Origin of the sequence: Pseudopedobacter beijingensis, from assembly GCF_042678145.1 — a bacterium.
GTDB classification, from domain to species: domain Bacteria; phylum Bacteroidota; class Bacteroidia; order Sphingobacteriales; family Sphingobacteriaceae; genus Pseudopedobacter; species Pseudopedobacter beijingensis.
Genome location: NZ_JBHUDG010000012.1, coordinates 113,846 through 171,516 on the forward strand (window position 1 = coordinate 113,846; position 57,671 = coordinate 171,516).

At 38.1% G+C, this 57,671-nt stretch carries 40 protein-coding genes (2 of these 40 running past the window's edge); 22 read left to right on the forward strand and 18 right to left on the reverse strand.

Going from position 1 to position 57,671, the window contains the following annotated elements:
- Nucleotides 1-1,263 carry the 5' portion of a calcineurin-like phosphoesterase C-terminal domain-containing protein gene (locus ACFSAH_RS08325; protein WP_379662258.1) on the reverse strand. 279 nt of this gene lie to the left of the window's left edge, so the window shows 1,263 of its 1,542 coding nt (coding positions 1-1,263); its start codon is at nt 1,261-1,263; its stop codon lies beyond the left edge, outside the window.
- A gap of 220 nt (nt 1,264-1,483) precedes the next feature.
- On the opposite strand from ACFSAH_RS08325, the gene ACFSAH_RS08330 reads away from it, so the two are divergent.
- The 5 genes from ACFSAH_RS08330 to ACFSAH_RS08350 are packed head-to-tail and all read left to right on the forward strand — an operon-like array spanning nt 1,484 to nt 7,289.
- Nucleotides 1,484-2,734, forward strand: a complete 1,251-nt coding sequence (locus ACFSAH_RS08330; protein WP_379662259.1) for an MFS transporter — start codon at nt 1,484-1,486, stop codon at nt 2,732-2,734.
- A gap of 54 nt (nt 2,735-2,788) precedes the next feature.
- Nucleotides 2,789-3,763: an NAD(P)-dependent oxidoreductase gene (locus ACFSAH_RS08335; RefSeq protein WP_379662260.1), complete on the forward strand. Its 975-nt coding sequence runs from the start codon at nt 2,789-2,791 to the stop codon at nt 3,761-3,763.
- A 10-nt stretch (nt 3,764-3,773) separates the two neighbouring features.
- Complete coding sequence (locus tag ACFSAH_RS08340) at nt 3,774-5,240, forward strand: FGGY-family carbohydrate kinase (protein WP_379662261.1); 1,467 nt, start codon at nt 3,774-3,776, stop codon at nt 5,238-5,240.
- Nucleotides 5,234-6,694 carry an FGGY-family carbohydrate kinase gene (locus tag ACFSAH_RS08345; protein WP_379662262.1) on the forward strand — a complete coding sequence of 487 codons (1,461 nt, stop codon included), beginning with the start codon at nt 5,234-5,236 and terminating at the stop codon, nt 6,692-6,694. The genes ACFSAH_RS08340 and ACFSAH_RS08345 overlap by 7 nt, the downstream gene beginning before the upstream one ends.
- On the forward strand, nt 6,687-7,289 hold the full coding sequence (locus tag ACFSAH_RS08350) for a histidine phosphatase family protein (RefSeq protein WP_379662263.1): 603 nt from the start codon (nt 6,687-6,689) through the stop codon (nt 7,287-7,289). Before ACFSAH_RS08345 ends, ACFSAH_RS08350 begins: the two co-directional genes overlap by 8 nt.
- Nucleotides 7,290-7,377: 88 nt before the next feature.
- On the opposite strand, the gene ACFSAH_RS08355 is transcribed toward ACFSAH_RS08350, so the two are convergent.
- From ACFSAH_RS08355 to ACFSAH_RS08400, 10 genes are all read right to left on the reverse strand, one after another.
- Nucleotides 7,378-8,625 carry a hypothetical protein gene (locus tag ACFSAH_RS08355; RefSeq protein WP_379662264.1) on the reverse strand — a complete coding sequence of 416 codons (1,248 nt, stop codon included), beginning with the start codon at nt 8,623-8,625 and terminating at the stop codon, nt 7,378-7,380.
- A gap of 219 nt (nt 8,626-8,844) precedes the next feature.
- Entirely contained in the window at nt 8,845-10,368 is a 1,524-nt protein-coding gene (locus ACFSAH_RS08360; protein WP_379662265.1) for a T9SS type A sorting domain-containing protein, read from the reverse strand.
- Nucleotides 10,369-10,482: 114 nt separating this feature from the next.
- Nucleotides 10,483-11,658, reverse strand: coding sequence for a hypothetical protein (locus ACFSAH_RS08365; RefSeq protein ID WP_379662266.1), 1,176 nt, complete (start codon nt 11,656-11,658; stop codon nt 10,483-10,485).
- A gap of 83 nt (nt 11,659-11,741) precedes the next feature.
- Nucleotides 11,742-13,517 carry a BACON domain-containing protein gene (locus ACFSAH_RS08370; RefSeq protein WP_379662267.1) on the reverse strand — a complete coding sequence of 592 codons (1,776 nt, stop codon included), beginning with the start codon at nt 13,515-13,517 and terminating at the stop codon, nt 11,742-11,744.
- A 15-nt stretch (nt 13,518-13,532) separates the two neighbouring features.
- Entirely contained in the window at nt 13,533-15,323 is a 1,791-nt protein-coding gene (locus ACFSAH_RS08375) for a RagB/SusD family nutrient uptake outer membrane protein (protein WP_379662268.1), read from the reverse strand.
- Nucleotides 15,324-15,335: 12 nt separating this feature from the next.
- Nucleotides 15,336-18,587, reverse strand: a complete 3,252-nt coding sequence (locus ACFSAH_RS08380; protein ID WP_379662269.1) for a SusC/RagA family TonB-linked outer membrane protein — start codon at nt 18,585-18,587, stop codon at nt 15,336-15,338.
- A gap of 108 nt (nt 18,588-18,695) precedes the next feature.
- Nucleotides 18,696-19,742, reverse strand: a complete 1,047-nt coding sequence (locus tag ACFSAH_RS08385; protein WP_379662270.1) for a nucleoside hydrolase — start codon at nt 19,740-19,742, stop codon at nt 18,696-18,698.
- Nucleotides 19,743-19,761: 19 nt separating this feature from the next.
- A complete protein-coding gene (locus ACFSAH_RS08390; protein WP_379662271.1) occupies nt 19,762-20,769 on the reverse strand; it encodes a GRP family sugar transporter in 1,008 nt (335 codons plus the stop codon).
- Nucleotides 20,770-20,771: 2 nt separating this feature from the next.
- Nucleotides 20,772-21,707 (reverse strand): ribokinase, encoded by a 936-nt coding sequence (gene rbsK, locus ACFSAH_RS08395; RefSeq protein ID WP_379662272.1) that lies wholly within the window; start codon nt 21,705-21,707, stop codon nt 20,772-20,774.
- A 644-nt stretch (nt 21,708-22,351) separates the two neighbouring features.
- Nucleotides 22,352-23,122 (reverse strand): DeoR/GlpR family DNA-binding transcription regulator, encoded by a 771-nt coding sequence (locus ACFSAH_RS08400; protein ID WP_379662273.1) that lies wholly within the window; start codon nt 23,120-23,122, stop codon nt 22,352-22,354.
- 176 nt (nt 23,123-23,298) lie between these two features.
- Between ACFSAH_RS08400 and ACFSAH_RS08405 the strand changes: the two genes are divergently transcribed.
- From ACFSAH_RS08405 to ACFSAH_RS08420, 4 genes are all read left to right on the forward strand, one after another.
- On the forward strand, nt 23,299-24,897 hold the full coding sequence (locus ACFSAH_RS08405) for a glycerol-3-phosphate dehydrogenase/oxidase (protein ID WP_379662274.1): 1,599 nt from the start codon (nt 23,299-23,301) through the stop codon (nt 24,895-24,897).
- Nucleotides 24,898-25,038: 141 nt separating this feature from the next.
- Complete coding sequence (locus ACFSAH_RS08410) at nt 25,039-26,400, forward strand: sn-glycerol-1-phosphate dehydrogenase (RefSeq protein ID WP_379662275.1); 1,362 nt, start codon at nt 25,039-25,041, stop codon at nt 26,398-26,400.
- A 454-nt stretch (nt 26,401-26,854) separates the two neighbouring features.
- Nucleotides 26,855-28,330, forward strand: coding sequence for an MFS transporter (locus tag ACFSAH_RS08415; protein WP_379662276.1), 1,476 nt, complete (start codon nt 26,855-26,857; stop codon nt 28,328-28,330).
- A gap of 11 nt (nt 28,331-28,341) precedes the next feature.
- Entirely contained in the window at nt 28,342-29,211 is an 870-nt protein-coding gene (locus tag ACFSAH_RS08420) for an HAD-IIA family hydrolase (RefSeq protein ID WP_379662277.1), read from the forward strand.
- A gap of 171 nt (nt 29,212-29,382) precedes the next feature.
- Here ACFSAH_RS08420 and frr read toward each other — a convergent pair whose 3' ends face one another.
- The 7 genes from frr to rplM form a co-directional block, all read right to left on the reverse strand.
- The gene (gene frr, locus ACFSAH_RS08425; RefSeq protein WP_379662278.1) at nt 29,383-29,946 is read right to left on the reverse strand and encodes a ribosome recycling factor; all 564 of its coding nucleotides are present in this window, start codon (nt 29,944-29,946) and stop codon (nt 29,383-29,385) included.
- Nucleotides 29,947-29,967: 21 nt separating this feature from the next.
- Entirely contained in the window at nt 29,968-30,672 is a 705-nt protein-coding gene (gene pyrH / locus ACFSAH_RS08430) for a UMP kinase (RefSeq protein WP_379662279.1), read from the reverse strand.
- 105 nt (nt 30,673-30,777) lie between these two features.
- Nucleotides 30,778-31,737: a DUF2279 domain-containing protein gene (locus ACFSAH_RS08435; RefSeq protein WP_379662280.1), complete on the reverse strand. Its 960-nt coding sequence runs from the start codon at nt 31,735-31,737 to the stop codon at nt 30,778-30,780.
- A gap of 248 nt (nt 31,738-31,985) precedes the next feature.
- The gene (gene tsf, locus ACFSAH_RS08440; protein WP_379662281.1) at nt 31,986-32,822 is read right to left on the reverse strand and encodes a translation elongation factor Ts; all 837 of its coding nucleotides are present in this window, start codon (nt 32,820-32,822) and stop codon (nt 31,986-31,988) included.
- 109 nt (nt 32,823-32,931) lie between these two features.
- Entirely contained in the window at nt 32,932-33,744 is an 813-nt protein-coding gene (gene rpsB, locus ACFSAH_RS08445) for a 30S ribosomal protein S2 (protein WP_379662282.1), read from the reverse strand.
- Nucleotides 33,745-33,762: 18 nt separating this feature from the next.
- Nucleotides 33,763-34,149, reverse strand: a complete 387-nt coding sequence (rpsI, locus tag ACFSAH_RS08450; RefSeq protein ID WP_379662283.1) for a 30S ribosomal protein S9 — start codon at nt 34,147-34,149, stop codon at nt 33,763-33,765.
- 16 nt (nt 34,150-34,165) lie between these two features.
- On the reverse strand, nt 34,166-34,609 hold the full coding sequence (gene rplM / locus ACFSAH_RS08455) for a 50S ribosomal protein L13 (RefSeq protein ID WP_379662284.1): 444 nt from the start codon (nt 34,607-34,609) through the stop codon (nt 34,166-34,168).
- A 351-nt stretch (nt 34,610-34,960) separates the two neighbouring features.
- Between rplM and ACFSAH_RS08460 the strand changes: the two genes are divergently transcribed.
- The 13 genes from ACFSAH_RS08460 to ACFSAH_RS08520 all read left to right on the forward strand — a co-directional run.
- Nucleotides 34,961-37,771 (forward strand): TonB-dependent receptor plug domain-containing protein, encoded by a 2,811-nt coding sequence (locus tag ACFSAH_RS08460; RefSeq protein WP_379662285.1) that lies wholly within the window; start codon nt 34,961-34,963, stop codon nt 37,769-37,771.
- A gap of 738 nt (nt 37,772-38,509) precedes the next feature.
- Complete coding sequence (glpK, locus tag ACFSAH_RS08465; protein ID WP_379662286.1) at nt 38,510-40,000, forward strand: glycerol kinase GlpK; 1,491 nt, start codon at nt 38,510-38,512, stop codon at nt 39,998-40,000.
- Nucleotides 40,001-40,004: 4 nt separating this feature from the next.
- Nucleotides 40,005-40,739: an MIP/aquaporin family protein gene (locus tag ACFSAH_RS08470; RefSeq protein WP_379662287.1), complete on the forward strand. Its 735-nt coding sequence runs from the start codon at nt 40,005-40,007 to the stop codon at nt 40,737-40,739.
- 352 nt (nt 40,740-41,091) lie between these two features.
- A complete protein-coding gene (locus tag ACFSAH_RS08475) occupies nt 41,092-41,634 on the forward strand; it encodes an RNA polymerase sigma factor (protein ID WP_379662288.1) in 543 nt (180 codons plus the stop codon).
- A 616-nt stretch (nt 41,635-42,250) separates the two neighbouring features.
- Entirely contained in the window at nt 42,251-43,387 is a 1,137-nt protein-coding gene (locus ACFSAH_RS08480; RefSeq protein ID WP_379662289.1) for a FecR family protein, read from the forward strand.
- Nucleotides 43,388-43,686: 299 nt separating this feature from the next.
- A complete protein-coding gene (locus ACFSAH_RS08485; RefSeq protein ID WP_379662290.1) occupies nt 43,687-47,061 on the forward strand; it encodes a SusC/RagA family TonB-linked outer membrane protein in 3,375 nt (1,124 codons plus the stop codon).
- Between the two features lie 12 nt (nt 47,062-47,073).
- Nucleotides 47,074-48,522, forward strand: a complete 1,449-nt coding sequence (locus tag ACFSAH_RS08490) for a SusD/RagB family nutrient-binding outer membrane lipoprotein (protein WP_379662291.1) — start codon at nt 47,074-47,076, stop codon at nt 48,520-48,522.
- A 22-nt stretch (nt 48,523-48,544) separates the two neighbouring features.
- Nucleotides 48,545-50,068: a DUF5689 domain-containing protein gene (locus tag ACFSAH_RS08495; protein ID WP_379662292.1), complete on the forward strand. Its 1,524-nt coding sequence runs from the start codon at nt 48,545-48,547 to the stop codon at nt 50,066-50,068.
- A 99-nt stretch (nt 50,069-50,167) separates the two neighbouring features.
- Nucleotides 50,168-50,992 carry a hypothetical protein gene (locus tag ACFSAH_RS08500; RefSeq protein WP_379662293.1) on the forward strand — a complete coding sequence of 275 codons (825 nt, stop codon included), beginning with the start codon at nt 50,168-50,170 and terminating at the stop codon, nt 50,990-50,992.
- Between the two features lie 28 nt (nt 50,993-51,020).
- Complete coding sequence (locus ACFSAH_RS08505) at nt 51,021-52,886, forward strand: T9SS type A sorting domain-containing protein (RefSeq protein WP_379662294.1); 1,866 nt, start codon at nt 51,021-51,023, stop codon at nt 52,884-52,886.
- A 135-nt stretch (nt 52,887-53,021) separates the two neighbouring features.
- Complete coding sequence (locus ACFSAH_RS08510) at nt 53,022-54,167, forward strand: phospholipase D-like domain-containing protein (RefSeq protein WP_379662295.1); 1,146 nt, start codon at nt 53,022-53,024, stop codon at nt 54,165-54,167.
- 78 nt (nt 54,168-54,245) lie between these two features.
- Entirely contained in the window at nt 54,246-56,246 is a 2,001-nt protein-coding gene (locus ACFSAH_RS08515) for a calcineurin-like phosphoesterase C-terminal domain-containing protein (protein ID WP_379662296.1), read from the forward strand.
- A gap of 83 nt (nt 56,247-56,329) precedes the next feature.
- Nucleotides 56,330-57,671: the 5' portion of a calcineurin-like phosphoesterase C-terminal domain-containing protein gene (locus ACFSAH_RS08520; protein ID WP_379662297.1), read on the forward strand. The gene runs 71 nt beyond the window's last position; the window shows 1,342 of its 1,413 coding nt (coding positions 1-1,342); it begins with the start codon at nt 56,330-56,332; the stop codon falls past the right edge of the window.

Consider the following 57,671-nt stretch of genomic DNA (forward strand, 5'->3'; position numbering starts at 1 on the left):
AGCGTTCCACACATTAGCAATTAATGTTTTGTTAGATAGTCCATATCCGAAGTTTCCGTATTCACCACCAAAAGAAGCATTTCCCCAATGTAGTCTTAACTGGAAACTTTTGTCGTAATTCACCGATTTGTAATACCAATTATCTATAGTAGGTCCATTGATGTTATATACGGCATATCCATTTGGGGTTCCGTCTCCGTTAATTGTCGATTTCCACCAGGCTCCGCATGCTGCAGCATGAATATGTTCGTACATGTTTTTAGGAGAGGTGTGAATATAGTTTTGATTGTAATGGGTATGTCCTGACATTAAATGAACCTCTTTATAATCTTTAAAAAGGTTAAATAAAGCAGTTTTGTTAGTGAAATTACTATTCCTGATGGGGATGTGGTAAAATATAATAATCATTTTTTGCTTAGGCACAAACTTCAAATCGCTGGTTATCCATGTAATTTGCTCATCAGAAATGTGGTAGGTGTAATTTTCAGAATCGCTAAATTTAACATTGTCTAAGCATATAAAATGTACATCGCCATAATTGAAAGAATAATTTAAAGGGCCATAATTATCGCTGAAGAGGTTGCCATCCTTTATGCCTCCGGTCCTGGTAAATTTATCATGGTTTCCTATGGTTGTAAAAACAGGCATCTCCATACTTCCCAGTAAAGATTTCATGGGCAGTAAAAGATCGTCTTTGTCTGCTACTACATCTCCCATAGATAAGCCCAAAACAGGGGTGTTAATGCTGTTTAATGTTTGTTTAATGTCTGCTATAGTTTCATTTTTAAAACGGTTTACTTCTGCAGTGCTTCCTGTCTGCGGATCGCCAATACAGATTAGGGTAAAGTTGTTCTCTGGTTGTTCCAGTTTTTTTAAAGAGAAATCTGCCCTGAAGATCTTGTTGTTGTCTACATCGACTCTTTTGTGAAAAGAGGGAATCTTTGTTTCGTTACTTTCCGTGTTAATTTCGTAATTACTGGGGGTTGAGTAGAATACAAATCTGGCATTGGTGTTTCTTTTAAATTGATAAGTTCCTTTTGCATCGGTTTGTACAGAGGTATAGCCGTCGCTCACTATAACCCCGCTAACAGGTTTGTTATCTGTGTCAGAAATTTTTCCATAAGTATTATTGTCTCCGGATAGTTGGATGAACTCTTCTTCTGGTAGAGGGTTGTACTCGTTGTTTTCGTTTTTAGGGCTCTCTTTTTTACAGGCCAGAAAGAGAAAGCATAAAATGATAATTAATCTTGTTTTTCTTTTCATTTCCGTTTTTAGTTTAATGATGGTAAGTAAAGGTCCTTTCTGAAAGATTTGTTAAAAACCGTTACGCTATTTTAGATAAATGTAGTGAATTTTATAAGTTAATTTAAATCAAAAATATTTTTTTACAGTTTTTTAAAGTTTATTTAATTTAATTTTGTTAAATTGTTTTGTGTTTGTAAGTTTGTTGAAGAAGATGTTAAACCAATTTTAAATCTAGGTTATGAACGAGGGGAGTATTAGAGATAACCGGGTGTTTGAAAAGACAGGAATACCTAAAAATCTCCGTTGGGGATATTTAGGCATACTTGTTTTTATGATGGGAGACGGTGTGGAACAAGGTTGGTTGAGTCCTTACCTGGTAGAGAAAGGCTTGAGTGTGCAGTACTCGGCTTTACTGTTTACTGTTTATGGATTTACAATTGCGCTTTCGTCATGGCTGTCTGGAGTGCTTTCGGAGATTTTTACCCCTAAAAAGACTATGTTTTTCGGGTTCCTTCTTTTTGTTGTCAGCACTGTTGGTTTTGTAGGTTATGGAATGAGGACATTGAACTTTGAACTTATGTTGGTTTCTTATGCTATGCGGGGGTTGGGTTATCCTTTATTTGCCTATTCCTTTTTGGTTTGGATAACTTATGAGAGTCCGAAGAATATGCTGGGTAGAGCTGTAGGGTGGTTCTGGTTTGTGTTTACGGGAGGTTTAAATGTTTTTGGTGCCTATTATTCAAGTTGGGCGATTGAACGATTAGGTTATATAAATACTTTATGGAGTTCCATATTCTGGGTTTCTTTAGGTGCTTTCTTTACACTGGTACTTAATAAGGGGAGTTTTAAGAAAAGTTCTCCTTCCCTTTCGAATAGAACGTCTGTGATAACAGAGCTGTTAAAGGGGATTACTATTATGAAAGAAGAGCCTAAGGTGCTTATAGGAGGAGTAATACGGGCTATAAATACTACTGCACAGTTTGCTTTTCCTGTATTTATACCCATGTATATGGCTTTATATGGTTTTACTACTCAGGAGTGGTTGCAGATATGGGGTACAATTTTTAGTGCAAATATTGCCTTTAACCTGATTTTCGGATTTGTCGGTGACCGTCTGGGGTGGCAAAAAACAATAGCATGGTTTGGTGGCTTTGGTTGTGCTATAAGCACTCTTTTATTTTACTACTCTCCTGTTTTGTTTGGGAACAATTTTTGGTTGGTGATGCTAAGTGGGGTTTTATGGGGTGCGCTTCTGGCGGGCTATGTGCCATTATCTGCTTTAGTTCCTTCATTAGTAGAGAAAGATAAAGGGGCGGCAATGTCTGTTTTAAATCTGGGTGCCGGTTTATCCGTTTTTTTAGGACCAGCCATTGTTGGATTGTTTATAGGGCATCTGGGTACAGCCGGAGTGATTTGGATTTTAGCGGGACTCTATTTTTTAAGTGCTGTTCTGACGGGTTTTGTAAAGCTGCCTGAAAATAAACTGTAATGATTAATTAATATTTATAGAAGATTTAGTATTTGAACACAAAAAGAAGAGGAGATGAGAATATTGATAACGGCGCCTTATAACGAAACTGGGCGCGAGGAATTGGAACGTAACTTTGGAGAGATAGTTTATAAACCCTGGAAGAATATTGGTAGGGCGTACAATGAAGAAGAACTTCTGGCCTTATTGTCTGAAAGTGGAGCGGAAGCATTGATTACCGAACATGACCATGTTACCGGAAAAGTAATTTCGGCAAATCCACAGCTGGCATTTATTGGTGTTTGCAGGGGAACGCCATCTAACGTTGCTTTAGAAACAGCAAAACAGTTGAATATACCCGTATTTCATACACCGGCAAGAAATGCACAGGCAGTAGCAGAAATGTTTATTGCCAATGTTATTAACCTGTACAGAAAAACTATTGAAAGCTCTATCTGGTTAAAAAGCAGAAAGTGGGATGAGGGCGCGCATACATCTTATCTCGAATTTAAAGGATTGGAGCTTGCCGGAAAAACTATTGGTATGGTTGGTTTTGGTGCCGTAGGGCAAACCATTGCCAATTTGGTAAAGAACTTTCCAGTAAAGATTAAATTTTATGATCCTTTTTTGGATAATTACGACCCTGAATATGAAAAAACAAGTTTAGAAGATGTGTTTGCTTCTTCGGATATTGTTTCGATACATCTTCCGGTCAATGCTAATACCGAGAGGATGATTGATGAGAAACTGATCTCGTTGATGAAACCTACAGCTATTTTTGTAAATACGGCGCGAGCTGTAGTTGTAAAAAGAGAGGATTTGATTGATGCCCTGGAAAATAACAAAATAAAGGGAGCCATTTTAGATGTATTTGACCATGAGCCACCAGATGCATTGGATTATAAGTTAATAGATATGCCTAACGTATTGGCTACACCGCATACTGCCGGGGCAACTTTTGAGGTAGAAGACCATCATGTAGTTATATTAAATAAACAATTGCTGGCTTGGGTAAAACAAAAGCAAACAACGATATTGTCTAACCATTAAGAAATTAGCTATGTCAAAAAAACAATTGTTTATGATTGTTGACATCGGTACGGGAAATGTACGGGTGGCAATAACAGCATTGAATGGAGAGGTGTTGGCTGTAGAGCGAGACAATGTCCAATATGAAAAAGATTTGTTATATCCTGATGCCTTAAATTTTGATCCTGAGCAGTTATGGCAGCAGATCCTGAGTTTAGGTAAAAAAGTGTTGAGTCCTTTTTCGAACGCCGAAGTAATAGCTATAACGACCTCCAGTCAAAGAGAAGGGATTGTGCTTGTAGACGGAAGTGGAAAATCATTGATTGGTTTGCCTAATCATGATCATCGGGGACGTGAGTTTGAAAATATTATCCGGAATCATGATAAAATATACCAATTGACAGGAAGGTATCCTGGTTCTTTATTCTCTGCCATGAAATTGGTGGGGATACAGAAGAAACGCCCTGAAATTTATGAAAAGCTGTCAGCGTTTATGAGTATCAGTGATTGGGCTCAATACAAACTCACCGGTGTGGTTGGTTATGAACATTCGCAAGCATCGGAAACACAGCTTTATGATGTCGCTCAAAAAAACTGGAACCCCGAACTTTGTGGTTTGTTTGGTATAGATGAGAAACTCTTACCCAACCTTCACGATTCGGGTGCGCTGTTGGGTAATGTATTGCCGGAAGTGGCGAGTGTTTTAGGTTTATCTGGTCATGTTCCTGTTTTTGTTGGCGGAGCCGATACCCAATTAGCTATGAAAAGTACTCGTCCGGGATTAGGGGATATTGTAGTGGTTTCAGGAACTACTACACCTGTAACTATGATTGTTGACGATTATATTGTTGATGATAAGCAAAAAACCTGGACAGGCAGGCATATCAATAATGGAGAGTTTGTGTTAGAAGCCAACGCAGGTGTAACCGGGTTGAACCTGCAAAGACTGAAAGAGATTTTTTACCCTAACGAAGGTTATGATATTCTTGAAAAAGAGGTGATGGAAGATCTAGAATTAGACTGTATGGCTTCTTTGGGATCTTTAATAGCAGATGATGAAGTTCAGTTAAACCGGGGTGGTTTCGTGTTTAGTACTCCGGTATCTCATGAGCTTAAAAGGTCATCGTTTATAAAATCGGCACTGATCGATATTGCCTGTTCGATTAAGGAAAATTACGATACGCTGAACAGGCTGGTAGATTATAAAAAAGATTATGTATGGGCTTGTGGAGGTGGTTTGCAAAGCTTAATCCTCTCCAGGTATGTTGCTGCTTTGCTGAATAAAAAAGTTCTTTTAAGAGAGGGGTATATGCACGCATCAGTTGCAGGCGGAGCGGTAGTTTGTGCGGAAGCGCTTGGTTTAACGTCTAGTGCAGAAACTGCAATTATAGAAGTTTTGCCAGAAAACCAGGAAGCTGCTCAATTGGCTTATTTTAAATGGAAAGCGTTAAGAAGTGATTTAAAAGAAGTGTTTACAGAAAAGAATGTGATATGTTAAAAGCCTTTTTTATTGGTGTAGATATTGGTACGCAGGGAGCAAGAGTCAATCTTATAGATGAAAAAGGAAATCTGATTGCTGTTGGAGAAAAAAGCTTTGTATTAGACGATTCTTCCCGCGAAGAACAATCGACACAGTTGTGGGAAGAAGCTTTTAATGAATCTTTTGATAAAATGCTCAAGGCATTGCCTCATGATTTTGATCGGAGCCGCATTGTAAGTATGGGGGTAACTTCTACTTCCGGCACAGTAATTCCTATGGATAAAGACTGGAAACCGCTGCATCATGCTATTATGTATAGTGATAAGCGCTCGGCTCCACAGGGGCAGAGATGTAAAGAGGCTGCGGAAAAAGCCAATCAGAATTTTACGGCATTCAGTTTTTCTACGGGTCTGGCAAAAATGGTATGGTATAGCGAATCTTATCCCGAAAAAGCCAGCCTGATCCATAAATGGATTCATGCAGCCGATTTTATTACAGGGAAAATTAGTGGTGTCTGGGCAGTTACAGATTATACCAATGCTTTTAAATCTGGTTACGATATTTTAAATTATTCTTGGCCATCATATATCTATCAGGAGCTTCCGATAAAAAAAGAGTGGCTGCCCGAGGTGGTTGCTTCCGGAGAAGTTATCGGAACTATAGATCCTGCTTTTGCAGCAAACTATAACTTGCCGAATACCATAAAAGTAGTGGCGGGAATAACGGATGGTTGTGCCTCGCAAATAGCAGCAGGAGCTATAAACCCGGGAGAATGGAATACAACTATTGGTACTACCTTGGTGGTTAAGGGAGTTACCGAAAGAGAAATTAAAGACCCGTTGGGAAGGATTTATAGCCACCGTCATCAATTGGGTTTTTGGATGCCGGGAGGAGCAAGTAATACGGGAGCAGATTGGGTAACCAACGAATTTGGTAAGGACTTGGAGCTATTAAATGAATATGCTGATAAACATTTACCGGGGGCTAACTTGTCTTATCCTTTAAGACAACATGGAGAACGATTTCCGTTTGTTGCACCCGAAGCGGAAGGTTTTGAACAAGAAAGACTTAGTTATGAAGAGCGTTTTCTGGCAAATATAGAAGGAGTGGCTTATATAGAACGTTATGCTTATCAGGTTATCCAGGAGCTTTCGGGTGAAAAAGTTAAGGCCGTTTTTACTGCAGGAGGAGCTAGCAATAGTGATGCCTGGTTAAAGATCAGGAGTAATGTGCTTAACGTTCCGGTTTATAAGATGAAACATATTACAGGGGCATTTGGAGCGGCTATTTTATCGGCTTCCCGTACATTTTTTAAAGATATTACTGAAGCGGTAAAACAGCTTACGCAGATAGAAAAAGAAGTTTGTCCAGAACCGGGGCTGTCGGAACAGTATAATCAGAATTTTCAACGCTTTTTGTCACTTTTAGAGGATAAGGGCTACATCAAAAAAGAAGAATTAAACAATGCTTAATATATATATCCTCCGACACGGAGAAACTTTGTATAATGCCGATGGAAATCGTTATTGTGGGAGAACGGATATTGGTCTGACAGAGAAAGGCTACGAGCAGGCGAAAAAAGTATGCAGTCAGGTAAAAGACATTTGTTTTGATGCTGTATATTCATCAACCTTGCAGCGGGCGAAGCTAACCGCTCAAATTGCCAGTGGTAAAGAGGAAGTAATTACAGACGAAAGATTGATTGAGGTGGATTTTGGTTTGTGGGAAGGGAAGACAAGGGAACAATTTGTGGCTGAAAATGCAGGGGTTTGGGAGAGTTGGGATGAAGATCCTTTTGTTTCCCGGGCAGGAGAAACTGGAGAAACGGGAAAGGAGGTGGTGGAAAGAGTGGATGACTTTTTTAAGGAACTGCTCAATAAATATCCTGCCGGATCAAATATTATGGTGGTGGCTCATAATGGGGTAAACCGACTTTATCTGGCATATAAATTAGGGATGTCGCTAAGAAATTATAGAAAAATTGCTATGCAAAATTCAGTGCTTTCTCTGGTAACTTTAGAAGGAGCTGGTGAATTGGTCCTGCATAAGTTGAATTGCAGCGGTTAGTTTACAAAAAAAAGCAGACAAGGATTAAGAAACTTGTCTGCTTTTTTGATGGTTGTCCGGTAAGAAATAAACTCTGATATACCCTATCCTATTTTACTTCTTCAAACGGATTGGATTCCTGTCCGGTCCAGCGATATAACTGGAGTTTGCAATACTGCTTTTTACTTTTAGTTACACCATTTTGTGAGATATAAAAATAACCGTTACCTAAAGAATGGATACCGGTAGCTCCCCATTTGAAATTCCAGCCATATACACCACTTTTTTCGTCATGCATACCGGCTTTAGCTAATTGTAAGACTTGTCCTTTTTCTTTTTCATCGAAACCTTTTAGCTCTTTTAGTGCTGGTTTTTTGGCTCCATCTATGGCGAACAGGCTGTAGTTGGGAAATTCTTGTTTTTTTCCTTTATACACAGCAGCAAACCAATAGCCGGTATTGCTATCGTATTCCATGTTTTGTATGCCATAAGAGGTATTCCCAGTGTATACAAAATATTTATTTAGTGGTTTTTCTGGTCCAGCCAAGCTAAAGTTGCTTTGCGAAAGCGGTCTTTCATATTGTTTAAGTGTATTGGCGTCGTATTGTAAGATAACCTGGTAATCATTATCGCTGCGGGATGTTTCTCCGTAGACACCATAAGCAACCTTTAAGAAGAGTTTACCATCTTTTTTCTTGCCAAACTGCGGACCAAAAGCAACACCGTCTATACCGCTGCAGCCATAGCGGTGTTCTACTTGTTTGCTTTTATTGGTTACCGTTGCCAGATAATCGTCAACGGCTTCTTTTATATATACTGTATTGACGATGTTATCCTTTTCAGCATCCATACCCTGACGGGTAATTTTATCGCCGTCAATAATGGCTATATGAAAAGAGCTTTGCTGGATCTGTTTTGACTCGTCTCCAAGTCCTTTTAAAATCCCCTTGCCTATTTTGTCGTTTTTATATTCCAGCGAAGCATAAATACGTCCGTCTTCAGGGTTTACATCCAGGCAACCTAAATGGCCTACAAACCCGTCGACACTTCCTATAATCTCGCCTTTCAGGTTTGTTTTGACTAAGCTTGTGGTAAAGGAAAAATACACATATCCGCGTTGCGTATCGACCACAACACCCTGTACGTGAAATTTGCCTTCTTCCCAGTAGATTTGACGGGGAAGCTTATTAATAAGCTCTTGTGTGCTGTTGTCGCCAGGCTTTTGTTTTTTCTGGAAAGCATGGCTTGCAGCAGTTATGAAAATAACAAAAAGTATTGTCAGACAGTTTTTGATGTTCATGTGTTTGAATTTGTAATTGAGAGACAATAATTTCTCAGTTTCGAAATATTTTATCATGATGTATCTTTTGAAGATAGTTAAGACAATAATACAAATAAATAGGTTAAAACAAAAAACGAAACTAATTTATGATTAAAACGAAATGTGTTTATGTTTCTTTTATTTTTTGCGGGAGTAAATAGAATGTTACGGAGGGGACTATATTTACCGGGATGATGCTTAATTGTTCATCCCGGATATTTTAGATTTCCTATCACAAGAGAGTGTGGATTTTCTTTACCTCACTTGTATTTTTGCTGCATGTTTTGAGTTTTCAGTCACCAGAGAAACTACATAGATTCCTGATGGCAGGTAGGGAACATTAAAAGATATGTTGTTTATGCCTGTCGTTATATTCTGTTTAAAAGCTAGGATGCTACGTCCTGTTATATCAGTAAGGTTGATGTTTGCCGGTGTTTCTTTTTTTGAATTCTCAAAAAGTATCGTAATATTATTATTTGTATAATTTACAGCGAAAGTTGCGGCTGCTAAATCTGTTTTTACAGCAATAACTTTAGATAAAGATGTTTTTCCGTCTGTATCTACTTGTCTTAACTGGTAGTAATTGATTTCTTTTGCAGGATTATTATCTACAGTGCTGTATTGCTGTGGAGTTTGGGTAGTGCCATGACCTGCTATTTCGTCTATTTTATTAAAGGTAATACCATCCGTTGATTTTAATATGTCAAAACGAAGATTATTCTTTTCGGATGCTGTTATCCAGCTTAGCTGAATGGTGTTGTAGTTTGCTTTTGCATTAAAATCAACCAATTCTACAGGTAGTGTAGTAACGCCATTATTAGTTTCAATCATGGCTCTTGTGCCGATTTTCATATTGGCGGGGCCACCTGTTTTGATAGCTACCTGTACGTAGGAAGCAGAACGAGGAATATCCCATTGCTGAGTTTGTGTATTGTAGTTTCCCCCCAATTTCATAAAATAACTTTGGTCGGTAGTCTCATATCTCACCATTGCAGTTGTATTTGTTCCTTGCCCAAACAAAAGCGACGAGCTATACCAATCGTTATCGGGCATTTTATAACCCCAATCATCTGTTGAGTTGTATACATAGTTTATACCTATAGAAGCATCAATGGTTGTAGTGCCACTTGTACCGGTACCACAATAAAAAATAGCGTCAATCGGGGATGTATTTTTATCAACAACAGTCCCTGAAAATACAGCGACTCCACTAGGTTCGGCCATGCTATTGTGCAACAGACCATTGGTGGAATTACCTATACCATCATCGCCTACCACAATGCTGTTGGTAACTGCATTGGCAGCTGTTGGGGCGTCATTTGTGAATTGTGCGTAAGCAACAGGAAACCAAACAGCATCGCTAATATCGGTAGATAAAATAAAGCCGGCATTGCTACCTGTATAGCCACCTATAACTTTTTCGGCACCGCCAACATAAAAGAATTCTCCTTTGGCAACCGATCCGCTGGTTAGATTAACTTTAACTGTTCTGTCTCCTCCTGCTACCCATCCGTTTTGAAGACTGGTTGTGGTTGTTGAACTGTTTCGACAAAATATTACAGCATAAGGGGTTGTGCTAAAATCAATAGCTTGGGTTGCTCTGAGTTGTACATACTCAAAACCACCTTTATTGGTGTAATTAACACCAGTTTGTGTCCATCCTCTTGTTTCTGCGTCATATCCTGCGGGGTCGTACATCAGGCCTGTAACGATGATCTGGCTTTTTGATTGTATTGCAAGAGCCAGGTAAAAAAAGAGTAGTGTAGATATTTTTTTCATATTGTTTTAAAGTTTTAGGGTGAATTTTTTTTGTAAAGGGTTTCAGTTTCTGGAAGAGATCTAAAGAGCTACGATTAAATCGAGTAGCTCTTTAGCTGTTGTTTGTTTTAAAAGTTATTTAGAAGATTTATCGAATACGAAAATATTCTGATAGTGCTTGGTATCTTCTTGTGTGTAACCTCTGGAAGTATAGCCTAAATAAAGTTTTCCTTTGTGAACTTTAATGCCTTCGGCTTCCATTGCTCCTAATTGAGTAACACCAATTTCGGCTAGTTTCTTTCTATCAGAAATGAACGCAACCTGTGTTCTTTCTTCTACAATATTTCCATTAAAATCAAATATGGTAACATAGGATTGTGATACATCATCTGTAAAAAAAGAACCTACCAGGTTGTAGTTTGATTGACCTTCAAAATAATAGAGTCTGTCTTTATGTACATCATAACCTTGCCAGTCGTAATACGTTGCTCCTGCTGCCCCGTAACCTGTTTTTCTGAATTTAGGTCTGGCTATAGGGGTTAATGTAGTTAAATCCCGACAATATACCGTATAAGTTTTTGTAGTTTGAGAGTTTGGATTATTGGTCTCGAAGCCATTTGTACAGGTGATATTGATGTTGGTCATAGCGGCTTTTTTTGCATCGCTTAACTTGTAAACTACAAAACACCTGTATTGTGAATTTGCCGGGTCATTGTAGTTGATGGTTAACAAATCATTTTCTGCATCAATGGAAGGATGTAGTTCGGTAAATGAAGACCCTACGTAATAATATTCTTCACATTCGTTTGTCTTAACTGTTTTTCCTTTCACATATTTTACGCGGCCAACAACCTTGTCTCCCCAATAAGCACCTTCGGCATTGGCAGAGGCATAAGCTCCAATCCATAAATATCTGTCGTTGCCCATTTCTTCAATAGCAGTATTTGTTGCATGTCCAAAGTAGTGCAGTTTCATGTAATCTGTATTGGCAGTCATGATACTTTTTGATTTATTAGGAGCGGCTTTGACAAGGTTGATCTGATGTTTGGTGGACGATTCTGCAGATTGCGTGTACCAGATTGATCCGTCTGAATCAAAATTAAATCCCTGCATAGCATTATTACTCAATAAAGAGGTGTTTATGCTGTGAATGTTGTTATCGGAAAACGTATTGATTCCTGTGGTTGATGTTTTTGCAGGTTCTGGCTGAGGTCTAGGAGAGGGAGTGTCTTCTCCTTTTTTACCGCAGGCAATTAATATGCTCAGGGCTGCTCCTGTCGCTATTTTAACTAAATAATTAGGCATGTTCATGTTCTCAAATTCTAAATATTCAATAAAGGGTAAAGAGGTATCCGGTAAGTTTTATATTGACTCAACAGATACCTCATTCTATTTTATTCTTTTGTTATTTTGATATCATCCAACCATATCCTGTAATGGTCTGAACCAGAATATGGTAATGTTTTAATCACTATCCTAGTATTGGAGGTTGCTCCGGAAATTTTCACCTTATGTGTTGTTGTTCTATTGGTATTGTAAAGTGGTCCTTTTGTGGTTGAACTCACATTAGAAGCACATTGCACAATAATCTGTTTGTTATTATCAGTTGATGATAATGTTGGTCCGCCATCTGTAATCGTTCCGTCTCCCTCAACAATAATGTAGTGTCTTAAAACATCTTCTCCCCAGCTATGATAAGGTTCGTAGTAAGCTGCGGTATTTACAGTTACCAGAATGTCTGCTGTTCCGGTTATTTCTTCCAGTTTCGGAGTTTTAAGGTAACCTTGAGCTGATGCTGTAGCTAAACGCATACATCCTGAAGCGGCAAAGGCATTTGCTCCATGCCAGCCGGCATAACTACTTGATGTGAAATTAGAACCATATTTAGCTCCGTCCCAATAAGCGTTGTATAGTAAAGGAGCTTTAGCCGGGCCTAGGTTTCCATCAAATGTACTGCCTATGTTGTTGTTCCAGGACATGGTACGATAATCTGTAGATTTTGCAGTGGACGACTTAGGGTTTAGACTCGCCTGAATTTGGGCTTCTGTTGGTTGAACACCAAATGCCTGATAAATTGGTGAACCTCCCCACCAGAAGTCATCAAAGTCTTTATATAAAATAACGTTTGGACCCAAAACATCTTCTGCAGGTGTAGTGAACTGGAAATAGCTTATGTCTGAATCTAAGTTCTGAGTATTAATGGTTTTATGTACTATTCTGAACCAGTAAGCAGTACCGGGTTCCAGATCGGCAAAAACAAACCTGTTGTGGTCAAAGAAATAACTTCCTGTTCCTATACTGGTGGAATTTAACCAGTCTGTTTGGTTGGCATATCTTCGGATTGCGCTACCATATTGTGAGGTTGCCAGCTCAAGTTCAAACTTTCTGGAAATACCAGAACCTTTGGTATATTTGCCCCAATCCAATACAGCTAATCTTGGTAGTAGTTGTACTACTGTAACTGTTGGACTTTCTAAAGGGTCCAGACCATTGTCTTCTAATTTTGTACGGCTTTTTACAATTAAGTCTTCTACGATTGAACGGGAAGGTATTTCAAGGTGTAAGGTTACCTGAATTTCACCGACGGCAGTGGGAGTTCCTTTGATTACAACCGGAATAAAATCTTCTCCTGCATTTAATTCAAAGTCATAAAGGTCTTCAACAGTTAATCCTGCAGAGCCAGGGCCTTGTAAGGAGGCTGTAACGGTTGCTTTATCGGTTGTAGCTCCTTTTATATAAGGTATTTGAATTCTTTGTCCAATTAGTTCTTCGTTGATAATAAAGGATGATGCCATAACAGGTTTATTTAAAACCAGATGCCCTTCTTCTTGTGCAATGTTTATAGAAAAACTTTTGATGTCATTTTCAAGGAAGATTTCTCCGGATCTGGCATCGTCTGTATTCTGTTTTACGGTTACTTTAATGATCTGTTCTGTCTTTCCATCGCCTGTTCCTTCGGCCGGATCCAGATTGATCCAGTCGTTTTGACTTGTGACTTTCCATTTTCCGTTGGAAAGTATGGTCAGGTCTTTGGTGGTATTCAGATAACTGAAGTTCATGGCATCACTGTTTCTTTTCAGAAACAGTGGTACATCTTTTTTTGAACAAGACACGGTTATTAATGTCATTGTCAGTATAAGTAATGCGTATATTTTATTTGATTTTTTCATAACGCTGTTTTTTAATTACCAGTCTGGATTTTGTCCAAGGTTAGGATTATTGTTTCTTGCTACTTGTGGTATAGGGTGTAGATATCTCCTGTCTTCCCACACTCTTTCCAGTCTATACACCAGGCAGTTGTCGGAGTCGATACCGAAGGTCGTTGCTGCATCTCCCGGATTTGCCGTAATCTGAACATAGGTAACTGAACTTTCTGTTGCAGATGGACGAGGGATGCTGGTAGAGTAGAAACAAATATCATTTTTGCCATCACCATTCAGGTCGAAGGGTTTACCGACTTCAGGAATGTAGATGCCGGCCATTTCTACAATAAGTTTATGTCCCATTTTCCACCTCATCAAATCGTCCCTTCTTAGGTTTTCCATAAACATTTCTATGGCTCTTTCCCGTCTTATTTCCAAGATCCATTTGTCTGAAAGACCATCGTAATAGTTGGAAAGATAAGTGTCTGCAGTAGCAGGCTCTTTTCCGTTTACTCCAGAACGCTCTCTAAGTAAACGGATGCTTTTGTCCCATTCCGCATTACCCATTTCTCCTAACTCTGCTTTTGCCTCGGCGTAGTTTAGCAGTATCTCGGCGTATCGAAATACTGAAAGGGAGTTTAGACTGCTAGAATTACTTTCATAAGCATCGTCGTCCATGTTCCATTTGATGGTTCTGTAATAAGTTAATTGAGAACCCAACCCCGGGAAAACTTTAGAGAACTCATTGGTTTCTGTTCCGCCTACCTTCTTTTTATATTCAGGAGTGATGATGGTTTGTTTCAATCGGTAATCTCTGTTGGTAAATTCATCCTTAAACTGAATTTTATTATAGTTGGTTTGATCTGTAAAGCGAGAGCCATCTAATTTGAGATACATATTTATAAAAGCCTTAGTCGCCGAGTTTCTTTGTCCGTAAGTGCCTGATGCATAAAACCAGGAGGCATCATGTACCCTGTTCAGATCCAGGCTCATCTCGTTTGATAAAATAACTTCTCTGAACTGAGGCTTTAGGCTTTTGAATATCTGGCTGTAATTTTTGGCTTCTTGTCCGGCAGTATTAATTAATCCGTAAGGACTGTTGCTCATGATTTTTTCGCTGGCAGCTATAGCTTCTCTAAGCCATGACTCGCTGTTTGGCAAATTATGATATTTCCTAAAAGTACCTTCGTACAGGCATATTCTGGATTTTAGGGCTAGAGCAACATAACCGTTAATAACATTTGTGTTAACAAACTTGTCTGCGGTGGAGCAGTATTGAGCTGCAAAATTCAGATCTTCAAGAACTTTACTCATGACAAAATCCCTGGGATCTCTGCCTTTGTAAAGTTGACTTTCGTCATTAGGATCTATGGTAGCGTCGTACCAAGGCACATCGCCAAACGTTTTGACTTTATCCCAATAGAACCATGCGCGCCAAAATCTGCCTACACCTTCGTAATGTTTCATTGTCGCATCGTTCTTTACAAAAGGAGCGGCTTCGTGCATGCGCTTCAGATAGTAGTTAACATTGTACAGTTGTGTCCAGCTAGAAGTGGTCCAGTTGTTGGCGTCTAATGCGCTATATCCTGTTTTTAAGAAAGATTCTGTCTGTGTAGTGACAGATATATCACTGTATTGATCTCCGCGGGTTAAATCGGCAACAGATGGCATATATCTGGTTAAAAAACCATTGGTGTAGGTTTTAAGTGCATTTTCGGAATCAAAATATTCTTCTGCTGAAATAGAGTTTATCGATTCTTCATCGAGAATATCTTTACATGAAGTGAAAATGAGTGCCGATGTTATAAATAATAATGCTATGTTCTTTTTCATTTCTGTTTATTATTAAAATGAAACATTGATACCAAGTGAGATACTTTTGGTTTGTGGATATCCGTATCCTTGTCCGTCTGTTCCTGTAACTGCGCTATAGTCTGAATCGCCAGCGGTAATCTGTTCGGGATCAAAGTTTTTAGCGTGTTTTTTTAGTGGAGACCAGAAGTAAAGGTTTTCTCCGGTAACGTAAAATTTCACATTCTCCATATTTAGTTTTTTAGATACTCTTTTTGGAAGTGTATAATCAAACGTTAGGTTTTTTAGACGCAGGTATCTGGCATTTTGTAAGTATCTGTCGTTTGCAGCTCTCAGTGTTCCCCTGCCAGAAGCAGCCAGGGAACCACGAAGGCGAGGCCAATAAGCATTTACATCCGGATTGTCTTCTGTCCATCTGTCCGCATTTTGCCATGGAAGGCTATAGCCGTAAGTTCTGTTGTATTGTCCCCAGAAAAAGCCTGATTCTCCGGCAGGATACCAATCTTTTTTCATGATACCCTGAAAGAATGCCGATAAACCAAAACCTTTCCATCTTCCTCCTAAATTAATTCCGTAATAATACCTGGCTTCGGAGTTTCCTATTTTAATTAGGTCACCATGGTTTTCCAGCGTATTATTTCCGTTATTAACTTCCCCGTCTCCATCGATGTCTGCAAATTTCAGATCGCCAGCATTCCAGCTTACATTATCTCCGCTCCAAAATGTTCTTGATTGCGCTCTTACACCCCAGTCCTGAGCTTCCTGGTCAGTTGCAAATAAACCGTCTACATGATATCCCCAGATTTCGCCCAATTCCATACCTTCATAATATGAGTTTGAGTATATGGTAGGAAGGGTGTTTGTTTTGCTGGTGTATTTTGTGATTTTAGATTTGCTATCCCAGAGAGATAGCCTTACGTTGTAGCTTAGCTTGTCTTTTAAGAAATTAGTATTGTCTTTGTATGCTAAAGAAACTTCAAACCCTTTAGTTACCATATCTGCATTGTTGCCTTTTGGTGCTGCATAACCTGCTACAGCAGGTATTTCTGCTCCTACAACAAACATATTGGTGGTCATCTTTTTGTAGATGTCTCCTGTAAAGCCCAGTTTTCCGCGGAACAAATCAATATCCAACCCTAGATCCTGGGTTGTTGCTTTTTCCCAGGTCAGGCTTTTGGGCATGGGTACAGGTGCTGATGTATTTGCTTCCTGTGTACCGTTTGTTATGACTCCGGTAGATTTGTTGATGCTCATCATCTCCATGAATAAATAAGGATCAACATTTCCGTTTCCGGCCGACCCTATGGATACTCTCCATTTCAAATTCTCTATCCAGGAAAGGTCTTTCATAAAGCTTTCTTCTGACATTCTCCAACCCAAAGATGCTGATGGGAAAAAGCCCCATTGTTGTGAAGTAGGGAATTTTGAGCTGCCGTCATATCTGCCGCTTACTTCTGCTAAATACTTTCCTTTGTATCCATAACTCAATCTATAAAATAGACCCATAAATCCCCAGGCATAACTTCCTTTATCTTGTATGGTAAGATCGGTACCATCCATTAAAGAGAAGTTGGGTTTTCCTGGCTTTAACAGGCCGTCTTTCATGAGTTGCGTGGAAAAGTATTTTTTATGCTCAATATTCCAACCTGCTAAGGCGTTTAAAGAATGATCTGCAGATAGTTCTGGAGTGAATGATAAAGAGGCGTTGGCTACCTGATATTCCGTTTCATATTCCCTGCGATCGATATAGCTGGTAGTTGGATAAGATATTAATGTGTTAGGTCCATTGCTGTAGCTTACTGGGTTTACAACATCCTGTCTTTTAGAGTGATTGTATAAATAAGAGTAATCAGCCTTTGCGGTTAACACTTTGTCAATGATATTGGCAGTTAAGAAGGTTGTGTTTTTCATATCGTATTTAAAGTTGTCACGATATGTGGTTTTGTCTGCCATTGGAGCATATCCGGTGTAAACAGCTGCCGCTGTCCATGTTCCATCTGGATTTTTCATTTTAGTAACCGGAAATCCCTGATGTTCAATTAGCCTTGGAACCGTTAAGTTGGCAGGATATCCCATAGGTTGATGATAATTTCTTCTTACAAAATCTGTGTTATTTTCCAGAGTCAACCATTTGTTAATGTTTACAGATCCTTTGGCTCTTAAGTTAAACTGACCAAATTTTTCGTCGCCTACTTTGTAAATTCCATCCTGTTCAAAGTATCTTGACGAAACAATAAAACTGCTTGTTTTGCCTCCTCCTGAAATACTGAGATTGTGTTGCTGACCGTAAGTCTGATTTCTATAAAACTCGTCATACCAATTGGTATTACCGTAATAAAGATAGTTTCCATCTTTGTCAACTCCCCAGTCCAGATAGCTGTTGTCGGGGTCGTTTACCCTTTTCTTGTATTCGTCTTCCCAGCTTTGGTTCCATGGGAAAAAGTTGTTGATTCCGGTAGGTAAAGCATGGCGATAAGCTACGTGAGCCTCTTTGAAATTGTCGTACCAGATTTGCCCATCCGTTTCAAATTTTGGTCTTACTGTTGGGCTGTACATACTGAAGTTCCCGCCATAATTAACAGATACCTTATCCTGTTTTGCTTTTTTTGTGGTTACCAATACTACTCCAAATGCTCCGCGAGCACCATAAACTGCAGTAGAAGAGGCGTCTTTTAAAACCGAAATACTTTCTACATCATCTGGGTTCATGGCGGTAAGATCTCCCTCTACCCCATCTATTAACAATAAGGCAGACCCTCCGGCGCCTATTGATTGTGTGTTTCCACGGATGTTTATAGAAGCGCTTCTGCTGGGTTTACCGTCAACCATTGTAATGTTTACTCCTGGAACCTGTCCTTGTAGAGAACGAACCAAATATGCATTTGGACGGTTTTCTAATACTTCACCGGAAATATGCTCTACAGCACCTACAATATTTCGTTTTAATTGAGTGCCATAACCAACCACAACAACTTCATCCATAACTTTATTGGCAGTTTCGAGTTGCACATTTAGTACGGATTGGTTTGAGATGGTGATAATTTTTTCCTCAAATCCCATGGCATAAAATTTAAGGCTTTTGATTTCTTCTGAAATCCGGATTTTAAAATCACCGTTAATGTCTGTTTGCGTAGCCATTTGGCCGGGCATTACGGTGATGCTTACCCCGGGGATAGGCTCTCCTTTAGCGTCGGTTACCTTTCCAGAGATTTGCTTGTTCGTTTGCATGGTTGCCGATTTTTCTTTGATTTTTTCAAAAGAAAACCGGGCTTGAACCTTACTCATCCATATTAAATTAAAGATAAAGCAGGCCCATACAACTAGTTTTTTGGTCTGTTGCATAACTGTTTTGTTGGTTTTTATGTGAAAAGGAATATTAAATTTCCATAAAGGTTATTTTTGGTGCTTCTTGGGTTTTTGTTTAATCAGTTCTACAAAATAACTTTTTAGTTTTTCTGCGTTTTTACTCTCTATAGATAATACATAATGTTTTCCCTGCTCGCCTTCCTCAAAATGGGTAAATCCTTTTTCGTCTACACTAAGTGTTCCTGATTTGGATATATTTAACAGGTTGTTTTCTTTGACAACGGTATAATATACCGAGGTTAAATCCCAGGTTGGTCTGTTGTAGGGGTATTTTCGATACATTTTGTAGGCGTCTACCAAAGGATGGTGTGGTGTCCAGTTGAAGTCTTCTGCAATACTTTTTCCTGGATAGGAAACTTTTGCCCCAACTTCAAACGGAGATAATACAATTCCTGTGGGCCAATTGCTGAAAGTGTATTTGGCAGCAGGGAGGTCATGTATAATATTAAATTCGGCTCTTTTCTTTTCGCCAAAACTTCCTCCCATAACTGATAGGTACTTTACTTTTTTTGCAACCAGTTCTCTTCCGTTTAATTTTGAATACTTGTCAGGTTCGGATTGCAGTAAGCGGGATAGATTTGTTGAAAAACCTACGGAGATAATTACGACTGAATTATCTGGTTGTTTTGCTAGTAACTGTCTGTATAATTCGTGAGATTGAGGTAATTTCGAATGATTTTTGATGCTGTATCGATATAGTTTTTGGGTATCATTCATTTCCACTACATTTTTACTATAATCTACATAGTCGTTTAGTTTAACTCCATCTTTGATTTGACCTATTGGAGTTTTAGGATATCCGTACCAGGTACAGAACAGGTCGAGAAAGCGGGTAGAATAATCAGAATCTTTATTGTTAAGGATACCCAATAGTTTTATACGATTTTGGTCTGCATATTTAAATAACATATCTAGGGCAAGAGCATCGTCGATGTCGTTCCCCATATCGGTATCAAATATTACAGAAATACGCCCTTCTGTTTGAAAAGGTCTTTCTGTTGAGTTTTTGGAAAACGCAAACGTTTTTCCTGTAAGGCACAATAGAAAAATTGTTAAGGTTAGGTTCTTTTTCATGTTTGTTAGGATGATTAGTTTATGATTGACCTGCGATTATAATTAAAGTAATACCTATAATGAAGAATAAAAACATTAAAGCAAGCTTGTTCTTTACGTTTTTGTCTGCACCTTTAAATTCTTTCCAAACAAAAACACCCCAGAGGGCGGCTATCATTGTGGCCCCCTGACCAAGTCCGTAAGATATTGCAGGGCCTGCTTTTCCGGCGGCAATAAGATTTAATGAATTACCCAAACCCCAGATAAGACCTCCTAAAATACCGGTGAAATGGGTGCCGAAGCTTCCTGAAAAATAAGCTTTGTAGCTTGTTGGTTGCCCAACAAATGGTTTTTTTATGAGTATAGTGTTGAATATGATATTGCTGAGTAAAATTCCTATAGAAAATATAAATACTGCGGTATAAGGTGTCATTTTTCCTGCCTCGGGCGAGGTGAAATTTTCTATATCCATAGATGCAGCTATAAAGCGGTAGAAGAATGCCATTAATATGCCGGCAACAATAGAAATTATTATTCCTTTTGAAGAAGCGGTATTTTCTGTGCCTGCACTTTTAAGTTTGTATGCCTGTGCGTTTAACAAAATAGCTATAGTAACCAGAAAAACTCCCCCGAATAATAAATAAGAATCGCCCACAGGCATACCTATGTAATTGATAATAACGCCTAGTACTAAAGCTATGCCAACGCCTACTGGAAAAGCTACGGACATGCCAGCTATAGAAATAGCTGCCGAAAGTAGAATGTTGGCAGCATTAAATACTACTCCGCCGATAAGTGCGCTTATAATATTTTTATTTTCAGCCTGACCTAAATCAGTCATAAAGCTTCGTCCTTCGTTGCCGAAACTGCCTAGCGTTAGTGCGGATATCAAAGAGAATAAAAATATCCCTAATACATAATCCCAGTAATAGAGTTCGTAGCGCCAGGTTTTGTTGGCTAATTTTTGAGTATTGGCCCATGAACCCCAACAGATCATGGTTATAATACAGAAAAAAACTGCCTGATAATAATTGTGTACGATATACATATTTATAGTTGGTTTAAGGGTTTTTGCTGATATGATTCCAATTCGTTTCTGTATGGCGCAGACGATTGTGCTCCCAGGCGTGTAACAGAGATTGCAGAGGCTTCAACTGCAAACTCTAATGCTTCTTTAATGTGTTTACCTTCGTTTAGAGCAACCACAAGAGCACCATTAAATACGTCTCCAGCAGCAGTAGTATCTATGGCATTAACTACTTTTGCTTCTGTAAATAAGCACTCTCCGTTAAAAATAGCTAAAGCTCCTTTTGCGCCAAGAGTTATAACAACGTTTTTTACCCCTTTTGCAATCAGGATTTCGGCAGCTTCTTTTGCAGAATTGATATCTTTTACCTGAATTCCTGTTAGCATTGAAGCTTCTTTTTCGTTAGGGGTGATAAGGTGTAGTTTTTGGTAAATTTCTTCCGGCAATTCGCAGGCAGGAGCAGGGTTAAGTACTATTTTTGCTCCTTTTTCATAAGCGTCTAATACAACTTGCTTTACGGTGTTCAGAGGGATTTCCAGTTGCATAAGTAACAGGGTGTCGGTGCTTATAAGTGTGTCAAGATCTTTGATGTTTTCTACGGATAATGCGGCATTTGCCCCTGGCGCCACTACGATGTTGTTTTCACCTTTTTTGTCAATGGTAATTAGAGCTACGCCAGATGGTAACTGATTGTCAATAAGTACGTGATTAATATTAATGCCTTCTTCTTTTAGTAATTTTATGGAACTTTCTCCAAAGAGGTCATCTCCTATTTTACATATAAAGACTACGTTTCCGCCTAACCTTGCTGCTGCTACTGCCTGATTGGCTCCTTTGCCTCCGGGATTCATGAGAAATTCGTTGCCCAAAACAGTTTCGCCAGGTTGTGGAAAATGCTCTGTGCGTACTACCATATCTGTGTTTGAACTACCAATAACTATAATTCGTGACTGCGACATATATATTGTTTTTTTAAATGTTTATAATCTGCAAAAGCTACAACGTTTGTGCAAGTTAAGAAACATAAAACAATTAATCAAAATAAAAACAAAAAATAGAAACAAAAATGAAAACAAATACATCTATAAAAGAAGATTTTATATAATTATTGTTTCATTATAAGTTTATTTATATGTGCAATGTTACACGTTTTTCTTATGCTGAATGTTAAGTCAATATTAATTTCTGAAAGTACAGGTTTCTACATTCTGTCAAGTTCTCTAGAAGAATATTAATAATAGTATTTACGTGTAAATATAGAAGTGCTAAAAGGGAGTATTTATAGAGGTTTACCTCTATGAACCCTCTATAAACCCTCTGTTATCTCACTAATATCTCTCTCTAAAAAAACATGTCGTAATAACGGTATAATTGATCAATGACGGATAGATAAACTATAAAATATTATGAGGTTGTAAAAAGGATGTTGCGTGGCAAAAGAATGTGGTGTATATTAATTTTAGTGGCAATTCGACCAGGATGTAGGAGAAGAATGAAAATCAATGAAGTAAAATCTGTGGATTGTAAGGGGTTGAAGATGAGGTTTGGAATGAGTTGAGAGATTGGATTAGAGTGGTGGTAAAAGAAAAAGAGCCGGGGTAGGCTATTTAGCGATGATGATTTCTACCCCTTGTTCTTCAATTAGCTTCTGCATAGATGGAGATATGCCTTCGTCGGTAATGATAATATCTATTTTGTCGAGATTACATATTTTTCCGAATCCTTTTCTGCCGAATTTGGATGAGTCGCACAGAACAATAGTCTTTAGAGCGACATTCATCATGGCTTTATTGAGTTCTGCTTCTTCTATATTAGAGGTAGTTACGCCAAAATCAAGGTCAACACCGTCTACACCAAGAAATACCTTAGAACAGGTGATGTTTTCCAGAAAACTAAGGGTGTAGCTGCCAATGACAGACATCGAACTGCGTTTGAAAGTTCCACCCAGTTGAGAGATATTGATACCTTCGTTTTCACTGAGTATAGAAGTTGCTTTTATAGAGGAGGTGACCACTGTAAGCCTGCCCTTTGGTTCTATTTGTTCGGCAAATGCGCAAATAGTAGATCCGGAATTAATAATGACAGAGTCGTCTTCTTCAATTAGCCTGGCTGCAAAGATACCAATCAATTGTTTTTCCTTTGTTTTGATCTTCTCTTTTTCTTTTACGTTTCTGTCTGTGATGTGTGGGTTGATAGGGCTTGCGCTTCCGTGTGTTCTGTATAGTAGTCCTTTCTCTTCCAGAGCTTTCAGGTCTTTTCTTACGGTAACGGTGGTGACGTCCAGTTTCTTGGCTATATCGACAACTTTTACAAAGCCTTCTTTTTGAAGGGTATTTAAAATGTATTTATGTCTTTCTGCAATGCTTAATATCATATTTGTGTGCTCCGATAATTTTCTACAAAATAAAACAAATAATCAAGTATGTCAAAAGATAGTATTGTGTATGGGGTGTTTGTAGTTCTTTGTAGATGTTAAAATATTTCGTTTTGTTTTTATTTTTCGTTTTGTTTTCTATTTTTGTCAATATATTCTGTTATTCAAGGTTAGAAATGAAGCGAAACGATTTATTAAATAAACTCGAAAAGGAAAGTCATCAGTGTGATTTTTTAATTATCGGGGGAGGGGCAACAGGTCTTGGGATAGCTGTGGACACGGCTTCCCGTGGCTTTAATACTATTCTTTTAGAGCAACATGATTTTGCGAAGGGAACCTCAAGCAGAAGTACAAAGCTAGTGCATGGCGGAGTGCGATATCTGGCGCAAGGTGATGTTTCTTTGGTGGTAGATGCTTTGAAAGAAAGAGGCAGGATGCAAAAAAACGCGCCCCATCTTGTAAAAAGCATGCGGTTTATTATAGGAAATTATAAGTGGTGGGAAAAAGCTTATTATACTATTGGTTTAACTGTCTATGATTTGTTGGCAGGAGCACTGAGTTTGGGGCGGTCACTACCTATGAGCAAAAAATCTGTTAACACAGAAATACCCACTATTAAACAAAACAGTCTGAGAGGGGGTGTTGTTTATTATGATGGACAATTTGATGATGCAAGAATGGCTGTTACTCTGGCAAAAACAGCAGTTAACCATGGAGCTATTTGCTTAAACTATACCAAGGTAACCTCGTTCATAAAAAATGAACAAGGTGAAATTACCGGAGTGGAGGCTAAAAATATGCTTACAGGACAAACGTTAATTGTGAATGCAAAATGCATGATTAATGCCACCGGGGTTTTTGTTGATGACCTGATGAAAATGGATGAAGAGTCTTCTAAAAAGAAAGTCCGTCCAAGTCAGGGAGTTCATTTGGTAGTTGATCAAAAGTTTTTACCGGGCGCTTCCGCACTGATGATTCCTAAAACAAATGATGGAAGAGTTCTTTTTGGTGTGCCATGGCATGGCAAGGTAGTATTAGGCACTACAGATACGCCATTGGATAGTCATTTGCTGGAACCTTGTGCGCTTGAAAAAGAAATAGATTTTATTTTGGATCAGGCCGGGCAGTATCTGGAGATAGCTCCTACCCGAAAAGATGTACTCTCAGTATTTGCAGGTTTGAGACCTTTGGCAGCTCCCTCCGATTCGGGCACCGCAAAAACTAAAGAGATATCCAGAAGCCATAAAATATATGTTTCTAAATCAAAGATGTTAACCATTACCGGAGGAAAATGGACCACTTATAGGGAAATGGCCGAAGATATAGTCAATAGAGGGATAAAGTTAAAAGGACTTGAAGAAAGAAAATGTATAACAGCGGATTTAAAACTGCATGGTTATACAGAGCAAGTAGATCGTAATCATTGGGATTATGTATACGGTAGTGATATTGAGCAAATCAGAAGCATGATTAAAGAGGATTCTACCCTATCTACCTTACTACATCCTGATTATAGCTTTAACCACGCTCATGTAATTTGGGCGGTAAGGAGCGAGATGGCGGTTACTGTAGAAGATGTATTGGCAAGAAGGGCGAGACTTTTGTTTTTGGATGCAAGAGCAGCCATTGAGGTGGCTCCTAAAGTGGCTTCACTGATGGCAAAAGAACTGGGTGAAAGTTTGCTTTGGGAGGAAAAACAAGTAGAGGAGTTTAATCAGGTTGCCAAAAACTATGTGTTAACCGAAAAAGAAATCACAAAAAAAGAAAGAGTATAAAAAAGAAATTTTGCTGTCACGCTGAACTTGTCGGAACCTTTAGTGTAGAGACCATTCGAAGAGTTCAGCGTGGCCGTACTAGTACCTCCGAAAGGAGATGTTAAAGAATTAAACTGTATACAATTAATTGTTAAAAAAATTATGTCAACAAAAGTAGAAAGGGCATTAAAAGCAGCAAGTGAGACTAAGGATTTATTAATGGGAAGCAATGTCCTTGATAAAGTTCCTGAATTGTTTAAAAAATATTTTGCCGGTCATACGGCGGTGGTTGTTGCAGACCAGATTACATATGAGGTAGCGGGAAAAGAAGTTGTCGAGCTGCTTAAAGCAAGTGGAATAAATCAAGAGCCGGTTTTTATATTTACCGATCCGGAATTATATGCAGAATATAGTTTTGTAGAACAGCTTTCTAAATCTTTGGCCACGCATAATGCGATAGCGGTAGCTGTAGGTTCGGGAACTATAAACGATTTGGCTAAGTTGGCTTCTCACCAGAACGGCAGAGAATATATGTGTGTGGCTACGGCTGCGTCAATGGATGGTTACACCGCTTTTGGGGCGTCTATTACAGCAGATGGTGCAAAGCAAACCTTTAATTGTCCGGCACCTAAAGTTTGTGTGGCTGATATCGAGATTATTCGTAACGCACCCACTGAAATGACAGCTTCTGGTTATGCAGATCTGTTTGCGAAAATTACTGCGGGCGCAGATTGGATATTGGCAGACCGTTTAGGTGTTGAACCTATTGATGACCAGGCGTGGAGTATTGTGCAGGATGGATTGCATGATGCCTTGTCAGATCCAAAAGGTGTGCATGAAGGAGATGCAAAAGCTGTTTTTGAGCTGATTAGTGGTTTAATGTTAGGAGGCTTTGCTATGCAGTGGTCTAAATCCAGCCGCCCTGCTTCAGGTGCCGAACATCAATTTAGCCATTTGTGGAATATGGAACACCATACCAATAATGGAGAACACATATCGCATGGTTTTCAGGTTGCTATAGGAACGCTTGCTATTACCGCACTTTATGAGGAAATTTTAAAATATCCCTTTGACCAATTGGATATTGAGGCATGTTGTGCCGCATGGCCATCGCCTGAAGTATTAGAAAAAGAATCCAGAGAATTATTTAAAGGAACTGATTTTCCTGAAATTGGAGATCAGGAGACAAAAGCAAAATATATTGATGCAGAAGCTTTGGCCAAACAGTTACAGCTATTGAAAGCTAATTGGACAGAAATACGAGAAAAGCTGAAAGCTCAAATGGTACCTTTTAATGAAGCAAAGAATCGGTTGAAAATGGTAGGAGCGCCATATGAGCCTGAGCATATAGGTGTTACCAAAGAGTATCTTAAAAATACATTTGTAAGAGCTCAATATATCCGTCGCCGTTTTACTGTACTTGACTTATTGATACGAACCAATACACTTGATTTCTTTTTGGATAAGTTGTTTGGAAAAAACGGAGTGTGGGCATTGGAAGAAAACAAGGTGCTGTCGGAATAAGAAGGTGTAATTGGGGTTGTCTCCAAACGAAGAGGTGTCACATTGAGGCTGAATATATTGTAATATAAATCAATATAGAATGACGTTACAGGAGGAGATTACTTCGTCGTAATCTCCCCACAATGACAAAAATAGAAGGTCTTCCGTTCAATTCGGGACTCATTATCGGTATAACGTCAATGATAGCACTTTGGCAAACTCAGTACAGGCTTGTCGAAACGTCTCTATCTTAACCAGAAATAGGTCTCGACTAAGCTTACCCTGAGCCCGAGGAAGGGTTCAGCCTGACAGACTCGACATTTTTGGAGACAGTCCCATGTGTTTTATAAAACTATCTTAGTAATAGGATGAAACAAAAAGAGGGGGATTTTCAAAAAACACATCTTAATAATAAATATTTAAGGTAAGGATATAATAAAAAACTTAATTTTAAACCAGAACCTAAACCCTAAACATGAAAGAAGGAACAGAATCAACCAACGAAGTGTCCAAGACATTTAAATATTGGCAAACACGAACCATTATAGTGACAATGATAGGTTATGCCATATTCTATTTTGTGCGCAAAAACTTTTCTTTTGCTATACCGGGCTTAACTGCCGAGTATGGGATAACTAAAACAAGTTTCGGTATCATCATGACGTTGGTTACTATTGTTTATGGTTTATCCCGGTTTCTTAACGGATTGATGGCAGACAGGATGAACGCCCGTTACCACATGTCTATTGGCTTGTTTCTGTGTGCTATAGCCAATTTTGCTTTTGGGTGGGGTACTGATTTGAGTGCTTCGATTACCGGAGAAACCAGCGGCCCCATGTTCACAAATACCATGGTGCTGATATTTGGTATCATCCTGATTATAAATAATTTTATCCAGGGAAGTGGTTTTCCTCCCGTAGCGCGTTTGTTAACTCACTGGATACCACAGAACGAACTGGCTACAAAAATGTCTGTGTGGAACACTTCGCATTCTATCGGTGCTGCTCTGGTAGCTATTCTTGCCGGTTATATTATGGGGTCTTTAGGGACTAATATGAGTGAGAACCCAGAGGTAATTGCGGCTATTGCTGCAAACCTGAAGGTAGACCCGACAGATGCCGAGAAAATGAAAAGTGTTATTGAATCTGCTTCTCATTACGGAGCATGGAAATGGTGTTTTTGGATTCCCGCTGGCATTGCGCTTCTTGGCTCTATAGGGTTATTCATTGGTTTGCGGGACACTCCTTCTTCTGTAGGTCTGCCTGAATTACATAAAACACATAAAAAAGGAAAAGATTCTTCTGCTGAATTTAAGGCTTTTGTGCGTAAAGCAGTTTATCGCAATAAATGGATATGGATACTGGGAATAGCTAATTTCTTCGTATATATCGTTCGTTTTGCCGTATTGGATTGGGGACCAACATTTTTGAAAGAAGCGCATGGTATGACATTGACGAGTGCCGGATGGACTGTTGCTGTTTTCGAAATTTTTGGTATAGTAGGTATGCTGGCTGCTGGCTGGGTTACCGATAAATACCTTAAAGGAAAAGCCCATCATACCTCCTTATACTGCATGATTGGTGTAGCCGTATTTATGACCATTTTCTTGTACTTACCAGATAGTACACCGTCTTGGGGGATGATACTGGTTTTAGCAATGTCGGGCTTTTTTATTTATGGTCCACAGGCGCTTATCGGGATAGCGGCAGCCAATCAGGCTACCAATAGAGCGGCAGCTACAGCTAACGGACTTACAGGTTTGTTTGGGTATGCAAGTGGTTTGGTGTCTGGTGTAGGTGTAGGTTATATGGTAGATGCTATTAATAAAGTTAATCCGGGAAAAGCCTGGGATTATGTTTTTATGATGATGATTGGTATGGCTGTACTTTGCGTATTTATTTTTGCATTGATGTGGAAAGCCAAAGCACATGGTTATGAATCTGAAGAATAATAAAAAATAAAATGAACGAATATATATATAACGATAAAGCAAGCTTAAATAGTTCTGATAAATTATACGACTGTCTGAGAAATATTAAGCATATAGCTTTGGATATGGACGGGACAATTTATAACGGAAGTACATTGTTTCCGTTTACCATTCCTTTTTTGCGTAACCTGAAAGAAATGGGTATCTCCTACTCTTTTCTAACTAATAATCCTTCTAAAAGTACAGATGACTATCTTTTACATCTGTCTAAAATGGGAATAACAGCAGATAGAGAAGAAATGTACACTTCGGCTCAGGCTACTATAGAATATATCAAAACAAATATGCCTCAGACAAAGCGTCTTTTTCTGTTGGGAACACCAAGTATGATCAGCGAATTTGAACAGGCGGGATTTATCTCTACCGCTGATGATGAGCATGATGTTCCGGATGCTGTAGTTGTGGCATTTGATATGTCTCTTACCTATTCCAGATTGTGTAGGGCCTCCTGGTGGGTATCGCAAAAAATACCTTATATAGCTACAAACCCGGATAGAGTATGTCCTACAGATAAGAACATTATATTGGTAGATTGTGGAGCTATTTATACCTGTATAGAATACGCTACGGGCAGGCTTCCAGACATTGTTATAGGAAAGCCCAATCCAGGGATGTTACAGGGGATACTGTCTCGTTATCAATTAGACCCATCGGAAGTATTAATGGTAGGCGATCGTATTTATACAGACGTTAAAATGGCCTTGAATGCGGGTGCTATAGGAGCCTTGGTGTTATCTGGAGAGACAACAATGGAGATTGTTGCTCAGGCAGAAGATGTTCCACATATTATTGCCAGAGATTTGGCAGAACTTGAGCAGATGCTTGTAGCAGCGAAGAGTTAAGTAACCTCTAGAATATAAAAAAGGGGCTATATCAATAATAAAAACATTGTCATTTGGATGAGTAGAGTGAAGAGAAATCTCTTTCCTAAGTACTTCTGAAAGAGATCCCTCTACAGCGTTCGGGATGACAAGGTCCTTTTGTGATATAGCCCCTTTTTGTATTTATACGGTTTATACCGTCATAATATCTTTTTCTTTAGCTTCTATCAGCTGATCGATTTTAGCTATAAAAGCATCTGTTATTTTCTGAACCTCAGCTTCACCTGTTTTTATCTCATCTTCAGAAACACCTTCGCTTTTTAATTTCTTAATGCTTTCATTGGTGTTCTTTCTGATATTCCTGATACTGATTTTTCCATTTTCAGCTTCCTCTTTAGCTTGTTTTACCAGGTTTTTTCTTCGTTCTTCGGTAAGTGGGGGAACATTTAATCTGACAACAGAACCATCATTTTGTGGGTTAAGTCCACAATTTGAGTTTAGTATACCTTTTTCAATTGGGCCAATCATCGATTTTTCCCATGGCTGAACTACAATAGTTCTGGCATCAGGGGTATTAATGTTAGCAACTTGAGAAAGCGGTGTTGGCGCACCATAATATTCTACAACAACGCCATCTAACATAGATGGAGAAGCTTTTCCAGCTCTTATTTTCATCAGCTCGCTGTCTGTGTGCGAAACCGATTTATTCATGGTGTCTTTAGCTTCTTCCAGTTCTAGTTTAATGAATTCGTTCATTTTTTTAGTATTTAAGCTTTGTTATTTTACTAATGTACCAATATTTTCGCCATCAATCAGTTTCATTAAGTTTCCGCCTTTGTCCATATCAAATACAATGATAGGAAGATTGTTTTCGTCACAAAGGGTAAAAGCCGTCATATCCATTACACTTAAGTCTTTTGCATAAACTTCCTGGAAACTTAAAGTATCAAACTTTGTAGCAGAAGGGTCTTTTTCAGGGTCAGCAGTATAAATACCATCTACCCGGGTTCCTTTCAATACCACATCTGCTTTAATCTCTATAGCTCTTAATGCAGCAGCAGAATCAGTAGTAAAATATGGGTTTCCTGTTCCGGCACCAAAAATAACCACACGGCCTTTTTCAAGGTGTCTGATGGCTCTTCTTCTGACATAAGGTTCGCATATTTGCTCCATTTTAATCGCAGATTGAAGTCTGGTGTATACTCCAATTGTTTCCAATGCATTTTGTAAAGCCATTGAATTGATTACGGTAGCAAGCATACCCATGTAGTCTGCCTGAGCGCGGTCCATTCCGGATTTTTCAGCACTTAAGCCTCTAAAGATATTGCCTCCGCCTATAACGACAGCAACTTCAACACCTTTTTCTTTAACGGCTTTTATCTCTTCTGCGTATTGTAATACGCGGGCATTGTCTATACCATATTGTTGCGATCCCATTAGCGACTCGCCACTTAGTTTTAGTAGAATTCTTTTGTACTTCATCAAAAGGGTGATTTTGGCAAAAATAGGAAAATTATTGTTTTGTCGACCTTAAAAGTTGTCTTTGTTCCGGATATTGGGATTGTTTGCAGATAGTATATTCTTAATTTACATAAATAAGGGCCTGAAAATCCACTTATGGCGGTTGTTGTACTCCAGTGTTGGTGCAGGGATTTTAATCATATCAGCTACGAATAATATGCTTTTTAGCCATTTTTTATTGGTGTGTATTCTTGATAAAGAAATGTCCGGGGATATATAGAAGCTTCTTGTTCTATTTAAGGCTCCGTCTGGTATTGGATGATTGTACATTTCTGCCCAAGAATTATGTACAGCACCGTACATTCCTGAGGTACCATATCCGAAAGCGAGGTTTAGCCATGAGGGAAAACTATTCTTCTTAATTATACTTTGGATATTTACACTGGCCCAATAGGTTTGAGAATTGTAGTCCTTTAATATACGTTGTCCAAATGATTCGCCATAGATTTCCTTAGCCCTATCTTTTAGATGTTGTGTTGGGTACTTTTCTTGGGTATAACCCATTTTTATACTTACAATCTGTTGGTTTAAGAAGATCTCCTGTAGGGAAAAAGTCAATGCTCCTATACCGTTTGCAGCCATATCTCCCCAACTAAATCCCCATTGGGCAGAATGACCGTCTAGTATTTCCATCATGGTTTGCATAGAAATACCACTAATAGTTCCTGCAATTGCACTTGGTATTCTTTTTAGACCAGCGTATCTCCAAACTTCTGTAGAAAGTCGGCTGTATTGGTAAGTTGTCCAGGTATGTCCCGCTTTATCCATTTGTTGCCAGTTATCATTGTCATTTTTTAAATGGAATGATGTTTTTGCATACCCTTTGTACCAAGCTTCATTCATGATGAAATAAGAACTAGATATAGCCAGTGCATGTACGGCTGAAATTGCAATAATTTTATTTTTATTTGAGTCTATCGTGTCTTTTTTTGGAAAAGTTGTTTCTGTCTCGGAATATAGAAGCTTCTGAGCAAAACAGGAGTAAGAGCATAGAAGCGATATAGCAAATGCAAGATTTTTTAGCATATTCAATTTATCACCCTTTTTCATAGCAAATAATTCATTTCTGCTTTTTAAACTGTTGCAAAATCTTTATATGTACTAAGGATAGGACGAGTTTTTACGTGGCGAAATTAATTAATTATTAACCAAAGTTGCAACGGTTTACTATTAAATAAGTTAATCTTTTATTGATCTTTAAATCTTAGAGAATGAAATAGAAAAAGCCCCATTTGTTATTAACAAATGGGGCTTTTTCTTGTTGAAGATAATACTTAAGCTCCTAAAGCAACTCTTTTGAATGAAGTAACAGTTAAACCGTTAGAAACACCGTTTAAGAAAGCTTTGATATCTTTAGAAGAGTCTTTAACGAACTCCTGGTTCAATAAAGTATTCTCTTTATAGAATTTGTTTAATTTACCAGCAGCAATTTTTTCAACCATTTCTTCTGGTTTACCTTCTGCTCTGATTTGCTCTTTTGCAATCTCTAATTCTCTTTCGATAGTTTTAGAGTCTACACCATCTTTGTCTAAAGCAACAGGGTTCATTGCTGCAATTTGCATAGCAACGTCTTTACCTGCATCTTCACCACCGTTAACAACTGCACTTAAGCCTACCAATACACCTAAACGGTAGTTACCGTGGATGTAAGGAACAACTTGTTCAGCCTGGATAGTTTCGTATTTAGAAACACCAATTTTTTCTCCGATTTTACCAGTTTGGTCAATAATCAGATCCGAAATTTTAGCTCCATTCAATTCCAAAGCTAATAAGTCCTCAAGGCTAGCAGGGTTGCTTTCAATTGCTTTGTCAGCGATAGAAGTAGCAAAAGCGATGAAGTCAGCGTTTTTAGCAACGAAGTCAGTTTCACAGTTAACTTCAACTACTACACCTCTTTTTCCGTCAGCAGTTGTTTTAGCAATAACAACACCTTCGTTAGATTCTCTATCTTGACGGCTGGCAGCAACTTTAGCTCCTTTTTTACGTAAATAATCGATTGCAGCTTCGAAGTCGCCGTTAGCTTCAACTAAAGCTTTTTTACAATCCATCATACCAGCACCAGTTTGTTGGCGCAATTTATTTACATCAGATGCTGAAATTTGTACAGACATTTTGTTCTATTTTAAAGTTTCTCTTTATAAAAGTAAGGGGTTGCTAGTTGTCAGTTGTAGCATAAACCAACAACTAAAAACCAACAACCCCTGTTTATTTAAAATTTAATTATTCGCCTTGAGCTTCTTCTGCAACTTTTTTAGACTTTTTTGCAGATTCTTCTTTAGCTTCAGGAGCGTCTACTTTAGCTTTAGCTGCCGCTGCTTCTTTTTCTGCCTCAGCATCTTTCTCTTGTTTACGCTCTTCTAAACCTTCTTCAATAGCTTTAACAATGATACCTGTAACCAAAGAAATTGATTTTGTAGCATCGTCGTTTGCCGGAATAGGGAAATCAATGTTAGAAGGATCAGAGTTTGTATCAACCATTGCAAACGTAGGGATGTTTAATTTCAACGCTTCGCTTACTGCAATGTGCTCTTTCTTTACATCTATTAAGAATAATGCAGCAGGAAGACGGTTCAAATCAGAAATACCACCTAGAAGGTTTTCTAATTTAATACGCTCACGCTGAATCATTAATTTCTCTTTTTTAGACAACACATCAAAAGTACCATCTTTGGTCATTTTGTCTATGTTAGTCATTTTTTTGATAGACTTTCTAACTGTAGTAAAGTTAGTTAACATACCGCCTAACCATCTTTCTGTTACGAAAGGCATGTTTACAGATTTTGCTTGCTCAGCAACGATATCTTTCGCTTGTTTTTTTGTAGCAACAAATAAAACTTTACGACCAGATTTTACGATTTGCTTAATTGCAGCAGCAGCCTCTTCAACTTTAACTAAAGTTTTGTTTAAGTCAATGATATGGATCCCGTTGCGCTCCATGAAAATGTATTGCGCCATTTTAGGATTCCACTTTCTGGTAAGGTGACCAAAGTGTACACCTGCATCCAATAAGTCCTGATAAGTTGTTCTTGCCATTGTTGTGTCCTCCTTAAATTAACGTTTACTGAACTGGAATTTCTTACGAGCTTTTGCTCTACCTGGTTTCTTACGCTCAACCATACGGTTATCACGTGTCATTAAGCCTTTAGCTCTTAATGCAGGTTTCCTGATCGGATCTAATTCAACAATAGCTTTAGCAATCGCTAAACGAACTGCCTCAGCCTGACCTTTTATACCGCCACCGGCAACATTTACTTTTACATCATATTGACCAGTTACCTCAGTAACGATGAATGCCTGGTTTACGATATATTGTAAAGGAAGCGTTGGGAAATATTCTGTATAATCTTTACCGTTAACGGTAATTTTGCCGTCCCCCTCAGTTAAATAGATACGGGCAACCGCAGTTTTTCTTCTTCCAGAAGTGTTTGTAACTGACATTTGTTTTCTCCTTTAATTAAAATTTAACTTCTACAGGGGTTTGCGCCGCGTGTGGATGCTCATTTCCTGCATAAACATACAAGTTTTTGAATAAAGCTCTGCCTAAACGGGTTTTTGGTAACATACCTCTAACAGCTTTCTCAATAATTCTTGTAGGATGTTTTTGTAATAATTCTTTTGGAGAAATAAAACGTTGACCTCCCGGATAACCTGTGTAACGAACATAAACTTTGTCGCCTAGTTTGTTACCAGTTAATTTAACCTTGTCTGCATTAATAACAATTACGTTATCGCCGCAGTCTACGTGTGGGGTATATCCCGGCTTGTGTTTACCTCTAATCACTTTCGCAATGTTAGAAGACAAGCGCCCCAAAATCTCGCCCTGAGCGTCAACAACAACCCATTGTTTGTTAACGGTCTTTTTGTTGGCAGAGACAGTTTTGTAACTTAACGTATTCACTTGCTTGATATTTAATTATTTAATAAAAATTATCTTTCCCTAAAATAAGGGAGTGCAAAGGTATTACAAAACTTTTAATATTCAAATAGTTGAGCCTAATATTTTTAGAGGTTAAAATTTTATGCGGCTTATAGCTTAAGATTGTTCTGTCCTGTTTCGGGATTTCTTCGGGAAAACAGGGGTGTTTCTCGAACAAGTCCCGAAGCGTTCCCGAAGAGATCTGAGAATATGTGGCAAAATACAGCAACTGTAGGAAAAAACAGGCAATTGTGTTTAGAATATGAAGAAAGGGCGATTGGGGATGGAAAAATATTTATAGTTTAGCAAAATATTATTAGCTTTAAAAATATTATGCCTTTTTATAAACCTGTATTTAGCTGTTTAGTGGCAATATGTGTAATTATTGTTAATCCATCCATGGCGTTGTTTGCTTTTTCTAAAACAGAAAAAGACTCCTTAGAAGTCAGTAACTTCTGGAAGTTTGCTCCCGAAAACATTAGAAATAATATTACGCTTGATAATGTTGTAAAGGGAGAAGAATTAAATAATGCATTGTCTAAGAACTGGAGCGAGTCTTTAATGGGCAGGGTGGCAGGCCTTAAGCTTGTGGGAACCGATATGGGGACCTTATCCAAAGTGAGTGTTTTATTAAGGGCGGGGCAGTCTCTGACAGGAATTGAAGAAGCATTAATTGTTGTGGATGGTGTGCCGATACGTGAAAATTGGCTGCAAGGGACTTATGGTAATATCCTTTCTGATATTGCCGCAGATGATATTGATCGTATCGAGATTTTAAAAGATTATGCGGCGGTGGCTGTTTTTGGAGCAGAGGGTAGAAATGGAGCAGTACTGATACATACTAAAAGGGCGGATAAAGTAACGGAAAAATTTTCTGTCCGGTTTAATTCAAATAGTACAATGGAAAATGTGAACCATTGGATAGACCGGCAATATGAATATGGGCAGGGAGCTTCCGGAGAAAATTATTATTCATTTACAGATTCTGAAGATGGTAGAAGAACAGGCGGTACGCGGCAGGACTGGGGAGCGAAATTTGCTGGTCAGAATTTTTATCAGTACGATCCTGTGACAAGAGGTACTGGAAGTATCCGTACGCCCTGGGTACCTTATAAAGATAATATCAAAGATTTTTTTAATACCGGTATGACCTTTACAAATAATGTAGCATTAGAGGTGGCTGAGGGTATAATAAAGACAAGGATTTCTTATACCAATGTAAATAATAAGTGGATAGTTCCTGATGATGGTTATTCCAAAAATAATTTAGGAATCTCTTTAGCTGTTAATCCTATAAAAAAATTGACTATAAGTTCTCAGATAAGCTACTCTTTAACCAAATCCGATCATTTATCTGTAAATAGTGGTACAAATAGCCTGATGTCTAATTTGCATCGTTTGTCTTCGAGTATGGATCTGAACTGGTTTAAAGATTATTGGGAACGCGGAAAAGAAGGGGAACAGCTTTTTTACCCATTCTCTATCACTTTCGTAAGTCCATATTTTTTTAATGACGAAAATTATACAGGATTGGATCGTAAGAGATGGCGAGGCGATATAAAGGCACAATATGATATTGTTAAAGGTCTTTTTTTTATGGTAAGGGCAAATCTGGACGATTTAGGGTCAGAAGAAGAAGCATCGAGAGTTTCGGCAGCAATAGGAGCTTATCCTTCTGATAGTTTTTTAAAACTGAAAAATAAACAACAGGGCGGAGATGCTTCTTTGGTTTATAAGAGCAACATCGGCAAAATTCATTATACAGGAGCTTTTGGGGTAAATACTTCTAAGCATAGGTATTCTATAGAAAAACAAACTACTCAATTTGGGGGACTCACGTCTTTTTATGCTTCTATAGCAGAAAATAAGCAGCATGCTTACTATACGTATGGCTCTGTGGGGTACGGTAGCTGGGGCGATGTGAATATTTCGTACAGAAAAGATAGATATACTTATAGTTTAGATCCCTCGTACTTGTCGACGTTTGTAGTTGGTGGGGCTTTACGTTTTGCAGACTTGATTAATCTTTCCCAAATCAATCAACTGAATTTAAGGTTGAACCATGCGGAGTATATGAACAGTGAGTTTTTCTTCGCAACTTATATGAACAAAAAAAGCAAGACCAACGAAATTAGTCTGGATATCGGTCTTTTTAAGAAGTTAGACTTTGGTTTTTCATGCTACTCCAAGAAAGAAAGGCAGATGACTCACTATATAGGCCTTTTTCATCCAAATACTCCCCTTTTAATAGAATTTGGGGATTCAAAAAACCGTGGATATGAAGGGTATTTCAATTTTAAGTCCCTGGAAAGCACAGATGTAAATTTGGATCTATATGGTATATTTTCCTACACAAGTACGCGTTGGTATGGAGCAAGCGATCAAAACAGGCCTACAGAATTTTTAAGTCATTTGTTCGAAAGAGGTTATGGGGGGATTTCTTCTCGTGATGGAGAGCAGATAAATCAGATTTATGGACATGGCTTTGAGAGAGGGCCTGCTGGTGAAGTTCTGCATTATGATTATTCTACAAATTCTACTGTTTCGGGTCTCCCTATAGTGGATGACACCAACAATAAAGGATTAGGTAATAGTTATGCGCCTTATCAGGCAGGATTGGGTGCCGGGGTAAAAATAAAGAATGTAAATTTTAATATTCTTTTTGATGGTAGCTGGGGAGGGCATGCTTTCTCGCTTACCCATGCTGTTTTGGCAACAGAAGGTAAATTAAGTAAAACCCTGAAAGGTAGGGAAGAGGGCGTGATTGGAGACGGTGTTGTGGAAGCAAGTGGTGCATATAAGCAGAATACAACCCCGGTGCCTGCACATTTATATTATAACGGCTATTACTCTATACAGAATACCGAAGCAAATGTATTTAGTACTGATTATATAAAGTTAAGGGAAGCCAGGCTAGATTATACCTTTAATAAGTTTAGAACGGGAAATTCATTTGTTAAGAATATGAGAGTGGGGGTTTATGCCAGAAACCTTTTTGTGCTGACAGATTGGCCAGGGTATGACCCTGAAGTGTCAACTACTATTATGGATAATTCAGGGAATCGGAAAGTGGTTTTAGGTTATGAGTCAAATCAGTATCCGTCAACAAGAACCTTCGGCTTGAATTTCTCGATAGGGATATAAGTATCTGTTTAATAATGAGTTATTTGGTGTTTCTAGGTTAGAGGCTGCTTTGTGTCTACCATTGACGTTATTTACAAAAAGCTCACAATCAAGAATTTTCGCTCTTACCTCTCCGGCCTCTTGACCGGCTAGGTCAAGTTCCTTTTATTTATGGTTTTTATTTGTTTTTAAAAAGGTATTCATGAATGCTTCGCATGTTCCCTCAAAAAGGAACCAAAAACTCTCCGCTACGTACAATTCTTTGAAAGATTCTACTTAGGCTTAACCTCTGCCAACCGAATTGTGCTGATGCGGAATTTAAGCAGAATGGTTGACCCTGCTTTAGCTTGATTACCGAAATACAATTCAAAAGTCATTTTATATTGATTTATATTACAATATATTCAGCCTCGCAGTGACGTTCCTGTTTTTATTTTTGAGAGAGCTTGTTTCTGTTTTTCGGAAAGGTAGACCAAACAATCTCATCGCTATATAAATTCTTGAATGAATTTTAAACAGGCTCTAAGTATATTCGTTTATCTGTTATAAAGTTAAAGCTCCATAATCATTCTGGTTTTGGGTAGAAAATATTACGCTTATTGTTCTTTACATAACAAAGGTTGTGCTTTTATTCTTAAATTGTGAAATCTATTCTTTTTTATTTCTAATTATTCTTTTTTGTTTTCTTTTTTGTAGATTAGGTCTTGATTTGTGTTTCAAATAATATAACAACTAACATTATAACTAGATTTCCGGTCAATGAGTAAGTATGTTTTATCCCTGGATCAGGGAACTTCAAGTTCCCGAGCTATTATTTTTGATGATAAAGGGCAGCAAATAGCTGTCGCTCAAAAAGAGTTTAGGCAAATTTATCCACAATCGGGTTGGGTAGAACATGATGCTCAAGAAATTTGGGAAACGCAATATGCCATGGCTGTAGAGGCAATAAATAAGTCGAAAGTTTCTTTTTCTGCTATCAAAGCAATAGGTATAACTAATCAGCGAGAAACTACGTTGGTGTGGGATAAAGCGACTGGGGAGCCGATATATCATGCTATTGTATGGCAGGATAGGAGAACAGCTGGTTTTTGCGAAGAACTGGTGGAGAAAGGGAAGAAGGATTTCATTAACCAGAAAACAGGACTTTTGATAGATGCTTATTTTTCGGCAACTAAGCTGAAGTGGATATTGGATAATGTGGAAGGGGCCAGAAAAAGAGCGGAAAACGGAGAGTTATTGTTTGGTACTATGGATACCTGGCTAATCTGGAAGCTCACTAAAGGCGATGTGCATGTTACTGATGTTACCAATGCTTCCAGAACTATGCTATATAATATTAATCATCTGGACTGGGACACAGAGTTGCTGGACCTTTTTGAGATACCCAGACAAGTGCTTCCACAAGTAAAATCATCAAGTGAGGTATATGGCTATACTGCAGAAGGGGTTTTTGAGCAATCTTTGCCCATCGCAGGAATTGCGGGCGATCAGCAAGCGGCACTTTTTGGGCAGCTGTGTACCCAGTCCGGAATGGTGAAAAACACTTACGGAACGGGTTGTTTTATGTTGATGAATGTTGGCGAAAAACCGGTTCTGTCCTCGAATAAATTATTAACTACTATTGCCTGGCAAATCAACGGGAAAGTTAATTATGCCTTAGAAGGTAGTGTGTTTATGGCAGGTGCCATAGTGCAGTGGCTGAGAGATGGTTTGCAAATTATTAAATCATCTTCGGAGGTTGAAGAATTGGCTTCAACAAGTGAAGATAACGGAGGTGTTTATGTAGTTCCTGCTTTTACAGGTTTAGGTGCCCCATATTGGAATGCTAAAGCTAAAGGGACCATTTTTGGTTTGAGCAGGGGAAGCGAATCTGCGCATATTGCCCGCGCAGCATTGGAAAGTATTGCCTACCAGGTAATGGATGTGCTAAATGCCATGGAGGCAGATTCAGGAATAAAAATCAGCGAGCTCCGTGTAGATGGAGGAGCCGTGGTGAATAATCTGCTGATGCAGTTTCAGGCAGATGTTTTGGGTGCAGTTGTTGTTCGTCCACAAATTAGCGAAACAACAGCTGTAGGGGTTGCTTATCTGGCCGGATTAGCTGTGGGTGTTTGGGAAGATGTTGATGAAATACAGCAACAATGGGTAATAGATAAGAAATTTACTTCGCAACATTCTGAAGTGGTCAATGAGAATATCAATCAATGGAAAAGAGCGGTGAAAGCGGTAACCTATTGGACTGAAATATAATATTATGAACCAGTTTTTGGCAGAATATTTAGGAACTTTAATCATGATCTTATTAGGGAATGGCGTTGTGGCAAATGTTATTCTGCAGGGGACTAAAGGAAATGGATCTGGTTGGATTGTGATTACTACGGGCTGGGCTTTGGCGGTGTTTTGTGGGGTGGTTATTGCCGGACCGTATAGCGGAGCGCATTTAAACCCTATCGTAACGCTGGCTTTGGCTATTGCAGGAAAGTTTGACTGGAATTTATTTCCTTGCTTTTTTGCGGCTCAGTTGCTAGGAGCTACTTCCGGAGCTTTTTTAGTTTGGTTTTTATATAAAGACCATTTTGATAAAACCGAAGATGAGGCTACGCGGGCTGCGTGTTTTTATACTGCACCGGCTATAGAGAATAAAGGCAGAAATTTATTCAATGAAATCATTGGCACCTTTGTTCTTATTTTTGTAATCTTTCATTTTACCGGTGCCGAGATTAAGTCGCCGGATATTATTCCGGTAGGTCTGGGGTCATTAGGCGCTTTACCCGTAGCCTTTTTAGTCTGGGGTATAGGGCTTTCTTTAGGTGGGACTACCGGTTATGCGATAAATCCCGTAAGAGATTTAGGTCCTCGTATAGCTTATTTTATAATAAATGGTTTTAAGCTGCAGTATTTTAGAGCTGCATATTCATGGATCCCCATATTAGGGCCTGTTATAGGGAGTTTAATGGCAGCTTATTTTTATGTTTTGATTTCTGGATAGTCTATAAAAGAGTTTGTGTTTCAGTAGATTAAGTGGTTTGAAAAAATGTTTGCATTTGTCTGAAGAAGTCCATATTTTAGTAATAAAAAGATTTATAACGAAAGAAATTGTAAACCTGTAATATTTCGAAATGTTTCGGTCGCTGTAAGTGTAAGATAAAGTGCCTGCTCTTTCTATTTGTTTTAATGTGTTGAAAAAGAGCGGTTTGTTTTGATGAGAAGGGCATGGTAAGGTGGAGGAATCAAGAATTTTCAAATTAATCCATTATTAATAATTTGTTAATCTTGGTTATCCATTTTTGCAATGTGTTAGCGGAGTTTTTACAGCGTTAAATGTTAAATGATTTGTGGCTATGAGTGAATTTTCAGATCAACAAGTTATTGCGCTTTTGAAAGATAGCGAAGAAAAGGGATTAACCATTCTTTTTAAGAAGTATTGGAGTTTCCTCTATTCGGTTGCCTTTAATGTGTTTAGGGATAAGGATGTCTGTGAGGATATCGTTCAGGAAATCTTTTTGAAAATTTGGGAGAAGAGGGAAGAGTTGGAGATACGGACTTCCTTGAAAACATATCTTCTATCAAGTGTTAAATACGAGGTGTACAGGCAACTTAAGAAAGAGCAAGCAAAATCTCCTATTACTACAGAAGTTTCCGAATCATTATTTGCCGCTTCCGTTGAAAAAAATCTAGAACATAAAGAGCTGGTTCATAATATCGCATCAGCGGTAAATTCTTTACCTCCAAAATGTAAGGAAATATACCAATTAAGTCGTAACGAGTATCTTTCTCATAAAGAAATAGCTCATAAAATGAATATTTCTACGAAAACAGTAGAGAATCATCTAACCAAAGCACTTAAACATTTGAAGGTAAGCATAGGTTCTTTTCTTTTTTGATTTCTTTGGTAAAAAAGCGGTGTTTTTTCTAGCATTTGACCTATGGGCTGAATAGGCTAAAAAATCCATGACAGGACACTTTTCCAAAAATCACCTTATTTATCCTTATCTCTTCTGAAGCTACTTTGAGTAAAATAACGCCCTTTTTCTTTGAGCTTAGTGTATTGTTAGAGTTGTAGGCGTTGTTTTGTGTTGAAGCCCAATAGCCTCTGAAATCAGGTTAATCTGAGCTGATTAATGTTGTGTTTTCTGCTTTATTAAGCCTTTATAGTCTGGTTTTTCTAAAAACTAAAACTACCTAAGGAATGAGATGCTTGATAGATAAGCTTAAGAAGTGCTTAAGAAGTGTTAGAGAAGTGTTAAACATGTATGGATGTTGTGATTGAATAAGGCAGTAGCTTAGTGTATAAATACGGATAATGAAATCATATAAGTTGAACGTGTAACAATGTGTTCCGGACCTTATCTTATTTATATTTTTCTTATCCTGCACTCCGGTTTATAAGGCGTTTTACAATAATCAATTTAAACAAGCAAAAAAAATATTTAAGAAAAAAATCATTTACGAGTAGGGGATTGGTACTTCTAAATACTCTTAGGTATAAAAAGAGTTGTTGTGGCAGATAAATCAAAAATATTATACCTCTTAGAACGGTCGTTGCAGGGTAAATCTTCAGAAGAAGAAGAAAGAGAGTTGGAGAAGATTCTTCTGGGGGAGGATAATGCCTCTATAAATTCTTTTGATAATGAGCTACAAAAGCAGGAAACAGAAGAGGTTTTACTGGAGAAAATCCACTATTTGAAAAACAAATCTAAAAGGGGAGGAAGTAAATTCTATGCAATAGCAGCCAGCTTATTATGTTTTTTATTGGCAGGTGCTTTGTATATGAAGTATTCCAGCTCCTATACCCCTCCCGTAAATGCTACAGTAGAAAAAAAAGAAAATTATACCGATGAAAACAAAGGGGTAACACTCACTCTTGGAGACGGTTCTGTTCTTAATCTGAATGAAAGTCAGCAGGGAGCAATAGGAAATCAAGCCAATGTGGAAATTCATAATCAGGAGGGGACACTTCTTTATAAACCATCTTCAGAAAATGGGGAGGAGAAAGTCGCTTTTAATATTGTTAATACTAACAGGGGAACACAATACCATCTGGTGCTTTCCGACGGAACACAGGTTTGGATGAATGGCGATTCGGAATTGAAGTTTCCTGCTCGTTTTAATGGGGAAGAACGTATAGTCTCCTTGTCTGGAGAAGCATATTTTGAGGTTGCTAAGGATAAGAAGCCGTTCAAGGTAGATGTTAAAACAACAACGGTGAAAGTATTAGGGACACATTTTAATATTAAGGCGTATAAGGATGAAGCATCTTTAAAGACAACTTTATTGGAAGGATCTGTGCAGCTATCTAATTCTGGTCAAGAGAAAATACTTAAACCAGGGCAGGAGGCAATTTGTACAGAAGGGAAGAATGGTATAACCATCAAAGAAGTGGATGCTGAATTGGCAATAGGTTGGAAGGTAGGCTTGTTTACTTTTAATGATGAGCCACTGGATAAAGTACTACAGCAAATTGGACGCTGGTATGATAAAGAGATAATTTTTGCCAGTGCACACAACAAAGTGCTGTTCTCAGGTGTTATCCCTGTAAAAGAAAATCTTGAGAAATCTTTGGGGCCTGTAGCAGAAGCTGCAAACGTGAAATTTACGCTTAAAGACAATAAAATTATAGTGAATAATAAATATTAAACTAACCAGATAAATATGACTTGAAAAATACAATAAAAAAGAGGCTATAGATACAAAAGCCACCCCGGATTGCGGCCGGGATGGAAAGTTTGGTCTATACAACAGTACTCTAAGACAAGCAATGAGTGAAATTTGCGGTATTAACCTTTAAACTAAATAAATGTATGAAAGAAAAAATGCATTTAAAAGCCCTTAAAGTTTTTTTAGGGAAAAATATTCTATCTATTCTATTAGAACATCGGTTCAAAAAAATCTATCGACTTATGAGGTACACTGCGATAGTTTTATTGTTAGCGGTTATGCAAGTAAGTGCAGCATCTTATGCACAAAAAGTGACGCTGAATAAGAAAAATGCAAATCTGGTTGAAGTATTAAAAGAAATCAGAAAACAAACGGGTTATTATTTTATCTATACCAATGAGGTTATAGAAAATTCAAAACCTATAGACATCAACGTTAAGGACAAGAATATACAAGAGGTTCTGGGCGATATCTTAGCCGGACAGGGAGTGGATTATTCTGTTAAAGACCAATCTGTTGTCTTGAAGTTGAGTACAGTTAAGCAGGATAACTCGGTTACTGTCAAAGGGAAAATTATTAGCGAAGATGATAAACAGCCGGTTATTGGTGCCTCTATTACAATGTCAGGTAATAGACATTTAGGGGTCACTGATGCTAACGGACAGTTCAATATCAAAGTAAATAAAGGGGTAGAAGTTACTTTTTCCAGTATAGGGTTTGTATCTCAAAAACGGGTGTTTACCAATAATGAGAACAATGTAACCATCACTTTTAAAGTTGATAATAAAGTGTTAAGTGAGGTTGTGGTAACTGCGTTGGGGATAAAGAGAGAGGAGAAAGCGTTGGGTTATGCGGTAACTCAGGTGACAGGAGAACAGCTAACAGACGCTTTATCTAATAACTGGACAGATGCATTGTCTGGCAAGGTTGCAGGATTGAATCTAGTGAGATCAGGAGGAGGGCCTTCTGGTTCTAATAAGATTATATTAAGAGGAGAAAATAATCTTACCGGAGATAATGAAGCCTTAATTGTTGTAGATGGCGTTGTTATCAATCAGGGAAGCGGTAGGGCAACAGGCACTGGACATGGGGCTTATCTTTCGGATGATTCGCCGGTTGATTTCGGTACCGGACTTAATGATATCAATCCTGAGGATATAGAGAGCGTGTCTGTTTTAAAAGGGCCAGGGGCATCTGCATTATATGGACAGCGAGGGGCTAATGGGGCAGTTATTATTACTACAAAATCGGGAAAACCAAGAGCGAAGGGCATTGGAGTTACCATTAACTCAAATACATCTTTGCAGACCATATCCAGATGGCCAGATTATCAATATGAATATGGGCAAGGTTTAAATGGCGACGACTATTATTCTTATTTGCTAACTGCGGATGGACCAAGTACAAAAGCGACGAGTTCTGCTTGGGGGCCAAAGTTTGATGGGCAGTATTTTTTTCAATACGACCCTGTAACGCATACAACGGCAACAGAAAGGACTCCCTGGGTAGCATATCCTAATAATAGAAAAGGTTTTTTTGATACTGGTCGTACCTTTACTAATTCGGTAACATTAGATGGTGGAACAGCCAGAACCTCAGTAAGATTTTCTTTAACAAACGTAGACAATACGTGGATTATTCCTAATACCGGTTATAAGAGAAACACATTGGCATTGTCAGCCAGTCAAAAAGCAACCGATAAATTGCAGATTTCAACCAAGATCAACTATACTAATAAATGGAGTGATAATTTACCCTCTACAGGATATAATAATCAGTCTATTATGTATTGGAATATAGCTTGGGTTCCAAATGCAGATATTGATTGGTTAAAAGACTATTGGATGCCGGGGCAAGAGAATATTAAGCAAAGCTATCCATTTAGTAGCTATCCTGACAACCCTTATTTGATAGCTAATCAGATGCTTAATAAATCTAATAGAAATGGAATTACAGGGAATGTACAAGCAACCTATAATTTTACTTCTGAGCTTAGTTTGATGGTTAAAACCTCTTTGGATTTTGCTTATGAAAGCAGAAGCCAACAGAGACCCTATGATACTGAGAAGTTTAGAAAAGGAATGTATAGAACACAAGGGATTTTTTCTCAGGAAATGAGTAGTGATTTTCTCATAAAATATGACAAAAAGATAAATTCAGACATTAAAGTTACGGTGTCAGGAGGAGGAAGTACTCTGAAAAATAGTTATATTAAGGATGAACTAAGAGCGGATTCTCTGTTGTACCCAGGAGTATATACACTAGCTAATAAGGCAGGTGTTTTAGAGGCGTTGCCTTATAGGTCTAATTATATAATGAACAGCTTCTATGGTTTGGGAACGTTTGCTTATAAAGACTATTTATTTGTGGATGTTACTGCCAGAAATGACTGGAATAGTGTTTTAGCAACTCCTACTTCTACCAAGAACGTATCATTCTTCTATCCTTCTATGAATGTGAGTGCGGTAATATCTGATATGTTTCAAATGCCGGCATCTATTTCTTTTGCAAAGGTTAGAGCTTCTATTGCAAAGGTGGGAAGTGGTTTGACAACACCTTATACTACTTCATACAGTTATATGTCAGAAAGTAATTTTATTGGGGGACTGTCTAATCCAACGCGTTTACCAAATGAGGATTTAAAGCCACTGAAAACCATCAGTTACGAGGTGGGTACAGATGTAAGGTTATTCAAAAATAGATTAGGAATAGATTTGTCTTTGTATAAAAGTGATACCAAGGACCAGATATTATACAGAACCATTGATAGGGCTGCGGGTGGAAGCACGGCAGTTGCAAACGCTGGTTTAGTTCGTAATAAAGGGATTGAGCTTGCATTGAACGGCTCTCCTCTAAAGAGTAAAAAAGGTCTGAACTGGAATATCAATGCCACGTTTGCTGCCAATAAAAATAGTGTAGTGTCTTTGGTTGATACCTCTAGACAAATGACTCTTCAAGTTGGGCCTGGTAGTAGGGGGGCTATTAATGCAACTGTAGGAGGAAGTATGGGTGACCTGTATGGATTAGGTTATAACCGTGCCCCAGGAGGTCAGATTATTTATGTAAATGGTTATCCTACATTAACAACCGATCTGATTTATATTGGTAATACAAACCCTCAATGGAAAGCAGGGTTAAATAATCAGTTTAAGTATAGACAATTTGCTTTAAACTTCCTGTTAGACGGTCAGTATGGAGCCAAGGCGTTTTCTCTAACAGCGAGAAATTTATCTGAACAAGGAAAACTGAAAACTACACTGCCCGGTAGGTATAATGGAATTATTGGCAATGGGGTTGTTGCTAATGGGGATGGTACTTATAGTCCTAATACTCAAATTGCCGGTGATGTGGAAACCTATTATAAAATGCATTATGGAGGAGATAATGTGGAGGGAGCTAGCTATTCTACAGACTTTATTAAGTTACGTGAAGCAAGATTAACTTATCAGTTCTCAGCCAAACTTGTTAAAAAAATGGGTGTACAAAAGGCAAACATAGCCTTTTATGGAAGAGACTTGTTTATGGTAACCAGTTGGCCAGGTTTTGATCCCGAATTTGGAACCTTAGGCAATGGAGATATTAACAAAGGGTTTGAAATTGGGCAATTTCCCGCAACAAGTACCTTTGGTTTAAACTTAATTGTAGGATTTTAATCTATTAGCATAATGAAAAAACATATTATAACATTCTGTGGTCTTTTTACTCTTTTGGTTATGTCAAACGGATGTACCAAGGGGTTTAAAGACATTAATAAGAATCCTAATACAAGCGAATCCGTAACTCCTGATGCTTTGTTGGCACCTGCAATTAAGGCTGTGGTAAGTGCAAATATGAACAGAAGCCAAAGAATTACCAACGAGTTTATGCAGGTTACTGTAAATATGGGAGATAGTGACAGCAAGCTGTTCAGGTATGAAGTAAGAAGATCGGAGGCTGACTACTTATATAATAATTGGTTTCTGCAGTTAGCTAATTTTAGAGATGTATATAAGGGTGGAGAGGGTACGCTGGATAAAGGCTATATGGGAGTTGCATTAATATGCCAAGCGTGGGTTTTTTCTATGTTGACGGATGCTTATGGCGATGTTCCGTATTTTGAAGCAGCAAAGGGTAACGAAGGAATATTTGAGCCTAAATTTGATAGACAGGAAGAAATATACAGGGATATTTTTATGAAACTGGAAGAGGCTAACTCTTTATTAAAGACTGTGAATACAGGAACGATAAAAGCTACCAGTGACCCTATATATGGCGGATCTATTGCTAAATGGCGTAAGTTTGGAAACTCCTTGTACTTAAGGCTATTGCTAAGAGTATCCCATAAACAGGAGCTGAACACACCTGCAAAGATTACAGAGATTGTTGATACAAAATCAGGAGACTATCCGATAATTGCGAATAATGCCGAATCGGCAATTCTAAGGTGGACTGGTGTAGCACCCTATGTTTCTCCTTTTGCCACATGGAGGCCAGCAGACTGGAGTACCCCAAAGATAGCCAGTTTTTTTGTAGATAATTTGAATGATTGGGGAGATCCGAGGGTAGAAAAATGGGTAACTAAAAGCCAGGGAGAATATGCGGGAATCCCTAGTGGATACCCTATTGGACAGGCTCCAGAAGGACGATCTGCTATGCCCTTAACTTTAACCTCGGAACCATTATTGGGGAATATTCTTAATTTTTCAGAGCTACAGTTTATTCTGGCTGAAGCTGCCGTTAGAGGATGGGTAACTAAAAATCCCGCTAAGACCTATTATGAAAACGGGATTATCAACGGTATAACACTTTGGGGATATGCGGCGCCAACCCAAACTTATCTAGAGACAGGAAGTCTTGCTTGGGATGAAGGCTTTACACCCAATCAAAAGATAGAGTTGATTCTTACTCAAAAATACTATTCATTATATTTTACTGATATGCAAAGTTGGTTTGAGTATAGAAGGACAGGATATCCCAACTTGCCTAAAGGTCTAGGTTTGGGTAATGGAGGTGAAATGCCAGCGAGGTTGAATTATCCAGTATACCTGCAATCTACCAACAGTGCTAATTACAAACTTGCTATTGATGCGCAGGGGCCTGATGAAATCAGTACAAAAGTATGGTGGCAGAAATAAGCTCTAAACTTAAAATAGAATAATGATGAAAAATATTATAATATACTGCACACTGTTTTTTATGACGTTGTTATGGACAGCGTGTGAGAAAAAAACTGATGCAGATGGGATATTGAGCCCAATAACCAATGTAGATAATGTACGTAAGCTTTATAAGGGACAAGATGTGCAATTAAATACTACAGTACTGGAGGGAGCTGAAAAAATTGTTGGTCTTGTTGTTTCGGATCATCAACATGGAAATATTCCTTCTGGATTTGTTGTGATGCAAAGTGCCAGAAGTCCGAAAATCAGAGGGATTAACCTGGATTTAGGGAATGATGCTTTAAGCTTTATACCAGGTGATTCTATCGTTGTCAATATTAATGGAGCAGTATTGAGTAAACAGAATGGGACTTTGGTGATAAAAGGGTTGTCTAGAGATAAAGTAGAAAAAGTGTCTTCTGGAAATACACCTCTTGTTCAAACAGTTTCTGTTGATGGGGTTAACAAAACCCCGGGGGCGTATGAAAGTACGCTGGTACAGATATATGGTTGTACATTTAATAGGATTTTTGGAGAACCTTTCAGTGGGGATAAAGAATTTCATGATGGAGGAGTTACTACTTTATATCTTCATACAGAACAGGGAGCAGACTTTGCTTCCGAGAATTTACCCAAAAGAGCAGTAACCTCAGGGATAGTGTTTATTGATGATCAGGCGCAGGCAAAATTATGGCCCAGAGCGTTTGATGAAATTACAAATACCGGGGTAGATGTAGATCCTAATATACCTTTGGGCAAGTCTCCAATTATAATAACAGGCTTCTTATCTGACCCTACAGGAAGTGATGCAAACTATGAGTATATTCAGTTAATGGCTACACAAGATATAGATTTTGAAGTAACGCCATTCTCATTAGTGACCACTAATAATGCGGGAACAGCTACCCCATTAGGCTTTCCGACAAATGGATGGGCAACAGGAGATTTGAGAACATATAAGTTTAACCTATCTTCTGGAACCGTAGCGAAAGGACATTTCTTTTATGTGGGTGGTTATAAGAAAATTTGGGGATCAAACTCCGCAGATATTAGTGCAGCAAACTGGATTGTTAGCTATATGTATGCTGATTTGGATGGTGCTGATTTTGGAACAGCTACAGCGAATCTTTTAGCTAACTCTGGAAATCCGGGAGGGATAGCTATATTTAAAGGCACAACCGTTAACGATACTTCTGAACCGGTGGATGTGATATTTTATGGGGGGGCTAATGGGTCGATATTTAGTCCTGGACCTCCTAAATTAGGTTATAGAATAACTAACACAGATAGCTACTTGCTAAAACATGCCACAACAAATGCAGATCAGAATTTTTTTAGAGAAGGAACGAATACATTTATTTTTGCTTTCCCTGCTACTAGTAACTTTGCAAAGTTAGGGGGTGTTTACAATCCTTCTACAGAAAAATGGACTACTAAGAGGGTTCTTACGAATAAAGTAATAGGTAATAACTCTACGATTACTGATCTTGAGTCTGATCCGGGTATGACTAAACTGGAATAAAGATTAAATAAAAGCCCCCTGATTATTATACTTAATAGAAATGTGGGGGCTTTTATTATATAAACAGAAAGCGAACCAATTTTTACAATAAAATAAATCATGAAAAGAAATTCATTGCTTTTAGCCATAATTATTATGGCAGGCTATGCTAATGCCCAAATAATTATAAGTGGTATAGCTAACGATGTAAAAGGGGCAGATGCAAATTATGAATATATACAACTGTTAGCAACGGAAGATATAGATTTTGCGAAAACATCGTATGCTTTGGTTACTTGTACCAATGCAGGTACCGCAATGCCTAATCCCGGTGAACCGCCTGTTGCGGGGTGGGCTACCGGAGGAGGAAGGACCTATAAATTTGACTTAAATGCCGGAAATGTGAAAGCAGGTGAGTTTTTTTATGTGGGAGGAAGTAATAAGAGAATTAACGGAGCAAAATCTACCAGTATCAAAGATGCAAAATGGATAAGAACCATTGATTATAAAAATAATAATGGAGATGGTTTTGGCGAAGCTACGGGTGGTCTTTTACCAAACAGCGGAAATGCAGGTGGGGTAGCTTTATTTGTGGGTACAGCTGTTGAAGAATCTTCGGTACCCATGGATGTTGTTTTCTTTGGAGGAAAAGGAAGGGCAACCATTCTAAATCAGTCTTTGGGAAAAGGATACAGGGTTGCAGATAATGATCATTATAGTTCCAATTCAGGGACTCAGCCTTTTTTCTTTCAAGGTAAGAATACATATGTTATTTCTTATATAAACCCTGCCGAACAAGGAGCTTTTATAATATTAGGGGGAGAATATGATACTAAAAATAAGGTTTGGAAGAAAAAAAGAACAGCCAACTATTTTGTAATGTCTGATAATACAACATTGGATGAAATCGAAAAAAATAAAGGGGTAACTCTTTTATCAAAATAATCATAATCAACTTTTAATAAGATAAAATATGAAAAAAATTCTACTTTTTATTTCGCTATGCTTTAGTATGGGGCTGGTGGAAGCTCAGGTAAGTCCGTTAGTAGCCTGGCAATTCAGTACCCCGTCCGCTACGGGGAAAGAAGTAAATGGTTATATATCTACTTTAACAGATATTGGAGTAGAACAATCTGAATTGACACGTGGTCCTGGGTTAGTTTTTAGTCCGGCTGGATATGCGAAATCTTATTCAAGTGTTAGTAAAACATGGTCTGATTTGTACCTCCCTCTCCCTATACCCGCACCAGACCCTCTTCCCGCAACTACTAGACAGCAGGCTTATGAATTTGGCGATTATTTTCAAATAACATTCAAGGTGAAACCGGGTTATGCTGTTTCATTGTCGGCTATTGATTTAAAACTTCGTGGTACAGCAGGCGGAGCTAAAAATTATCGATGGGCATACAGTTTAAATAATAGTACATTTACAGATATTGGAACAGAAGATGTTGTATATTCTCCGGTAAGTACTGATGGAGCGGTACAAGCACCAGTTACATTAAATACAGTCTCCGAACTTCAAAACTTAACCTCTGCGGATAACGTTATTTTTAGAATATACCTTTGGGGAAACACTTCCGAAGGAGGGGCAAATGCTATAGGACGTTATAATACAGCGACAGATTTAACTCCGAGTCTTGCTATTAGAGGAGTGGTAAGCCATTCGAACATTTCAAATTTATTAGTTTGGAATTTTAACAAGGCAAAAGCAGGTGCAGCAACAGATGGTAAGGAAGCTTTTGTTAATGCTACTAGTGTAAATCCCAACCTTAATACATCCCAATTAATAAGAGGCACAGGAATAAGTATTCCTACTACAAGTTTTGGTAGCTCTATTAACGGGAGTTTTCCTAATTGGGCTACTCCCTCTACAGCTACTTTCTTAACTGCGCAAGCAAATGAAGAGTATTATGAATTTGAGGTAAGCTCTAATGAAACTGATAAATTTATATCATTATTTAATTTAAATGCTCGTGTAAGAAGAACTGGAGGAGGTGCGCCAAATTACCGTTGGATGTATAGTGTGGATGATGCCGAATTTATTGCTATTGGTTCTGATTTAAGTGTGGTGCCATCGGATCATGGTTATGCTTTACCTACTGTAGAGTTATCTGCTATATCAGCACTTAGAAACATCCCATCTTCTTCTAAGGTTAGATTCCGTGTTTATTTCTGGGGAGCAACTAGTGCTGGAGGGGTTACCGCTATGGGGGGAGTCTCTCCTTATGAAGCGACTAATAATGAATTTTACAATGGATTAGAACTGAGGGGGATGATAACGGATACTCCTCTTCCGGTGTCATTAATTTCTTTTACTGCCAAACCCCAAGGTGCTACAGTAAACCTAAACTGGAGTACGGCCTCTGAAACAGAAAACTCACATTTTGACATTACCCGTTCTGCGGATGGAAAAGTATTTGAGTTAATGGCGACTGAAAAAGGAAATGGAACCACAAAAAATGTAAGCAATTATAAATTTACAGATTTTTATCCCTTGTTGGGAGTCAATTATTATCAGTTGCGTCAGGTAGATTTCAACGGGAAATCGTCTTTATCTAAAATTGAAGCAGTTAATTTTTCTTTAGATACCAGAAAATTTTTGGCTTATACATCAGAAAATCAGGTAGGTGTTAAGTTGTCTGTGTATACGGAGACAGCAGAAAATGTAAAAGTAGTAATTAGCAATATGAAAGGCGAGGAAATTTCAAAAGACTCATTTAAACTTATAAAAGGAAATAATTCTTTTCATTTGCCAGCTCAGTTATCATCGGGAATTTATGTGGCCAGATTATTCTCGGAAAACGGTAATCTGTCTGCAAAATTTGTAAAAGAATAAATGTATAAGCAGCAAGCTAAATGGATATAACAGACTGTCTGAAAAGTTTAAAATAATGCTGCCTCAATGGTTTAAGGTGATTAATAATGATTTTTCAGACAGTTCTTCACTACTTTAAAAATTAATATAATAAAAATGAAAAGCTTAATTTATTCACTAGTATTCCTGTTCTTTTTTGTTGGTTGTAAGAAGAACTCTACTCCTGATCAAGATAAACAAGTACAGTTATACCTCCCTGGAGTATATTTTACAGATATAGAAAAAGTTGGGTATGGCCAGCCATCGCCTGTAATTATGGATAAACTTATTGAAATGGTAGATTCGGCTCCTGAGAATAGTCATTTATATCTGTCAATTTTTGGTTTTGACCATGCCGGAGTTATTAGTGCTCTTGAAAGAGCAGCTAAAAGAGGTACGATTTTACATATTATGATAGACTTCAGTGTAGATGATACCAAGAAGCAAAATCCGGGAACCATCAGTAAAATTAGGGGGGTTATTAATGCTAATTCAGAAGTAGTTGTGGTAACTAGTGATGTTAATGAGTCTTCCATAAATCATAATAAGTTTGTCCTTTTTTCAGAATTGAATACAACCGATGGAAAAGTACAAAACGTGGTTTTTCAGACCTCACATAATTTTACTGTTGATGATTCCAAAAAGGTACAGGATGCGGTTACTTTAAATGATTCAGGCTTATATGATGCATATAAAACATATTGGAATGATATAAAGACAAAGGCTGCTGCTGGGATGAAAGACTTTAATTATAGAGAATATAACGGTAATAATCTTACAGCTTTTTTCTATCCTAAAAGAAAGAATGGTGTTGTTTATGGTGATGATACCATTATTGAGATTTTGAATAGCTTAGATCCGACTACCGCTACAATTCGAGTAGGGATGTCTGATTGGGTGAAATCTAGGATTAATGTAGCTGATAAACTAAGTGATTTGCTGGATCAAGGAGCTAAAGTGGAAGTTGTGGTGAAAAATAAAATTGATGCAGAAATCCAGAATGTATTGAACTCTATGAAAAGTCGAGGGGCTTTTATCAAAATTTATAATATATCTAAGACGAATATACACTCGAAATTTATGTTGATAGAAGGGAAATATAAAGGGGAGCAATGCACTTTACTGATTACAGGAAGCCATAATTTTACTACAAATGCTTTGAGGAATAATAATGAAACGATGTTGATGATGAAAAATCAAAAAGTGCTGTATGATAAATATGTAAGCTATTATACTGAGCTAAAAAAATTACCAGGTATCTAAACCAAAGGGGCGTTTTTTATACATTTTTTGCGTAAATGAGAATATCGATTATTCATAACCATATTTAAACAATAGTTTATGAAAAAAGGGTCAGGAAAACTAAAACCCAAGAAATACTCCAGAAGAGAGTTTATTGTAGCTTCGGCCGTTACTGGTGTAAGTATAGCTGTATTAGGATGCAGTAAATCTAAAGATAATGAACCTGTCAAAGTCGAACCACCGAAAGGTAACAATAATCTTAACCTTACAAATGTTGTTATTCCTAAGAAGATAAGTGTTCAATTATCTTCTGACTTTACTATACAGGGGAAAGGATTTGCCGTTGGCGATAAAATTATATTTACTCCAATATTTGAGGGGAAGGCTGCTGTTCTTGATGTTAAATCTGTAACGGAAACAGCCTGTCTTATCAGCATACCTGCAGCCTTTTTATGGGGAAGTCATCGAGTGTCTGTTGCCCGGGCAGATAAAAACATGACATTGGGAGAGACGTTGGTAGAAATGAATGTGCCGGATAAAACCGGAATGACTGTTAAAGGGATGGTTTATGCTGCGGGAATAGGATTGGCAGGTGTTGTTGTATCGGATGGTATGGAGGTGACCAAAACCGACGAGAATGGTATCTATTATCTGCCCTCAAAAAAAACAAAAAACTTTGTTTTTATGTCAATTCCGGGTGGGTATGAAGTAGATACTTCTAATGGAATATTGCCTGTATTTTATAAAAATTTTGAATATGGAAGTAATACGGTAGAAGGAATTAGTTTTGAGCTGAAACCAGTAGAAAATGACAAACACGTAGTGCTTGCATTAGGAGATATGCACCTGGCTAACAGGAATAATGATATAAGTCAATTTCAGAATGGCTTTTTGAGGGATGCCGCACAAAGTATTACAAAGTATAGGAGCGAGGGATATAAAGTTTACGGACTTACCTTGGGAGATATGACATGGGATGCATATTGGTATGATAATAAATACGGTTTTGCTGAATATCTTAATCTGGTTAAGAATATGGGGTTGCCTATATTTCATACGATGGGGAATCATGATAATGATCCTTACGTTAATAGTGACTGGCCGGCAGAAAATGCTTTTAGAAAAAGCCTGGGACCTACTTATTACTCGTTCAATTTAGGGAAGGTGCATTATATTGTATTGGATAATATTCAATATCTGAATACGGGTGGAGCACAGGGAACCATAGGAACCAGAAACTATAATGCAGTAATAGTAGCGGAGCAAATGGCCTGGCTTAAAAAAGATCTGGCAATGATAACAGATCAGTCTACTCCTATTGTTATAGCTATGCACATTCAGTTAAATAATAGTCCTAAACCTTCAGGTGCAAGTGAAACCAGTACATTAAGGTTAAATAACGGTTCTGAGCTTCTTGCTGCATTGAACGGTTTTACGGATGTTAATCTGATTACCGGTCATACACATGTGTGTTATGCCTATGAAAACAATACCAGTATAATGGAACATAATTCCGGGGCTATTTGTGCAACATGGTGGTGGACAGGTAAGAATGGTTATGCAGGTAACCATATTTGCAAAGATGGGGCACCGGGCGGTTATGGAATCTGGAGGTTTAATGGCAGGGATTACCAATGGAATTATAAATCTATTGGGTATAAGGAAGATTACCAGTTTAGGGCTTATGATTTGAATAAAGTGCATATAACGGCGGCTAAATTTGCACCAAAATCAACCGATGCACTTTTAAAACCCTATGCGGGAGAATACGCTAATCTGAATACAAATAACGAAATATTGGTAAATGTTTGGGGTTATGATAAAAGGTGGAAAGTAGAGCTGTTTGAAAATAATTTACCGCTGACAGTCGCTAGAGTAGAGGCTTTGGATCCACTGCATATTGTGTCTTATGAAGCTTTACGGCTGAATGCGAGCGCGGAACCTACGGCAGACTTTGTTAGCGGAAAAACGGCACATTTGTTTAAAGCCAAAGCATCTAATGCTACCAATCCCATCCTGATAAAAGTAACAGATAGATTTGGGAATATTTATTCAGAAACCATGAAGAGACCTAAAGACTTTATTTTAGATATGAGCTAAAACAGGTTGGGGTACAACCTGATTAAAACCAAGTGATTAAATCTGTTAAGAACAGATTTTGAGTAATAAAATTATTTATTGATATGCAAAGAAGAAGTTTCCTGCAGTCTGTAGGAATTATGGCTGGTGGAATGGCCATCAGTTTAAAGTCTAAAGCTTTTACGAGCCTAAAACACGGGAATAGCATTTCGGGAACTGTTACCAGTAATGGGAAGCCATTAAAAAACGTAGTGATATCGGATGGTTTTGAGGTTGTAGCCACAGATGCAAAAGGAAAATATAATATACAATTAACAGAGCGTTCAGAGTTTATTGTCTTAAGTACGCCATCGGGTTATGAGTTTGAGACAGATAACGGAAACCTTGCAAAGCAATATGAAAATCTTGGGGCAAGGAATGAATATCATTTTAAACTGAAAAAACTAAAACAGGACGATACAAAACACCGTTTTATTATTTGGGCGGATCCGCAGGTTAGAACTAAGGGCGATGTTAATCAGATGCAGGAAACATCTGTGCCAGATGTGCAGGATTTGGTGAAAAGTATGGGTAAAGATGCTCTGGTTCATGGAATAACGGTTGGGGATATTGTATGGGATAATCACAAATTAATACCCGATTATACAGAAGCTGTTAAAAAAATGGGAATACCATTTTTTCAGGCGCTAGGAAATCATGATATGGATTACAGGCAAGGGGGCGACGAAACTTCTGATCGTACATTTAAGTCGAGTTATGGCCCTACTTACTATTCATTTAATAGAGGAAAAGCTCATTATGTGATATTGGATGATGTAAGGTATCTTGGAACGGAGAGAGATTACGATGGTTATATTGTACAAGAACAGCTTGATTGGTTGAGAAAGGATCTGGAGTTTGTTCCCAAAGATAATCTCTTAATCATAGGACTTCATATCCCTGTCCATAATTCAGTGAAAAATAACGAAGAATTATACAGTATTATTAAAGGGCGGAAAGTTCATATCATGTCCGGTCATACCCATTACAATAATAATTATCAGAAATATGGTGTATATGAGCATGTTCACGGAACGGTATGTGGGGCGTGGTGGACAGGTCCGGTATGTGGTGATGGAGCTCCGCGAGGCTATGGTGTTTATGAGGTAAGCGGTAATGACTTAACCTGGTACTACAAGCCTACGGGGCTAGATAAAAACGATCAATATAGCTATGATGTGCAAAATCTGACAGCACAGAAAAGGCTTATTGTAAATATCTGGAATTGGGATGAGCAATGGAAAGTAGAATGGTGGGGCAATGATAAGTTTATGGGAGTATTGGAACAAACCAAAGGATATGATCCCAATACAGTACGGCTATATAAAGGAGATAAGTTACCTTCTCCAAGGTCATGGGTAGAACCGAAACGGACAGATCACTTGTTTATGGCTCATCTTGCGCCTG

What these genes read in the sequence shown, in the direction of transcription:
- ACFSAH_RS08365 (WP_379662266.1), bottom strand. Translation starts at nt 11,658, where the DNA reads ATGAACATGCCTAATTATTTAGTTAAAATAGCGACAGGAGCAGCCCTG.
- ACFSAH_RS08460 (WP_379662285.1), top strand. Translation starts at nt 34,961, where the DNA reads ATGCCTTTTTATAAACCTGTATTTAGCTGTTTAGTGGCAATATGTGTA.
- ACFSAH_RS08400 (WP_379662273.1), bottom strand. Translation starts at nt 23,122, where the DNA reads ATGATATTAAGCATTGCAGAAAGACATAAATACATTTTAAATACCCTT.
- ACFSAH_RS08390 (WP_379662271.1), bottom strand. Translation starts at nt 20,769, where the DNA reads ATGTATATCGTACACAATTATTATCAGGCAGTTTTTTTCTGTATTATA.
- ACFSAH_RS08420 (WP_379662277.1), top strand. Translation starts at nt 28,342, where the DNA reads ATGAACGAATATATATATAACGATAAAGCAAGCTTAAATAGTTCTGAT.
- ACFSAH_RS08370 (WP_379662267.1), bottom strand. Translation starts at nt 13,517, where the DNA reads ATGAAAAAATCAAATAAAATATACGCATTACTTATACTGACAATGACA.
- rpsB (WP_379662282.1), bottom strand. Translation starts at nt 33,744, where the DNA reads ATGGCAAGAACAACTTATCAGGACTTATTGGATGCAGGTGTACACTTT.
- ACFSAH_RS08485 (WP_379662290.1), top strand. Translation starts at nt 43,687, where the DNA reads ATGCAAGTAAGTGCAGCATCTTATGCACAAAAAGTGACGCTGAATAAG.
- ACFSAH_RS08470 (WP_379662287.1), top strand. Translation starts at nt 40,005, where the DNA reads ATGAACCAGTTTTTGGCAGAATATTTAGGAACTTTAATCATGATCTTA.
- ACFSAH_RS08435 (WP_379662280.1), bottom strand. Translation starts at nt 31,737, where the DNA reads ATGCTAAAAAATCTTGCATTTGCTATATCGCTTCTATGCTCTTACTCC.
- ACFSAH_RS08340 (WP_379662261.1), top strand. Translation starts at nt 3,774, where the DNA reads ATGTCAAAAAAACAATTGTTTATGATTGTTGACATCGGTACGGGAAAT.
- ACFSAH_RS08385 (WP_379662270.1), bottom strand. Translation starts at nt 19,742, where the DNA reads ATGAAAAAGAACCTAACCTTAACAATTTTTCTATTGTGCCTTACAGGA.
- frr (WP_379662278.1), bottom strand. Translation starts at nt 29,946, where the DNA reads ATGAACGAATTCATTAAACTAGAACTGGAAGAAGCTAAAGACACCATG.
- ACFSAH_RS08510 (WP_379662295.1), top strand. Translation starts at nt 53,022, where the DNA reads ATGAAAAGCTTAATTTATTCACTAGTATTCCTGTTCTTTTTTGTTGGT.
- ACFSAH_RS08345 (WP_379662262.1), top strand. Translation starts at nt 5,234, where the DNA reads ATGTTAAAAGCCTTTTTTATTGGTGTAGATATTGGTACGCAGGGAGCA.
- rpsI (WP_379662283.1), bottom strand. Translation starts at nt 34,149, where the DNA reads ATGTCAGTTACAAACACTTCTGGAAGAAGAAAAACTGCGGTTGCCCGT.
- ACFSAH_RS08405 (WP_379662274.1), top strand. Translation starts at nt 23,299, where the DNA reads ATGAAGCGAAACGATTTATTAAATAAACTCGAAAAGGAAAGTCATCAG.
- ACFSAH_RS08410 (WP_379662275.1), top strand. Translation starts at nt 25,039, where the DNA reads ATGTCAACAAAAGTAGAAAGGGCATTAAAAGCAGCAAGTGAGACTAAG.
- tsf (WP_379662281.1), bottom strand. Translation starts at nt 32,822, where the DNA reads ATGTCTGTACAAATTTCAGCATCTGATGTAAATAAATTGCGCCAACAA.
- ACFSAH_RS08500 (WP_379662293.1), top strand. Translation starts at nt 50,168, where the DNA reads ATGAAAAGAAATTCATTGCTTTTAGCCATAATTATTATGGCAGGCTAT.
- ACFSAH_RS08415 (WP_379662276.1), top strand. Translation starts at nt 26,855, where the DNA reads ATGAAAGAAGGAACAGAATCAACCAACGAAGTGTCCAAGACATTTAAA.
- ACFSAH_RS08495 (WP_379662292.1), top strand. Translation starts at nt 48,545, where the DNA reads ATGATGAAAAATATTATAATATACTGCACACTGTTTTTTATGACGTTG.
- ACFSAH_RS08335 (WP_379662260.1), top strand. Translation starts at nt 2,789, where the DNA reads ATGAGAATATTGATAACGGCGCCTTATAACGAAACTGGGCGCGAGGAA.
- ACFSAH_RS08360 (WP_379662265.1), bottom strand. Translation starts at nt 10,368, where the DNA reads ATGAAAAAAATATCTACACTACTCTTTTTTTACCTGGCTCTTGCAATA.
- ACFSAH_RS08350 (WP_379662263.1), top strand. Translation starts at nt 6,687, where the DNA reads ATGCTTAATATATATATCCTCCGACACGGAGAAACTTTGTATAATGCC.
- rbsK (WP_379662272.1), bottom strand. Translation starts at nt 21,707, where the DNA reads ATGTCGCAGTCACGAATTATAGTTATTGGTAGTTCAAACACAGATATG.
- ACFSAH_RS08375 (WP_379662268.1), bottom strand. Translation starts at nt 15,323, where the DNA reads ATGAAAAAGAACATAGCATTATTATTTATAACATCGGCACTCATTTTC.
- ACFSAH_RS08475 (WP_379662288.1), top strand. Translation starts at nt 41,092, where the DNA reads ATGAGTGAATTTTCAGATCAACAAGTTATTGCGCTTTTGAAAGATAGC.
- pyrH (WP_379662279.1), bottom strand. Translation starts at nt 30,672, where the DNA reads ATGAAGTACAAAAGAATTCTACTAAAACTAAGTGGCGAGTCGCTAATG.
- ACFSAH_RS08355 (WP_379662264.1), bottom strand. Translation starts at nt 8,625, where the DNA reads ATGATAAAATATTTCGAAACTGAGAAATTATTGTCTCTCAATTACAAA.
- ACFSAH_RS08380 (WP_379662269.1), bottom strand. Translation starts at nt 18,587, where the DNA reads ATGAGTAAGGTTCAAGCCCGGTTTTCTTTTGAAAAAATCAAAGAAAAA.
- ACFSAH_RS08505 (WP_379662294.1), top strand. Translation starts at nt 51,021, where the DNA reads ATGAAAAAAATTCTACTTTTTATTTCGCTATGCTTTAGTATGGGGCTG.
- ACFSAH_RS08490 (WP_379662291.1), top strand. Translation starts at nt 47,074, where the DNA reads ATGAAAAAACATATTATAACATTCTGTGGTCTTTTTACTCTTTTGGTT.
- ACFSAH_RS08330 (WP_379662259.1), top strand. Translation starts at nt 1,484, where the DNA reads ATGAACGAGGGGAGTATTAGAGATAACCGGGTGTTTGAAAAGACAGGA.
- glpK (WP_379662286.1), top strand. Translation starts at nt 38,510, where the DNA reads ATGAGTAAGTATGTTTTATCCCTGGATCAGGGAACTTCAAGTTCCCGA.
- ACFSAH_RS08515 (WP_379662296.1), top strand. Translation starts at nt 54,246, where the DNA reads ATGAAAAAAGGGTCAGGAAAACTAAAACCCAAGAAATACTCCAGAAGA.